The following is a 52,570-nucleotide window of genomic DNA, read 5'->3' as shown; positions in this document are numbered from 1 at the left end:
AGTAGCGCCAGTAGCGCCAGTAGCGCCAGTAGCGCCAGTAGCGCCAGTAGCGCCAGTAGCGCCAGTAGCGCCAGTAGAGCCAGTAGCGCCAGTAGCGCCAGTAGAGCCAGTAGAGCCAGTAGAGCCAGTAGAGCCAGTAGAGCCAGTAGCGCCAGTAGCGCCAGTAACACCAGTAACACCAGTAACCCCAGTAACACCAGTAACACCAGTAACACCAGTAGCGCCAGTAGCGCCAGTAACACCAGTAACACCAGTAACACCAGTAGCGCCAGTAGCGCCAGTAGCGCCAGTAACACCAGTAGCGCCAGTAACACCAGTAGCGCCAGTAGCGCCAGTAGCGCCAGTAGCGCCAGTAACACCAGTAGCGCCAGTAGCGCCAGTAGCGCCAGTAGTTCCAGTAGCGCCAGTAGTTCCAGTAGCTCCCGTAGGACCAGTTACTCCACGTTTAATAGGAATAACAGGACAGCTTGGAGCACAAGGATTACAACAACACGGGAATGTATTACATTTGCTACAAATTCTATTTTTAAATTGTCCAAAATGCATTGTTTCACCTCCTCTCTCAAATATCGTATTCATAGAGAGAGAAGGTGAAATAGACAGTTAACTACTTGGTTATTCTAAAATATCAATAGCGATAAAAGTATTTTTCTTCAATGAATAGTTAAAATCTATTACTAGAAATTGAAAATTACTCCAATGCCCCAAAGTACTTACTAATCCTTTAATATAGAAGGAAATTAAGATTTTTCATTGTCCTTATTTAAAATACGATCAAAATATGTTTTATTGTGCAGGATTTTTTCATCATTTGGTAAATAGGATCTTGCTAATTCATTATGTGCGTTAGCTAGTTCATATTGTTGTAATCGATCAAAGAGGACGCAAAGTTGTAAGTGGGGTAACCAGGTCGTAAAGGTTTTATTTTGAAAAGGAGTGTTAGGTTTTTGCTGGATGACAAGCGCTTGTTCATACCAAAATATTGCTTCATAATTTTTGGCTTGTTCCATAAAATGAAAGCCAAGTCTACAACACGCTTCCGGGCGTGGAATGTCATATTCAAAGCTTCTTAAAATGGAACTCAAATTATTTTCTTTATCATTTAAATGAGAGTAACAGTCTGCTAATTTAAAACAGGCTCGGATATTATCTTCTACCCAGCCCAATTTAGAAGCTAAAAACGTTTCATAGTAAAATAGTGCATCCTCAAATTGTTCATGATCTAGTAATTCATTTGCATAATAAAATGTATCTCGTGGAGAGAGAGGTTCTCCTGATTCAACTAATTGCTTATAGATGTTAATATTCCGATTATGATCATGACTAAGTGGTAAATGGCTGACAGCGATATCACTATCCAAAAGCTTCCCGCCGACTTCTAAATATTCATGGACAGCACCTATCCATTGAAATTTTTTATCTCTTCTTACTAAACGATATCTTCTTAATAGAGAACTTACATTTCCCTCAAGATCAAAGCTTAAATTATAATTCATCGAAACGGCATCTATATCAGTACTCAAAGATTCTTTTAGTGCTTTAAATTTTTCTTGATCCTCCTCTAATAATACGTCGTCTGCATCAAGCCAAAAAATGTACTCCTTTGTTGCTTGCTGAAATGAAAAATTTCTTGCAGCTGCAAAATGCTGAATCCATTCGAAATCATAAATACGATCTGTGAATTGTTTAACGATTTGCTTTGTATTGTCGGTAGAGCCTGTATCAATGATATTAATCTCGTCGACTAACCCTTTTACAGATGCTAGACATCTACCGATGACATCTTCTTCATTTTTCACTATCATACATAAGCTAATGGACACCATAAAGTGGATTCCTCCTTACCGTAATCTATGTAGTATATGAGCTACTATATTTTTGGTTTAGATAAATGCTCGTAGATGTAGTATTAATTGTGAAATTTGCCTGTTTTCTTTGTCATAAATTTACCATTCAAGTTTCACGCGAATTTCACAATTGTGAAGTATAGTTAAGAAACAGAGGTGATGATGTTGAAAAAATGGGTATTCTTCATTTTTTCTTTAGCACAGCTAATATGGCTAGCAGGGTGTACGGAGAAATCGTTTGAACCTATAGAACGCGACCAGGATTTTATTGCATCCTTAAATATACAGGAGCCTTCGCTAGATTTTATAGATGGGCAAGGGAATGTGATGGCAACGTGGTTATTTGACAAAGCTTACTCGGGGGCAATACTGCTTGAAAATGATTGTGTGTTATTGTACGGTCATCAATTAAATGAAATAGACGTCTATACATTATCAACCGGAAAGAAGCTCTATTCCAAAAAAGTAAAGCTTGGTACAACCAATGTGTATTATGCCGAAAATAAAAAACAGTTTTTTATTGCGAATAGCAAAACAAATACAGTGACAAGCTTTGATGAGAAGGGCAACGAACTGGCAACACAGAAGCTAGGTAACTATCCTATGTCAATGGCAGCCTATAAAGATAAGCTATATGTGATTAATTATAAAGATACGAAATTATCGGTGGTAAATATAGAAAATCTAAAGGTTGAGCAAGAGTGGCCGATTCAAAAATCATCACATGGAATAGCTATTCTCGAAGAGACAAATGAACTATGGATGGGTGGGCATGGCGAAGGAAGCAAACCGAATAGTTCTGTTAAAAAATATGATCTTACGACAGGAGTCAAAAAAGGGGAGATAAAAATGCCTTTAATGCCTGTTGGATTAACCAAAACAAAGGATGCTATCCTCGTTGTTAGTCATGGTCATAATGAATTATATGTTGCTGACTTTGATGGAAATGTGAAATGGGAGCAAGTGGTAGGCGCTAATCCATTTGCCGTAAATCAGTTTAAAGATAATATTGTTGTCGCTGGCTATGATGACCATACTTTATATTTCATAAGAGAAGGTCAGGTGGAAAAAACAGTTGATGTGGGGAAAGGTGCATTTCAACTGTTAGTGAGGGAGGAAAAAATGTGACAACTGTATTAATTGTTGATGATGAGAAAGATATGCGTAATTTAATAGAAATGATGCTCAATAATTCTAAAATTGAGACTTTAACAGCAGCAAGTGGTACAGAAGCCTATGATATTATTGTGCGCGAAAAAATTGATTTAGTTCTACTAGATGTGATGATGCCGCATGAAGACGGCTTTGCGGTTTGCCAAAGTATACGTGCGATGTCGAATATACCAATTATTTTCCTGACAGCACGCGATGCAAACGAGGATAAAGTTAAAGGCCTAACAATTGGCGGAGATGATTATATTGTAAAACCGTTTACAAATGATGAGCTAGTTGCACGAATTCATGCTGTGTTAAGAAGAAGTGGTGCTAATATTGAAGAATTACAGCAAAAATATGTGATACTTGGACCTATTAAAATAGATGAGACTGCACGCAAAGTATCTGTGGATGGAAAGAGTGTTCCGCTTACTTTAAAGGAGTTTGAACTATTACATTTATTTATGAATAACCCTGGGAATGCTTATACAAGGGAGCAATTACTAGAACGCATTTGGGATATTGATTATGTAGGGGGTACAAGAACTGTTGACACGCATATAAAAACCTTACGTATAAAGCTTGGAAAGGAAGCAGCGGGGCATATTCAGACCGTTTGGGGAGTGGGCTACCGCTTTGATCCTGGCGAATGAAAAAGATTTCAACACGTATTTGGCTATTAATCTTTGCATTTTTAATTATTACCGTTGTCTTCATGTATGTCCTGACTGATTATTTATATGAACGGCTTTATGTAGAAGACACGGAAGAGATGATGGTAGAGGTAGGGTCAAAGCTACAAACGATGTATACCGGTAGTAAAGTAACGGATCAATTTATTGCAGATATTGAACAGTATACTAATTATTCTAATTTGAATATTTTTGCAGTAAGAAATCCGCGTGAACTAAGTGCTTGTGTGCCATTTGATATTGATTTCGAAACATTGATTGGTCCAGAAGAGCGACAGCAATTACTGGCAGGTGAATATGTACAGAAAATTGGTTATGAGCCTCGGTTTGATAGACAGTTAATTTCTGTAGTACTTCCGCTAGTAGACCAAAATAGGCTTGAAGGAATAATATATATTTATTTCCCTTTAGCAAAAATTAGTGAGTTAGCGAATAAAGAAGTCATTTCCTTATTTGTCAGTGCCTTTATATTTTTAATTGTCATCAGCTATTTAATTTATAAAGGAATTCGTCATATTATGCGACCTCTAAGTAATTTGCAAAGAGCTGTTGAGCAAATGTCAGACGGAAACTATGGAACACGTGTGACAGTTCAATCCAAAGATGAAATAGGAAGATTATCTAGCACCTTTAATAAAATGGCAGAGTCGATTCAACAAGAGGATAAAGCTCAAAAAACATTTTTAGCTACAGTTTCACATGAGCTAAGGACACCTATTAGCTATGTAAAAGGATACAGTGAAGCGATGCAAAAGGGCATTATTCCAGAAAGTCAAAAAGAGGAAACGATCCAGCTAATTGTACGTGAGGCAAATCGGATGGAACGTTTAACGAATGAATTACTTCTACTTGCTCGTATGGAAAATGAACAGGCGGAAATTACTTTATATCCAATTCCGCTTGCTGAAACATTACGCGAGGTTCAAAAAATATTAACTCATCAAGCAGAGAAGAAGGCCATTGCAATCCATTTGGATGCTGATGATGCATTGATTATCAAAGCTGATGAAGTAAAGCTGAAACAAGTTTTTATTAATATAATTGAAAATGCTATTAATTACTCGTATGAGCAGTCAAAGGTTGAAATTACTGCTTTTGAGGATAATGGAAGTGCACAAATTACGATAAAGGATTATGGGATTGGTATTCCAAAAGAGGATTTATCACATGTAACTGAGCGCTTTTATCGTGTTAACAAAGCACGGAGTCGAGCAGATGGTGGCAGTGGACTCGGCTTGTCGATTGTTGAACAATTGCTGAAGCAGTTACAGGGCAAGATAGAGATTGAAAGTGAAGTTGAAAAAGGCACAATTGTAAAAATTACATTGCCGTTAATGGAGGAATAAAACATGAAAAAATGGTTATTGGCATTAGTTGCAGTACCTGCATTATTAGTAGGCTGCGGAGAAAAGAAAGAATCAACAGCTTTACCTGAACCACAAGAGCCACAAATGTTGGAGGTTCAAATTTTAACACCTAAAGAAGTAGCAATAAATGAAACAGTTGAGCTTGCTGCGCAAGTTGAACAAGGTGGCAAAAATATTGATGATGCAGATGTGAAATTTGAAGTGTGGGAATCTGGTAAACGAGATGAAGGGCAAACAATTGAGGGTAAATTAGAGAAAGACGGCGTTTATAAAGCAGAGACTAAGTTTGACCACGATGGAGTATATTATATGTATGCTCATACGACAGCTAATGGTGTTCATAATATGCCGAAGCAACAAATTACTGCTGGTAGCCCCGATATGACGAAAGTTTTACCAGAAGATGAAAAAGCAAATAATAACAGCATGGATCATAACATGATGGATCACGGTAATGATAAATCAGAGGGTGCTGAGCATAGTGATCACGAAAAAAGTGAAAAAAATCACAATTAAATGCTTGCATTATTTTTAAAATAGGAATATGATAATGACCAGATGACCGAAATGGTTTTCTGGTCATTAACATTTTCGTGTACAAAGGCATGTACATAATAGAACAAGAAAGGATGTTACTAATGGATCGTAGGCAGGAAATTCTTGAAGCAGCTACAAAATCCTTTACATTGTTTGGATACAAGGCGACAACAATGGAGCAAGTAGCTAAAATTGCGAATGTCGGTAAAGGGACGATTTACACATTCTTTGCAAATAAAGAAATTTTATTTCAAGAGATAGCTATGTCACTTGTACGAGAGATGCAAGCAGAAGCGGATGCAGTGTTGGATGCATCAGCTAGCTTTATGGACAATGCGCACAATGCTTTAATGAAAATGCTACAGTTCCGTGAAAAACATCTTTTATTTGTAAAGCTATTAGAGGAGGAAAAGGAACTACGAACGCCAGCAGTTAAACAAGCTCTAGTTCGCATTGAGAATGAAATTTTATCCTACGTTACTGAATTAATTCAAAGACGTATCGTAAAAGGAGAAATTAGAGACTGTGATGCAGAATTAGTAAGCTTTCTGTTGCTAAAGGCGTATCTAGCATTTGTTGTTGATTGGCATGAGCTACATGGTGAAATTATTCCAGAAGAAAAGATACTAAATCTTTTCAAGGAAACAATCTTCCGCGGACTAATTTTAACTTGATTTGGCCGAGCTAAAAAGTGAATCAAGGACAATCTAGAAGTTTTACCCACCTGAAATTTTGTTTTTTTTTGAATAAAAATGACCGACTGACGTTTTCGGTCAATACTATAGGAGTGAAGAAAACGTATGATTAAAGCTGAGTGGCTGAAAATCTTAAAAACAAGAAAAATGCTTGTTTCAATAATCGCTGTATTATTTATTCCAGTGATGTACGCAGGTATGTTTTTATGGGCATTCTGGGATCCATATAAAGGCCTTCCGAATTTGCCAGTAGCTGTTGTCAATGAAGATAAGGGCGCTGAAATGGAAGGAGTTAAATTAGATTTAGGGAACGATTTAGTCGATAAGCTTGTCGAGAGTAACGAGTTTAAGTTTATTGACGTTTCCAAAGAAGAAGCTGAAAAAGGCTTACATGGCCGCGATTACTATATGATTCTAGAAATTCCAACAAATTTCTCTGAGCACGCAACTACTTTATTAGATGACAAACCTTCTAAACTAGTTATGAATTATATTCCGAATGAAGGATTGAACTTCCTTGGTGCACAAATTGGTGAAACAGCAATGGACCGTGTACGTGCGGAAGTAAATTCACAAGTCTCAGCAACTTATGCTGAAAAATTATTTGATTCTATTACAACTCTTGGAGATGGATTTACAGAGGCTGCTGATGGCTCGAATAAGCTAGGTGAGGGTGCAAAAACTTTAGCGAATGGTACAAAAGATTTAAAAGGTTATATAGAGAAAATAGCATCAAGTTCGGTTGAATTGTCGAATGGTGCAGATAAAATTGCTAAAGGTATTGGAGATGCTTCAAAAGGTGCAAATGAACTAAATACTGCTATAGGAAGCATACAAAACGCTACTGGACAGTTATACCCAGGTGCACAGAAAATAGAAACTGGGGCAACAAAGCTTTCGGGCGGTATATCACAATATACACAGGGTGTAGCTCAACTTCAAGCAGGTGTAGCTAAGATTAGCAATAATCAACCAAAAATCACTGCAGGCGCAGCAGAACTTGCTAATGGTGCAGGTCAATTAAATGGTGCAGCAGGTCAATTAACAGATGGTTCTGCTCAAGTAGCAGCAGGCATCAATGAGTTATCTAAACAATTAGAAGGCATGATGGGTTCATTGCCTGAAGAGCAAGCAGCAGTATTAAAACAAACATTAACTAAGCTACAAGCAGGAAGTGCAAGCGTGCATGAAGGCTTAGGTGCTTTATCTGCTGGTACAAAACGATTACAAGTTGGTGCTAACGAATTAAATACTGGTGCATCGCAAATTGCAGCAGGTCAATCACAAGTGTTAGCAGGTGCAAATGCATTAACATCAAAAAGTGGTGAATTAATCCAAGGGGCACAAACTCTTCAAGCTGGTAGTGCAACACTTGCTCAAAAATTAGGTGAATTAAATGCAGGTGCTCAGAAAGTTGGAGCAGGTTCTAAAGCATTGGCTTCAGGTTTGGATGAGCTAGTAAGTGGTTCAAATAAACTTGCAAATGGTCAATCAACACTTGCATCTAAATCAGGTGAAGTAGCAGAGGGTTCTACAAAGATTGTTGATGGTTCAACTGAACTTGCAGATGGTACATCAACTTTATCTGGCAAACTAGGTGAAGCAAGTGAAAAAGCAAAAGAAGTTCATGCAAGCAAAGACACATATGATATGGTAGGTAGCCCAGTTGAGGTTGATAAAGAATCTGTTAACCATGTACCTAACTATGGAACAGGTTTCTCACCATACTTTATTTCTCTTGGTTTATTCGTTGGTGCGTTATTAATCTCTATCGTGTTCCCACTTGTGGAACCAGCGATTCGTCCAAAAAATGGAGCAACTTGGTTTACAAGTAAAGTCTCAGTTTTAGCAATCGTCGGCTTAATTCAAACTATATTGACAGTGGTTATTGTAAAATGGGGCTTAGGCCTTGAAGTATATAGTTTTGGACACTTCTGCTTAACAGCTTTATTAACAAGCTATGTTTTCTTAGCCTTAATTCAAATGTTAGTGTCTATTTTCGGTGATCCAGGACGCTTCATGGCGATTGTTGTATTAATTTTACAACTTACAACAAGTGCAGGTACATTCCCACTTGAGTTAATCCCATCACCATTACAAATATTTAATAAACTATTACCAATGACATATACTGTTTCGGCATTTAAATCAAGTATCTCAACTGGTGATACATCATTCTTAATGCAAAACTACGGAATTCTAGCAGGCTTCCTAGTAGCATTCTTAGCTATTACTTTCGGTTATTTCATGTTACTACACACAAAACGTTACTCAAAAGTAGCCGAAGAAAACTAAAAAGGAATTTTTTACACCCACCTATATCGGTGGGTGTTTTTTGCGGTTGGATGATTGTCTGGCAATGGAAGAGTTACTCAGTAGCGGGGAGAACTAATCAGGTACGGGGTAGAACTGTTCAGCTTCAGCAGAAAACAGCTCATATGCAAAAAGTCATACAAAAAACAGCAGCTGATATGAGCGTATCGGCTGCTGTTTTTAAGTGTAAGAGATTTAATTAAGGGTTCATCAATTAATATGATGAGAGGTGTCATTTTTAGTACGTGTGGGGTACGTATATGACTATTACAGAATAGGCAAATGCTTATAGGTGGTTACATTTTTCACAAGTGTTGCTGTAGCATTCACTTTGTTCTTCAATCTTTTCACCGCATTCTGTACATTGCTTTGCAGGTAGGTTCTTGAAAAATTCAACTACATTTTCTAACATTGTGGACTCCTCCTTTAAGTTCATCTGTACTATTACTGTTTTGATATTTTCTAGTGTATTATAACAGAAGCTTTTCGTCAACACAAAATGCCTAATTTACGTTAAAATAAATATGGATATATTGTGAAGGAGGAAACGTAAATTATGATATTCGTTGATAATAAAGGGATTCATGATCCACGCATTAACCTTGCCATTGAAGAGTATTTATTGAAAACGATGGATGTTGAAAAGGAGCCAGTGCTACTTTTTTACATAAATCAGCCTTCAATCATCATCGGTAAAAATCAAAATACTATCGAAGAGATTAATACAGATTACGTAGAGGATAATGGCATAATCGTTGTTCGACGCCTTTCTGGTGGCGGCGCGGTGTATCATGATTTAGGGAACCTCAACTATAGTTTTATTACTAAAGACGATGGCGATAGCTTTATGAATTATAAAAAATTCACGCAGCCTGTTGTAGATGCACTTGCAAAAATGGGCGTTCATGCAGAGCTTTCAGGACGCAACGACATTTTAGCAGAAGGACGTAAAGTTTCCGGGAACGCGCAGTTTTCTACAAAGGGCCGTATGTTTAGCCACGGCACATTACTGTTTGATACAGAAATTGACGCTGTAGTATCTGCATTAAAGGTGAAGAAAGATAAAATTGAATCAAAGGGTATTAAATCGATTCGTTCAAGAGTAGCAAATATTTCTGAGTTCTTAAAAGATAAGATGACAGTCGAAGAATTCCGTCTAGAAATTTTAAAATCCATTTTCGGTGGGGAAGAAAATATTCGCTATTATGAGCTAACAGAGGAAGACTGGGCAAATATCCATAAGCTATCTGAAGAGCGTTATCAAACATGGGAATGGAACTATGGGAAATCGCCTCGCTTTAATATTCAAAAAACACATCGCTTCCCAACAGGAGGCATTGATATTCGCTTAGAGGTGAATAAAGGAATTATTGAAGAAGCACATATTTTTGGTGATTTCTTCGGTGTAGGCGACATGACAGATGTTGAACAACGATTAGCTGGGACAAACTATGATCGAACTGAAATTGCTAATGCGTTAGCGGTTATTGATATTCCAACATACTTTGGTGGAATTACGACAGAAGAGTTTTTACAATTAATTTATTAAGAAAAGCTTGTGTAGAAATTGGCAAATGTTCTTATTGAGACATAAGTGGACACACTTTTTCTTAATAAATCCAGGGTGTTAAAAAATGGAACATCTCCATAACGTGAGGTTGATTTCCGTTCCGACTGGGCGCTTTGTTGTTGCTGTCGCTACGCTTTCGCACAGATAAAACATTTGCTGCCGCTACGTTAGCACTACGCTTTCGCACAGAGCAAAGCTTCCTGGGGGCGTCCGATGAGCCGCTTCGCTTCGCTGCAGGGTCTCGGGCCAACAGATGTTTTTTGCGCGAAAGCGAAGCGGCAGCAGCACCGATGTTGGTCACGATCACGAAGGCGTTATCACAGGATGTGATGCTTTTAGCCTTCGTTCCTCTATCGCTGATCCCCAAGGAGTCGCCCAGTCTCCACTCCAATCAACTTATCTTCATCTTTTGGTGATGAGACCCAAATATCTCTAGCTAACGATTCGTGTTAACTTTTCTACAAAAGGTTCGCTGACAGTTATGTCAGTGGGCCTTTTTTTGATACAATATAGGATAGAAAGGAGTGTTGGTATGGAGAAGCATCGAATATTTATTGTCGAAGATGATGTAAAGATTGCATCATTGCTCGCAGAAACGCTTAGAAAATATCAATACGAAGTTGAAACAATCAAAGAATTTGATCATCTCGTTGAAGAATTCACAGCATTTAACCCACACATGGTGTTGCTTGATATAAATTTACCTTCGTACGATGGCTACTATTGGTGTCGCCAACTACGTCAACATACAACTTGTCCAATTATTTTTATTTCCGCTCGTTCTGGGGAAATGGATCAAATTTTTGCGCTAGAAAATGGGGGCGACGATTTCATTACGAAGCCATTTAATTATGAGATTGTGCTAGCTAAAATCCGTAGTCACTTGCGTCGTACATATGGCGAATATGCAACAAGACAAGAAGAACGGACAATTAAACAAGGACAGCTCGTTCTTCATTTAGAAAGAATGGAGCTTCATAAAAATGATTTAGAGATCCCACTTCAGAAAAAAGAATGTATCATTTTAGAACTGTTGATGGGAAATGCTCCAAAAGTAGTGGCGCGTGAGCAACTGTTAGAAGAGCTTTGGGACGATCAGGCATTTGTCGATGAAAATACATTGAACGTCAATATGACACGAGTGCGTAAAAAGCTAGCTGATTATCAAATAATGTCTTCTATAGAAACGGTGCGCGGAGCAGGTTATCGCTTTATTTTAAGTGCAGGTGAGCTATAGTGGGCTGGAAATTATTTTTGCGTGATTACGCATCGTTCATTGTATTCCAGTTCTTACTAGTCGGTTTTATTATGGTCTTATATTGGTTGGACGGCTTTCGAAATGTTGATACTGCTATATATTCCTTCTGTATTAGTTTAGTGTTACTAGCCTCGTTTTTAATTATCCGTTATTTAATGCGTCAACGTTATTTGATCAAAATATCGCAGCTACCTAAAACGATGGAGGATGTATTGCAAAAAAATGCTAAAACACCTGAGGCGATACAAGCTGAAAAATATATGCATGAACTATATCGACTATATAAGCATGAGCTTCAATCGTTATATGCTGGTCAAAAACGACATGATCAGTTTATGAATCAATGGGTGCATCAGATGAAAACACCAATTTCTGTTATTGAGCTCTTATTACAGGATGAGCGTCCTCTTGATAAAAAGAATGTACAGGAGGAAATTGACCGCCTGCGTAGAGGCTTGGATATGGTGTTAGTGAACGCTCGATTAGAAAATTTTGAAGAAGATATGCAAGTAGAACAGATTGCTTTAAAAATGATTGTTACGGCAACTGTAAATGAAAATAAACGTTTATTTATTACGAAGCGTGTCTTCCCAGAAATTCATATTGAGGACGATATTATCGTAGCAAGTGATTCAAAATGGCTTCGCTTTATTATCGGGCAATTCGTCACAAATGCGGTTAAATATACGTTTGAGGCAAATAAAAAAATAGTGATTTCTGCCGTTAAAAAGGATGACCATGTACAATTAGCCATTTGTGATGAAGGTATTGGTATTCCTGCTTCCGATCTTTCACGTGTCACTAAAGCTTTCTTTACTGGTGAGAATGGGCGTAAAACTGGGGAATCCACAGGGATGGGCTTATATTTAGCGAAAGAGATCTGTGAAAAACTCGGTCACGAATTAAACATTACATCAGAGGTAGAAAAAGGAACAGTTGTTACAGTGACATTTACGAATTAGGGGGATCGGAAATGACAGAGGTATGTTTGGCTGAATGGGTTTTACATGTAGAGACAGAGAAAACAGAAGCATTATACGAATCACTTAACGAAGTTTGTGAGTGTATATCCTGCAAAAATTTCCGTAAGGCTAGTCTTTTGCTTAATGAAGAAGTCATGCATTTTTCGAATAAGCTTGGGCTAGACTTATATAAACCAACTTTACTTAACGCTTTTCCTATAGAAGGTGAACAAGTGATGTACAGTGGACATTATACGATTTGTGGAGAAGTAATTGAAGGTGAAATAGATGCATGGGATATAATTGTTGGTTCTCATTGCTTTAGTCTAGTGGAGGAGGAAGGTAATACGCCAGCTGAAGGTTTAACGGAGCCACATTTTCAAATTGGCTTTGAAGTAGTATTGCAGTGGCTTTTACCAGAATCTATGGAATTAATGAAGAAATAAGGTGAATAAGATATGCCTATTTTACAAATAAAAGACGTGACGAAGGTGTATGAAGGTAAAGTAACCCATCGTGCTCTAAATCAACTAAGCTTTGATGTGGAGGAAGGCGAGTTTTTAGCAGTCATGGGTCCATCAGGAAGTGGAAAAACAACATTATTAAATCTCATTTCTACGATTGATGAACCAACGAGCGGAGAAATCATTTTAGATGGCATGAATCCTCATATGCTTAAAGCAACTGAGCTAGCTTACTTTAGAAGAAGGCAGCTTGGTTTTGTTTTTCAGGATTTTAATCTTTTGCATATGCTCACAGTGGAAGAGAATATTGTGCTGCCACTGACTTTAGACCAACAACCATTAGAAGTAATGGAGGAGCGTCTTGCAAGTATTGTGGAAAAGCTCGATTTAACTTCATTCTTGCATAAACGCCCAAATGAAATATCAGGTGGACAAGCGCAAAGAACAGCTATTGGTCGGGCACTTATTCATAACCCAAGTCTCATTTTAGCAGATGAGCCGACCGGGAATTTGGATTCGAATTCTTCGCGTGATGTACTTGAGCTTTTAACAAAAATCAATCAGGAAAGACGAACAACGATTGTTATGGTAACACATGATCCAATTGCAGCTAGCTACTGTGATCGCGTGTTATTTATTAAAGATGGGGAATTCTTTAATGAAATTTACAAAGATGATCGTCGACAAATGTTTTTCCAGCGAATATTAAATGTGTTGAGCTTACTAGGAGGAGGACAAGTAGGTGACCTTTCGACAATTCGCTTACCGTAATGTCGTACGGAACAGCCGTATATACGGCGCCTTTTTCATGGCAAGCTTTTTTTCTGTGGCTGTGTTTTTTATCTATTCAATGCTCATGTTTCATCCGGATATTGAAAGTGGGATTTTAGGAGAGGCATCGTTAATTGGGATGGTTGGTGCGGAAGTCGTACTCGTTCTTTTTACATTATTCTTTTTATATTATTCGATGAGTGCTTTTTTAGAGGCAAGATCACATGAGTTTGCAATTTTACTACATTTAGGAATGGAAAAACGCCAGATGAATAAGCTTGTCTTTTTGGAGACAATGATTATTGGATCGGGTTCTATTTTTGTTGGGATTGTATTCGGTTTCTCGTTTTCGAAATTCTTTTTCATGATTGTGCGGGAAATTTTACATTTAGATAGTTTACCCTTATATGTTTCATGGGAGCCTTTTTTACTAACAATTGGTGTTTTCACAAGTGCTTTTGTAGTCATTTCTTTAATTAGTGTATATTTCACACGTGAAAGAAAATTGCGCGATCTCCTTAAGGGAAATGACTATTTAAATAGTGTTTCAACTTATTCAAAAATTCGTGCTGTATTTGGTATTACCCTTATTTTATCATCATACGTATTATCAATTATCGTAGGTAACACATCTTTAATTGGTTTAACATTAGTAATCCCGTTTTTAGCAACCTTTGGAACATACTATTTTTTCAGAGATTCTTTACCTTGCTTTTTAGATAAAGCACGAGGGAAACGGAAATTTCATTGGCAACGCTACCGTCTTCTTTCGTTAGCTGAGCAAACACATATTATGATGGACAATGTGAAAATGTTTTTTGTAGTAACGATGGTGTCAACAATGGCCTTTTTATCGGTCGGTGTTTTAGCAACGATGTCATCATATACTATACAATATGATCGTTTAAATCCACTAGGGCTTGTCTATAAGGGAGATGTCGACAATCCATATGAGCGAAATCATATCGCCTCTTTACGTATGGAATTAGAGGAAAAGGGCTTGTCCTATCATTTATCTCGCTTTGTTGTTATCAAGCAAACCTCTTCCTATACTCAAAATGAGGTTGAGGTGTTTAGGGAATCAGATATGAATGTATTGCTTTCTTCCTATAGTTATCCATTACTTGATATGGCTAAAGGAGAGGCAGTGTTTATTCCATATTCGGAAGAGTCTCTTAACAAACTAAAAAATAAAGTTGTGCATACAGTTTTAGAGGAAAATTCTATCCCGATCACCATTGATAGTGTATATCCTAAAATAGTATTCCCAGGGTCTATTGTTAGTGTTAATTCTATCGTGATCAGCGATGAGGATTTTGTAAAGCTCATAAAGCCGATTGCCGATAAAAACGTTGCGCAGCCAACCTATCATTTATTTACCTTCTATATTCCTCAGTGGATGGAAACAAAAAATATTGGCAAGGACATAAATGAGTTACAAGCGTCCCTATATTTTTATAAGAAAAATAAATTTAGCCCATTTTACTTTGAAAATGCAGGATTAAATTATTCTTATATATTAGCTACTTATTCTTTATTCACATTAGTAGGGGTTTTAGTAGCAACGGTATTTTTATTAGCAGCAGGTAGCTTCGTTTACTTTAAACTGCATACTTCTCTTGAAAGAGAAAAGCGTAAATTCGATGTATTAAAGCGAATGGGCTTAACGGATACGGAGCTCAAAAAGCTTGTGAATCGTCATTTGTTCCCGCAATTTTTCTTACCATGGGGTGTTGCAATGATGCACAGCCTCTTTGCTTTTCTTATGGTTCAAGGTGTTTTAAAGGATATTGCTAATATCTCCATTGTAAAAGAAGTTGTCTTATCTTTTAGTTTTTTTGTTTTAATTCAAGTAGTCTATTTTTACTTGATTCGTTGGCGATACATCTCGCATATACGTTCGTAGAAAATACGTACAAAAGAGAAAAAAATGAGTTATTTGACGTAAATTATGACATGAAATAAAAAGTTTCGTTGTTTTATATATATATTTCTTATATAATGTTACTGAATGATGATTCATTTTGTCTTTATTTAGTAGATTTAGGTGATGAGATGGATGGGGTGTGATTCCTTTACAAAGGAAGTCCAAACATTTACTGAATGAAGATAAGCCTCCGGCGGATGTCACGGATTGTTTATCTGCGCGAAAGCGAAGGGTCAGTGTCAATGCGCCAAGGCGAAATTGATACGATAAGGGGATGGTGTAATTGAATTTAGTTTCAAGTGTTCGTCAGCAAGCATTAGAGCAACCGGATAAAATTGCATATCATTTTATGGGAAAAGATACGACGTACGGTGAGTTTGAACACACAGTTGGTCGTTTTGCAAAAGGGTTACAACAATTAGGGGTAGAAAAAGGGGACCATGTGGCTTTTTTACTCGGCAATACACCACATTATTTAATTTCGTTATATGCAACAATGAGTATTGGGGCAACAGCAATTCCAATTAATCCAATCTATACACCGGATGAAATTTCGTATATTTTGCATAATGGGGATGTAAAAGCTGTTATTGCACTTGATGCACTTCTTCCATTAGTAGAAATGGGTGTACATGCTTTTCCAAAGGTAAAAACATTTGTTGTTTGTGAGACAACAGAAGATGTTGCTGAAAAAGTAACTACTTTATCCGATGAGGCAAAAGCAAAAATTCATTTATTTTCACAAGTGATTGCTAGTGTATCAGAATCTTGCCAACCAGTAGAAGTAGCTGACGAAGATAATGCAATTATTTTATATACTTCAGGAACGACAGGTACTCCAAAGGGTGCAATGCTGACGCATGGCAATATCTATTCAAATGCACGAGATGTTGCGCATTATTTAGGCTATAGAGCAGATGATCGTATTATTGCAACTTTACCAGTTTTCCATGTATTTGCGTTAACGGTCGTCGTCAATGCACCTTTATTGAGTGGAGCAACAGTTTTACTTGTACCACGTTTCAGTCCAACAGAAATCTTTAAAATTACGAAGGAACAAAAAGCAACAGTCTTCGCTGGTGTGCCAACTATGTATAATTTCTTGTATCAATTACCTGAAGGCAATCCTGAAGATTTCTCAACAGTTCGCTTAGCAATTTCAGGAGGTTCATCTTTACCTGTAGCACTCTTACATAATTTCGAGAAGAAATTTAATGTGCGTGTTTCAGAAGGGTATGGCTTATCAGAAGCTTCACCGGTAACGTGCTTCAACCCATTGAATCGTGAACGTAAGGCAGGTTCTATTGGGGCATCCATTTCCAATGTTGAAAATAAAGTGGTCGATGTAAATGGACAAGAAGTGCCCGTTGGCGAAGTAGGGGAGCTAATTGTACGAGGGCCTAACGTTATGAAGGGCTATTATAAATTACCTGAAGAAACGACTATGGCTATACGTGATGGCTGGTTATACACAGGGGATTTAGCTAAAGTTGACGAAGAAGGGTACTTCTACATTGTTGACCGTAAAAAAGATATGATTATTGTAGGCGGATTTAACGTATATCCAAGAGAGGTTGAAGAAGTACTCTTTGCACATAATAATATCGTTGAAGCGGCAGTTGTAGGTTTCCCAGATCCTAACTTAGGTGAGGCAGTTCATGCATATGTTGTCTTAAAAGATGAAGATGCAACTTCAACAGAAGATCTTCTCGCATACTGTGCAAAACATATGGTGAAATACAAGGTTCCTAAAGTAATTGAGATTATAGATGAATTACCGAAAAATACGACAGGCAAAATTTTACGCCGTTCATTAAAAGAAAAAGTGTAAGAAACTGTAGCTACTATTGAAAAATAGTAGCTTTTTTTATCCCGCATAAATGAACAGTTAGATTCACATTTCAAGATTTAAGAGAAGGTGGGAGATCAACTGCCCGTAAAAGTTCAATTGATTAGGGGCAATAAATGTTTTCTGTGAGAAAGCGAAGTGCAAACGTAGTAGCAGGGTGTTAGTCACACAAACGTTTTCATAGAATGGGATTTTAGCTGGTGTTCCTCTAGTGAGGGACGAGGAACACCCACTGATTGAAGATTCACTTTAGGCTAATATTACAGCAATGTAAAAAAGCATGGCCACTTATTTAAATAAGTTGAGTGTGTATGTCTGTAAGTGATAAAATCAAACTTGTGAAATCTACATACTTTTTAACTTCCCTCCGAAAGAAGTCTCCCACATCTAAACGTGAAGGTGAGACAGCACCAGTGAAAGTGGAAGACTTCTTTTGTTTAGGTGTAGCCTAAAGATGTCTCTTTTTTTGCCATGATATAATCAGATTTAGATTGATGAAAGACTGTTATATCAATAAAATTGGACAATAATAATCATTCAGTGTTCTTGTTCTAGTCGTAAAATACCGTAGAAAAGTGATAGATGATGTCATTTTGACTATGCGAAAGCAATGGTTGGTCAGCACATCCAATAACGAAATATTAAAATTCATTAATGCGTACTATAGAAAATAAGATATGAAGTGAGGTGATTTGATATGGTAAACAAAGCCTATATGTTTCGTCTGTATCCAACGCAAGAACAAGAGAAACTTCTTGCGAAAACTTTCGGTTGTGTTCGTTTTGTCTATAACAAAATGCTTTCGGAGCGAAAAGAAATGTATGAGCAGTTCAAGGATGACAAGGAAGCGTTAAAAAGGAAAAAATTCCTAACTCCTGCCAAGTATAAAGTAGCATTTGCATGGCTTAAAGAAGTGGACAGCCTTGCATTGGCAAACGCTCAACTTAATTTGCAGCAAGCATGCAACAATTTCTTTTCTGGTCGTGCCCAATTTCCGAAGTTCAGAAACCGTAAGGCAAAACAATCCTACACAACCAATGTGGTGAACGGAAACATTATGCTTTTGGATGGCTCTATCAAATTACCGAAACTAAAACTTGTAAAAATGAAGCAACATCGAGAAATTCCGTCCCATCATAGGATCAAGTCTTGTACGGTTTCACGAACAAAAACAGGAAAATACTATGTTTCTATTCTCACCGAATACGAACATCAACCTATACAAAAAGAAATTCAAGCTGTTGTAGGTTTAGATTTTTCCATGAATGGCTTATTTGTCGATAGCGAAGAAGGTAAGACAGCCAATTACCCACGTTTCTATCGTCAAGCCTTGGAAAAATTAGCGAAGGAACAACGTATTCTATCACGCAAAAAGAAAGATTCTAATCGTTGGTACAAACAGCGTCTTAAAGTAGCGAAGTTGCATGAAAAAATCGCCAATCAACGGAAAGACTTTCTGCATAAAGAATCGTATCAAGTAGCAAAAAGCTATGATTGCGTGGTAATCGAAGATCTCAACATGAAGGGAATGTCACAAGCCCTCCGTTTTGGTAAAAGTGTTGCAGATAATGCATGGGGCATGTTTACAACATTTCTTAGGTACAAGTTAGAGGAGCAAGGGAAAAAATTGATCAAAATAGACAAGTGGTTTCCATCTTCCAAAACTTGTTCCTGTTGTGGTCAAGTAAAGGAGTCCCTATCTCTTTCTGAGCGTACGTTCCACTGTGATTGTGGGTTTGTGGCAGACAGGGACTGGAATGCCGCTATCAACATCAAACATGAAGGAGTGCGCTTATTATCCTTAGCGTAGCAAAAAGAACTCTTGGAACAAGAGGGATAGCTCGGTCAGTTTTCGTTGGCTACTAAAAGCAACGATAAGTCGAGAAGCCCCCACTTCGGTAGGTTTTAAGTGGTGGGTAGTTCACAGGCTTGTCATATAGTGATGGAGTAGTAACACCACAGATAGTAAACAGAATGGAACCCTTTGGTGTCTAGCTACGTCAAAGCTTTTAGAAAATTAAATTGAAAGAGAGCATATGGAAAAATGATAGAACTCATCAAAGAGTTAATTAGTTTTATTATGCATATTGATGTGCATTTAGAAGAGATCATTCGTGAGTTTGGTAATTTGAGTTATTTCGTTTTATTTGCAATTGTTTTTGTTGAAACTGGTGTCGTAATTTTCCCATTCCTGCCAGGTGATTCATTGCTTTTTGCTAGTGGTACATTGGCAGCAGCAATGGGCGCGTTTAACATGTGGATATTAATCCCTGTGTTTTTAGCAGCTGCAATTTTAGGGGATACGATGAATTATCATATTGGTCATAAAGTAGGGACATCCATTCCGCCAAAGAGCTTCCTTGGTAGAGTCGTTAAGAAAGAACGTATGGAGGCAGCAGAAAAGTTCTTTAATAAGCATGGTGGAAAAACGATTGTCATCGCACGTTTTATGCCTTTCATCCGTACATTCATACCCTTTGTTGCAGGGGCTAGTAAAATGAAGTATGGTTACTTCATTTTGTATAATGTTGTAGGTGCAGTGTTATGGGTATTCAGCTGTACATTACTAGGTTATTACTTTGGTAATATACCTATTATTAAAGACAACTTCTCAACGGTTTTAATATTAATTATCTTAATTTCAGTAATACCAGCCGTAGTTGGTGTTATTAAATCAAAAGTAAGTGGAAAATAAAAGGACAGTCCAAAAGTGAAAGAAGATCACTTAGGACTGTCCTTTTTTTACTCATCACACTATAATGAAAGTTCTTTTCTGTACGAAAGCTAGTGATAACATAGCGGCAGATGTTATCACAGGACTTGATACTCTAGCCTTCTTGCCCTATTCGTTTGCGTTTTAGGATATCGTCTGGAACGTTGATGCTCAAGCAAGTCGCATCATATATAGTTTATGCTTTAACGCTAATTATTGGGGATGATCTATTTTTTACTATTCTAAATAATAGATAAGACCTTGAGAATCTTCTATTTCTGTATCGCGTGGTATGTCGATAACTAAAATATTTGAATAGGAATTATCCATTTCGTATCGTTCTGCCCCTCGATTAAAATCTAAGAAACCTATTGTTGCTTTTAAACGATAATAATTTACTAGCTGTTTAGAAAGAGATTCAATAAATAACTGGTTTTGTGCCACATATACATCAGGTAGTGGTACTTCGTCAGAAAGATCGACACCATTTATTATGAAAGGAAATTGATAATAGGTAATTAGAGCTTTCCCCGATTCAATATTGTCATTATAACGTTGTCGAATATTCAAGCTTAAATAATTGTCATCACTATTTATTACAACAGGTAATGTATCTCCATCAAAGTCAATTTCCCATGTTTTCTTTTTGTAGTCTGAAGTTAAATACGAAGAATTGAATTCTTGATCATACTTTTGGATTTGATCAAATTTTTTCTCAACTTGTTTAATATCGGAAGGAGAAAGTACTGGTATTTTTGAATCTGAAAAAAAGCTAATATAAATGGAAGCAGTGAGTCCTAGAATGATATAACTAGTAATGCCAATCATAATACGCTTAGGTGTCCAAATTCTTTTAGTTTTATTACCTAATTTACTTAGTATTTGAAAAATAGCAATTACGAGTAGTATTGAAGTAAAAAAGTATATTGTAGTTACTATCATTTACGAGACACCTCCGATTTATTAGCAATCCAAATAGTGAGGCTAAAGAATAGTGTAGCCACAAGCAAACAAAGAACACTAATCACAAGATTTGGTAGCATCATTAGAGGAATAATGTTTGGTGCCATAAAAATGTAAATAAAGCTAAACACCATAAAAGTAGATAGAAATATTTTTATCACTAAGGGCCCTTTGAAGCTGGTGCCAAACAGTAAGCCGATTGCACCAAATAAACAAATGCTACTGAAGCATAATATGAATGTTGATGGTGAAATAAATAGACCTTCTTTTACAAAAGATTCCTTTTCCACTAATAAAATCCCTAATACTTGTAAATAGTAAGTCGAAATAATAATAATGACTGCAATAAAACTGTACATGATCATGACAAATATATTTGCGATGGCGCTTGATGTCCGACTAGAAATAACGGATAAATCATCAACTCGATACGCTTTTGTTGTAAAAAGAAGTGCTACGATAAATGCCCAAATGGCTGAAACAATAAGAAATGTATCGAGTGAATAAATTGAAAATCGAACATCTAAATTTCCATGTCCATAACCAGAAGAGGCACTTCCAGAGCTAGATTTTAAAACGCCAAAAATGATTTGTACAATAACTAAGGAGCTAAGGGCAGAAATATTTAATTTTGCTTTCCATTTCACTTGTTTTTTTACAATTGCTTTAAGTGAAATATTAGTCAAAGATTGCATCAATATCACGTCCTTTTTTAGTTGTTAAATACATGCAAACTTCACTTGCAGTAAGTGCTGATACTTGGATGCCTTTTGTTCGAAGCATTTCTTCTGAGACGAATAGTTTACTAGCATCTACTACAGCTGAGGTCATCCCTGCCACAATCTTTTGAGCGTAAACTTCCGTCTCAGAGAGCAGATCCGCAAGTTCATCACTTGGTCCGTGAAGTGATATGAGCTGTTCCTTAAATTCATCCAATGGCGCGTGGGCAATGACGGAGCCTTCATCTATTAATAAAATTTCTTCTAAGATAGATTCCATCTCTTGTAAATGGTGACTAGTAATTAAAAATGTCCGTGGAAATGCTAGGTATTCCTTTAAAATTGCTCTGTAAAAATCAGTACGAATCGCTTCGTCCATACCATTCATCGGCTCATCTAAAATGGTTAGTGCACAGCGACTTACTAATCCATAAACAAGATTAAAGGTTGCCAATTGACCTTTAGATAGTTGTTGGTGCTTTGCTGTAAGGTCGATACTCGCATAATCGAGCATGCGATGAGCTAATTCATTTTGCCAATTAGGATAAAAATCAGCTCCCATCTTAAGAATATCTTCGAGCGACAAGTAATCTGAGAAGCTTAATTGATCATCGATAAAAATCATATTGGCAGCTGTTTGAATATTATTAAAGGGATTTTCATTAAATACTTTACATGAACCAGTCGTAGGTTTTAGATAGCCTGCAAAAATATTCAGCAATGTCGACTTACCTGCACCGTTGCGACCAATAATGCCGATAATTTTTTCTGCATCAATAGTGCAGGTTACACGTTGCAGTGCTTGACGACGTCCAAAGCTTTTAGATAACTCCTTACATTGAATAATATTCATTCCAACCCCTCCTGTGTTTTTCGAATAAGCACTAGCAATTCTTCATCAGATACAAGTAAACGTTTTGCCTCTAAGACGATCTCTTGTGCCATTTTGGTCAATATTTCGTTTCGACGTTTCAATAAAATTCGTTCCTTAGCATCTATAGTGACAAACATTCCTAACCCCCGTTTTTTATATAAAAGTTGCTCTTCCAGTAAAATTGTCAATCCCTTACCAGCTGTGGCGGGATTTATATTGAATAACTCAGCTAGTTGGTATTGTGAATAGACTTTCTGGTCTGCTTGTAATCGATCGGCAATGATTTCGTGCTGCAGCCATTCAGCAATTTGTATATAAATCGGTGTTGTACCATCTAGATGAACGTGCATCGAAAAACCCCCTTTCGTTGCTACAAAATATAGTGCATTAGTGTTGTGATGTACTATACATCGAAATTTGGTAAATGTCCATATGAAAAGATAATATTTTACAAATCCATATAAGGAAGGTTTGAGTGAATTTAATAAAGGTAGATCGGCAAAAGGAATAATATTTTATTATGAGTAAATTGGAGTTTTGGGTAACGATTTTTTTGAAACTCATCAACGAGTGTTGAGGATGATACATACTGAGGATTAGGGACTAGAAGACCCCTTAGGGATAGGATCATAGTGGCTCATCGTACGCTACCAATTGGTACGAAAATCACTATGCTATATGGGTAATTTATTTTATTGTATATAATGTTAATTATTGTTAGTCGATTTTTAGACAGTTACTTGAATGAGAAGCAGATAGTGCTGAAAAATGCTATAATAATGTTACTAATAACTAGAGAAATGGGGGGCGACGAAATGGAAGTATTTATCGGCAGACAGCCAATTTTTAACCTTCAGGAACAAATCGTTGCATATGAATTATTATATCGCAGCAAAAACGTGAATGCTTTTCCAATGGTCGATTCAGATGCTGCCACAATTGATGTATTAGTAAACTCATTTCTTTTAATTGGCATTGAAGAGGTAACAAAAGGAAAACCTAGTTTTGTTAATTTTACAGAAAACTTGCTTATGAGTCCTTTAAATGAATACATAAATCCATCGCAAGTTGTTATTGAGATTTTAGAGGATGTCCCTATTACAGCTCAGTTAGTCGAGAGAGTTATTGAGCTCAAATCATATGGGTTTAAAATAGCATTAGATGATTTTATTTTAGATGATCAAGTACAAGTTTATGATGAGTTATTCACTTATATCGATTATATAAAAGTTGACTTTTTATCGTCACCACTACTAGAGCGAATGGAAATTGAAAATATAGTGAAAGAAAATTTCCCTCACATAAAATTGCTCGCTGAGAAAGTAGAGACACGTAAGCAATTTGAAGTGGCGAAGCATACTGGCTATGAATTGTTTCAAGGCTATTTTTTTGAACAACCTCAAATAATTACAGCAACCGATATACCTGCGAATACAATTCAATATTTATATATTATTACGCTATTAAAAGAAGAGGAACCTAATATACAGTTATTGGCGGAAAGTATTGAGCGTGACATTTCATTAACATATAAATTATTGCATATGGTTAATAATTCAGAGTTGCGTTCTAAATCCAAGGTTCGTTCGATTAAACAAGCGATTATATTACTCGGGGTTCCAAATTTACGAAAGTGGATTTATTTATTGGCGATGCGAGAAATTGACAGAAATACTGATAATGATCTGTTTAAAGAAGTCATGCGTACATCTTTATTTAGAGCAAAGGTATGTGAGAAATTAGCCAAGCTTTCCTATAAGAAAAATTTCTCTGAATATTTTTTAGTTGGGATGTTTTCATTAATAGACACGATGTTGCAAAGACCGCTGAATGTTATTTTACAGCAGCTACCTTTTTCAGAAGACGTTACAGCAACGCTTTTAGGTAATCAAACTGAAATGACACCTTATTTGGAATTCAGTACTGCGTTAGGCAAGTTAGATTGGTCTAAATTAGAAAGATTAGCTCCTCAGTTTACTATTGATTTTTCAACTATTGATCTTTTATACAATGAAGCCATGGAGTGGGCAGAAAAGTCTTTATAAAAATAAGGACCAATCTTCGTTTGTTTAGTGGAAAAAGCCGTTAAGTATATATTTTAGTGAAAAGTCAAAAATAAGTTATCTTTAAATTTTTTTAAGGTAGCTTATTTTTATGTTTTTAATAAGCCAGCTTGCCATTAGTTGATCTTCGTTACGACTGGGCGACTCCTTGTGGATTAGCAATAGAGGAACGAAGGCTAAAAGCATCACATCCTGTGATAACGCCTTCGTGACCAACATTGGTGCCGCTGCCGCTTCGTTAGCACTACGCTTTCGCGCAAAAAACATCTGTTGGCCTGAGACCCTGCAGCTAGCAAGTAGGGGAACGAAGGCTAAGAGCATCACGTCCTATGATAACGCCTTCCCCCGACGCCCCCAGGAAGCTTTGCTCTGTGCGAAAGCGTAGCGTCAGCAGCAACAAAGCGCCCAGTCGGAACGGAAATCAACCACACGTTATGATGATGAATCTAATTGTCATAGATGTAATACATAATGCAAACTATAAAAATACATGTTCCTTCATCAAGACGAAGTTCTCAATGCGAAAACTATTTGCTATAATCATCTCGTCTTTAAAAAATTCTGAAAGTTGAAGTGGGCGTGGGTGAAATGAATCAAATTCATGATGTAAGGGAAAGCATTGTGGAGTATGTATACGTCATAGTAGGAGCTGCAATTATTGCCATCGGCTTTAATGTATTTTTACTGCCAAATCAAGTAGCTTCTGGTGGAGTAAGCGGGATTAGTACAATTTTAAACGGTTTATTTGGTTGGAATCCTGGCTTAGTACAATATGCATTTAATATTCCATTATTTATAGCAGGTATATTATTACTTGGAAAGAAGTTTGGGATAAAATCGTTTATTGGAACAGTGACATTACCGTTCATTGTATTACTAACGAACAGTTGGAGTCCTTGGACAGATAATCCTTTACTCGGTGCACTATTTGGGGGGATTGTAGTCGGTATAGGAATAGGACTTGTTTTTAAGGGGAATGCTTCTACTGGTGGCACTGATTTACTAGCGCAAATTATTACAAAGTATACTGGAATAACACTTGGTACAAGTGTACTTTTAATTGATGGGATTATCGCAATTAGTGCGGCAATTGTTTTTGACTTAGAGAAAGGTTTGTATGCCCTGATTGGACTTTATGTCACGACAAAAACGATTGATATTATTCAGCTTGGCTTTAGTCAATCTAAAATGATTTACGTTATTACGATGAAACAAGATGAGGTACGTGATGCCATATATGCCGAGATCAATCGAGGAGTGACAAAGTTGCCTGCAATAGGTGGCTATACAGGGGAAGCGCGACCAGTTTTGATGGTTGTGGTTTACCAAACAGAATTCACAAAGCTGAAACAACTCATTAAAAACGTTGACCCATCAGCGTTTGTGATCGTTTCTAATGCTTATGAGGTGTTGGGAGAAGGTTTCAAACGTGCATAACTTTGGTATAATGTCGGGGAAAGATACTTATTTACTTTGAGGAGGGTCCCTAATGAAAAAAGCAATGTTAACATTAGCGATTGGTTCAGCAATCTTCTTAGCTGCTTGTGGTGGAGGTAAAACGGCAAATGAAGGTTCAAAAACTACTGCACCAGATGGCGAAACAATTGCAATGAAATCTTGTATTACTTGCCATGGTGGTGAACTACAAGGCCAAGGAAATGCGCCGAAAATTAGTGATGCTGGTTCTCGTTTTTCGGAAGCTGAACTTTTAGATATTATAGAAAATGGTAAAGGTTCAATGCCTCCTGGTATTGTTAAAGGCGAAGATGCAAAAGCAGTTGCTAAATGGTTGGCATCTCAAAAATAAAATGATCATCAAACTAGCGGGGCTGGAGAACCGCTAGTTTTTTTATGTGTAGAAGTTTTTAGTCATGAAGACAGAGTGTAAATATAGTTCTTTTAAACTTAGACATGCTAAAATAAAGTGAAACTGCCATCAGTAAGCTGATTGCTAGTTGAACCAATCGGGTGTATACAGCTAGTTAATTGCCACGGATAGTGGGAATTTTACTGACTGTTAACACAGACAAAACATATTCAATTCCTTTGAATGGAGGCTACAAAACATTGGTCGTAGTATTAACAAGAGACGTTATGGAAAAATTTAAGTTAGAATTGTTAGCTGGTGAGGAAGGAATAGGAAGAACGATTGTTACGAGTGATATTTCAAGACCGGGGCTTGAAATGGCGGGATATTTTACGCATTATCCTGCAAATCGAGTCCAATTGCTTGGAAAAACAGAACTTTCATTTTTTGAAATGTTACCTGCAAATGTGAAACTGGAACGCATGCGTCTACTATGTTCGCAGGATACGCCAGCTATTATTATTTCTCGGGATTTAGAGGTACCGAAGGAACTTATACAGGCGTCCAATGAAAAACATGTACCTGTATTTAAAACACATATGACAACAACGAAATTTTCGAGTAGACTAACAAACTATTTAGAAGGTCGCTTAGCACCAATGACTGCTGCTCATGGAGTTTTAGTTGATATATACGGTATCGGTGTACTCATTATCGGAAAAAGTGGTGTAGGGAAAAGTGAAACAGCACTTGAGCTTGTCAAGAAGGGGCACCGTTTAGTGGCTGATGATTGTGTAGAGATCCGTCAGGAGTCAGAGAACTTTTTAATTGGTAGTCCACCACCTCTTTTAGAACATTTACTCGAAATTCGAGGCATCGGTATTATCGATATTATGACCCTTTTTGGAGCAAGTGCGGTACGTCCGTACAAGCGTATTACATTAGTGATCGAATTAGAAATATGGGATCCAGAAAAAGTATATGATCGTCTAGGTTTAGAGGAAGAGAAAATGAAAATCATTGATACGGAATTAACGAAGTTAACGATTCCTGTAAGACCTGGACGAAATGTGTCTGTTATTATTGAAGTAGCAGCAATGAATTATCGTTTGAAAAAAATGGGTGTTAATGCAGCTGAAGAGTTTTCTAGAAGATTAGATGAGGTGATTTCATCAGCGGATGAATTAGATGATTAATTGTTCGTTAATAGGATACAATAGCCTATATGATAGATGAGAGGAGTTTAAGATGGATTTATTATTATTAGATATTAATCCGATTGCTTTCCATTTAGGACCTATTTCCGTTCGTTGGTATGGGTTACTAATTGTATCGGGTATAATTTTAGCTTATATTGTTGGACAAAGAGAGGCTGTTAAGAGGGGCCTACCGGAGGATTTTCTTGCTGATTTATTACTATGGGCTGTTCCTATATCCATAATATGCGCACGTATTTATTATGTAACGATGCGTTGGGATTATTATAGTGAAAACCCGGGGAAGATTATTGAAATTTGGAATGGTGGTATCGCTATTCACGGTGCACTTATTGGGGCATTTTTGACAGGTTACATATTCACTCGTAGAAGAAATATAAGTTTTTTACGAGTAGCAGATATTGCGGCACCGAGTATTTTAATTGGACAGATAATTGGGCGCTGGGGAAATTTTATGAACCAGGAAGCTTATGGCGGTCCAGTATCACGTGAATTTTTAGAACAATTAATGTTGCCGGATTGGATTATTAATCAAATGTATATTGAAGAATTAGGAACTTACGTACATCCTACTTTTTTATATGAATCCATTTGGAACTTCATTGGGCTAATTATTTTACTAGTATTACGCAAAGTAAATTTAAATCGTGGGGAAATATTCTTCAGCTATTTAATTTGGTATTCAATCGGTCGATTCTTTATAGAAGGTATGCGTACAGATAGCCTGTATTTGGTAGGGGATTTACGTTCAGCTCAGGTTGTTTCGATAATAGGCATTGTAGTGGGACTTGGTGCGATTATTTACCGTCGTATAAAAGTAAAACCCGCAGTGAAATATTTAGATAATAAATAGGGGGTTCGAAAAGTGACTGTAAAAGCATTACTATTTGATTTTGATGGTACATTACTCAATACTAATGATTTAATCATTCAAACATTTATGCATGTTTTAAACGAGCGATTTCCCGGGCAATATTCGCCAAAAGATTGCCTGAAATTCCTTGGTCCGTCCCTAAAACAGACATTTAGTGACATTGCTCCTGGTGAAGAGGAAGCAATGATTACAAAATATCGTGAATATAATGAAGCGCATCACGATGAGCTTGTCACTCAATATCCTGATGTGGTCCCAACTTTAGAGCAATTAAAGGATATGGGCATCAAATTAGCGATTGTGTCTACAAAGCGTAATGGGATGATTGATCGTGGATTATCTGTGCTAGGAGCAAGTCATTTATTTGATGTCCGTATTGGTACGGATGATGTGAAAAATGTAAAGCCTAATCCAGAGCCTGTTTTACTGGCGCTTGAACGCCTTGGAGTAAACAAGGAAGAGGCCATTATGATTGGTGACAATTCCCACGATATTGAGGCAGGACATAACGCTGGAGTTAGAGCAGCTGGTGTCGCATGGGCATTTAAAGGTGAGGAATACTTACAGCAATTCAAACCGGAATATATGTTGCATCATATGACGGATTTATTTGAAATTGTGAAAGCGGGGTAAGTAAATGGCACGTAAAACAGAACGCTATCGTGTCGAAGGAGCAAACTCGCTTTGGAATATTTATGACACGGTGTCCTTTTGGAAGGTGATGAAGTGTTTCATTGTCATTCAAATTGGACGCTTCACACCATTTTTACGTGTGAAAAACTGGTTGTATAGAACTTTTTTAAAAATGGACATTGGTGAACAAACTTCCATAGCTTTAATGGTTATGCCAGATACAATGTTTCCGGAACGTATTCACATAGGTGACAATACCGTTATAGGCTTCAATACGACTATTTTGGCGCATGAATATTTAATAGAGGAATATCGTCTAGGGGATGTTCATATTGGCAATGAAGTAATGGTTGGTGCGAATTCAACGATACTACCAGGTGTAACGATAGGTGACGGTGCAATCGTGTCAGCTGCAACCCTTGTACATAAGGATGTGCCAGCAGGTTGTCTAGCAGGCGGCAATCCTATGCAAATTATTTATTCAGCTGAACAAATGGCGGAACGCAAACGCAATGAAGTAGTAGAATGGTCCACGCAAAAAAAATAATAACATCGAAACTGTGCAAGCTTTGCTGTGCACAGTTTTTTTCTTTTGAAAAGCTGTTGTGAAGTTAAGGGGTCATCTTAAATTCGGCAAAACGAGGGGATGATTTCCGTTCCTCTAACGCTGATCCCCAAGGAATCGCTCAGTCTCCACTCCATCAACCACTTCACATAGCATGTATCTTCTGGCATGACATTCTAATTACTAGTAATAAAACGAAACTACAGCAGCTTTGTGTGAAAGCGTAGCGACAGCAACAACAATTCGGAGGAAGCTCTCGATGCTCGCCCGCTGGAAAGCGAGTAGCCTAGACCGGAAATCACTCGCCATAAATTTCCTTGATGATTTTATTTTTCAACACCTTAAACTGTGCAGCCTTACTACGCACAGTTTTTTTGTCTAAAGATTTACTTGTTTAAGGAGAAAAAAAGCTTACTCTGTTGATTAAAGTTTAAAATTTTTTATTTTTAAGTATAATTAACAGAATAATCAGTATTGAAATTATTCGATAATTTCACGAAGTTACATTGACGGAAAAGAAGAAATAAGTTAGAATTCTTTCATAATCTAATTCTCTAACACTCTAGTGAGTTAAAGTGAATCGTAAGGAAGTGTCAAAATGTCGTCGATTAAAATGTTTGAAAAACCACTTGGAATGCGCGATACATTTCCACAAATATTCGAAAAGGTAGAGACTGTTAGAAATACTGGACGAGACTTTTTATGCCGAAGAGGCTTTGAATTTATTAAAACACCTGCAGTAGAGTATTTCGATACAGTCGGTAAAGCATCTGCAATAGCCGATGCGCATTTATTTAAATTAGTAGATAGCCAAGGCAACACGTTAGTATTACGACCGGATATGACAACACCGATTGCACGCGTGGCAACGTCAAAACTATTAAAAGAGATGATCCCAGTACGTCTCGCTTATTTTGCTAGTGTATTTCGCGCACAGGAAGCGGAAGGTGGGCGTCCGGCAGAATTTGATCAAATGGGGATCGAGCTAATTGGGGACAATTCTGTATTTGCTGATGCTGAGGTTATTGTGACAGCTATGGAGTTATTAAAGCATTTTGGATTAGTGAATTTTAAAATGACGATCGGTCATGCAGGTATATTAAATTGTATTTTACAAGATTATACAGAAAGCGTTGAACAACAAAATATATTACGAGCACTCCTTGTGCAACGTAATTATGTAGGATTTGAAGAAGCAGTGGAATCATTTGATTTACCTAAAGCAAAATCCGATGCATTACTGCAATTTATTGAAGAAGCTATGAATGTAAAAGAAATTCAAGATATTGAAAAATACGTGCGGAAAAATGACGCATTAGAATATATGCAGCAGCTCGCTAAACTACTTGAAATTGCAGACTTAGCGGATTATGTAGCCTTTGATTTTACACTTTCTAGTCATATGAGCTATTACACAGGCATGTTATTCGAAGTGTTTGCTACCGGCAGTGGCTTTCTATTAGGCAATGGGGGACGCTATGACGGATTGCTGGAGGTATTTGGCTCAAAAGTAGGCGCTACAGGATTTAGTATTCGCGTTGATCGCTTATTAGAAACATTGGATGGGCAGGCTGTTGAACGACAAGAAACTACAGTCGTGTTATTTGAGGAAGAACAATTTGAAGAGGCGATTGCAAAGGTAAAAACGCTACGGGCAACTGGTAAACAGGCAACTTTGCAGTTAAGGAGTAGCCTTGTTGAAGAAGAAGCATTTTTAGCACACTTCACAGAAGTAGTGATTGTGGGACAGGAGGACGTTGACGGTGAATGAACTAACGATTGCTATGCCGAAGGGACGCATTTTTGACGAGGCATACGAGATGCTTTTAGAAGCCGGCTTTAATTTACCAGAAGAAGTCGAAATGTCCCGTAAATTAATGCTTGAAATTCCAGAAGAGAAAATTCGTTTCATATTAGCAAAGCCAATGGATGTGCCTGTGTATGTTGAACATGGCGTAGCGGATATTGGTATTGCTGGGAAGGATGTTTTGTTAGAACAGCAACGCGAAGTGCATGAGTTACTGGATTTGAAAATAAGTACTTGTTATATCGCTTCAGCAGGCTTACCTAATACGACAATGAATGAGATTGCACCAAGAATAGCGACAAAATATCCTAATATTGCAATGAAATATTATAAGGGTATTGGCGAGCAGGTTGAAATTATTGAGTTAAATGGTTCGATTGAATTGGCACCCATGATTAACTTAGCAGATCGAATTGTCGATATTGTTTCAACCGGTCGTACGCTGAAAGAAAATGGCTTAGTGGAATATGAATTTATTACAGACGTATCATCACGATTAATTGCTAACCCTGTAAGCTATCGCATGAAGAGTGACCGTATTATTGATCTCGTGAAACGTTTAAAGAAATGTGTTAAATAAATCGTGCTCACTTAGACCCTCTAGATATACACATAAAACAATATAAACAAAAAGAATTAGCTGGTATTGGTAGCGGGTTGATTATAACAGGAAACAGTGGAACAAACTGATTGAAGATTGTAAAGATGGCAATGTTTCAACTGTTATCATTACACACAAAGACAGATTCATATGCTTTGGTTATGATTGGCTTGAAAGATTTCTTAGTATGTGTGGAATTGTTGTTGTGAATGAGAGACTATCTCCTCAAGAAGAGCTGGTTCAAGACTTGATATCCATCATTCATGTATTTAGTCGTAGAATTTACGGGTTAAGGAAGTACAAAAGGAAATGTCGGAGGATGAAGATTTATGAAAAGAGCCTATTTAATAGAAATCAAACCGACAACTGAACAAATTAGTAAAATCCGTCAAACCATAGGCGTATGTCGGTATGTATATAATCTGTACATCTCTAAAAATAAAGAAATATATGAATCCGAGGGAAAATTTCTAAGTGGATACGATTTCTCTAAATGGTTGAATAACGTACACACAAAAGAAAATGACCAATGGATAAAAGAAGTACCAAGCAAAGCGGTGAAGCAAGCAATAATGAATGGAGATAAGGCTTTTAAAAGATTTTTTAGAGGATTATCTAAATTTCCACGCTACAAGAAAAAGAAAAATCAAGATGTGAAGTGCTATTTTCCTAAAAATAACAAAACAGACTGGAAACTAGAACGGCATAGGGTGAAAATTCCTATACTTGGTTGGATGAGACTAAAGGAATATGGATACATCCCGAAAGATACAATTGTAAAAAGTGGTACAGTATTTCAAAGAGCAGGAAAATATTTCGTGTCTGTGCTTTGCGAAATAGAAGAAGCAAGAACAGAAATATTACTTAATGAAACAGGTCTAGGGATTGATTTAGGGATTAAAGATTTTGCTATTCGTAGTGATGGGAAAATCCATAAAAATATCAATAAAACAGTGAAAGTAAGAAAGTTAGAAAAGAAGTTAAAACGTGAGCAACGCTCTTTATCACGAAAGTATGAAAATATAAAAAAGAGAGGTGAAAAGTCTGTTACTAATAAAAGAGCGAATATAAGCAAAAATGTTCTTAGAGTGCAAAAGCTACATACTCGACTGGTGAATATTAGATTAGAGTATGTAAAATCTATTGTAACGGATATGGCAAAAACCAAACCACAATTTATTACAGTGGAAGATTTAAATGTAAAAGGCATGATGAAGAATAAACATCTTTCCAAAGCTGTAGCACAGCAATGTTTTTATACTTTTAAAACACGGTTATTGACCAAATGTAAGAAATATGGAATCGAATTACGTCAAGTGGATAGGTTCTATCCATCATCAAAGTTGTGTTCATGTTGTGGTCAGAAGAACATAGGTTTAAAACTATCTAACCGAATATACACATGTAATTGTGGAAATGTAATGGATAGAGATTTAAATGCATCTATTAACCTTTTACAATCAAGAGAATATACGGTGCTAACTTAAATAGTCAGTATATATGTACGGTGGACTACATCGGAATTTACGCCTGTGGAGTGTTATATCAAACTGTAGTAGCGAGTTATCGGCGAGACAGGGCACGTAGAAACAGGAACACTCTAAGAGTATACATTTGTCTATATTTTTAGTAGCAGATTAATCTTATGAAAATTTTAAAGCTAGAAAAAGGTATTTCCTTAAAACGACCACTGGAAGGTGGAAATGAAGAACAGTTAAAGGTTGTACGCCAAGTATTGAAAGATGTTCGTGTACAAGGTGACGCAGCCATACGTTCTTATACAGAAAAATGGGATGGCTTTGCCCCTGACTTTTTACGCGTAACGAAAGAAGAGTTAGAAGAGGGCGCTAATTCAATTGATCAACAGCTTTATGCTGATTTAACAGAAGCTGCTCAAAATATTCGCCTTTATCACGAGCAGCAAAAGCGTTCAGGTTATCGCATGGAGCTTGCAGATGGTTCATGGCTTGGACAACGAATTACTGCTCTCGATGCAGTAGGTCTTTATGTTCCTGGTGGTACAGCAGCATATCCGTCTTCGGTCTTGATGAACGTGATTCCTGCACAAGTTGCTGGTGTCAAGCGCATTGTTATGACATCTCCCGCAGGTCGCGATGGAAAATTACCTCCAGGTGTACTTGCGGCAGCGCATATTTTAGGGGTAGAAGAAATATACAAAATCGGTGGAGCTCAGGCGATTGCGGCTCTTGCATATGGTACAGAGACAATTTCTCCCGTTGATAAAATTACAGGCCCGGGAAATATTTTTGTAGCATTAGCAAAACGTGAAGTATTTGGTGAGGTAGCAATTGATATGATTGCTGGCCCAAGTGAAATTGCGGTGATAGCAGATGACACAGCATTTGCTGATGAAATCGCAGCCGATCTTTTATCACAGGCGGAGCATGATAAATTGGCTTGTGCCATTTTAGTAACGACTTCTGAGCAATTGGCTAAAAAAGTAGCTGATGAGGTGGAGAAGCAATTAACGACTTTACCGCGTGAAGAGGTAGCGCGAGCATCGATAGAAAACTTTGGTGCCATTTATGTGGCTGAAACGATGGCAGATGCCATAGATGCGATTAATTCGCTAGCACCTGAGCATTTAGAAATTGTCACAAAAAATGCTGAGGCTGTAGCTGAACAAGTACGACATGCAGGTGGTATTTTCATCGGTCGTTATAGCTCAGAACCAGTGGGTGATTACTTTGCGGGGACTAATCATGTTCTACCGACGAATAGCACGGCACGCTTTGCAAGTGGTTTAAACGTTGATGATTTTGTGAAAAAATCGAGCATCGTCTTTTATAGTGAAAAAACTTGGGCAGAAAATGCACCGAAAATTGCACGTCTGGCACGAATGGAAGGCTTAGAAGGTCATGCGCGTGCAGTCGAATCGCGAGGATGGGAAAAGGAGTAGTACTATGACTGAAAAGAAACGATATGCAAAAGTTGAACGTACAACCAATGAAACACAAATTTCGGTAGCCATCGATTTAGATGGTGAAGGAAAGGCGGATATTAAAACGGGTGTTGGCTTTATGGATCACATGCTTGATCTATTTATCAAACATGGGCTTTTTGATGGGACGATACAAGCGAACGGTGATACCTATATAGACGATCACCATACAACAGAAGACCTCGGAATTGTTTTAGGCCAAGCTATCCGTGAAGCGCTCGGTGATAAAAAAGGAATAAAGCGTTACGGGACAGCATTTGTGCCCATGGATGATGCGCTTGCACAGGTCGTTGTAGATTGCTCGAATCGTCCGCACTTAGAATATCGTGTGCCACCTTTGAAGGAAAAGGTCGGTAGTTTTGATACTGAATTAGTGCATGAATTTTTGTGGAAGTTTGCACTTGAGGCACGGATGAATGTTCATGTCATCGTACCTTATGGACAAAATACACATCATATTATCGAGGCAATTTTTAAAGCGTTAGCACGTGCCATTGACGCAGCGGTGGAAATTGACCCACGTGTGAAAGGTGTACCATCGACTAAGGGGCTGTTAACGTGAAAATAGGTGTTATTGATTATGGAATGGGGAATTTATTTAGTGTTGAACAAGCCTTAAAACGACTTGGCTGTGAGGTTATTGTCACATCTGACGAGACTGAACTAGATGCAACAGATGCGCTGTTGCTTCCTGGTGTTGGGGCATTTCCAGATGCCATCAAACGTTTAGCTGAAATGAATTTAGATCGATATTTACAGAAGGTAAAAGCTGAAAATCGACCACTTCTCGGGATTTGCTTAGGCATGCAATTATTATTTGAGCAAAGTGAAGAAGTGAACACTACGCAGGGTTTGGGCTTTTTTAAAGGAAGCATTAAACGATTTAGTGGTGACAACGCAGGGCAGATGTACCGAGTACCGCATATGGGATGGAATGAGCTCATAGTAACAAAGCGTCCTTCATGGTTAAAGGGAGAAGGGACGGCAAGGCATGTTTATTTTGTGCACTCGTTTTATGCGACCGATATTGATGAAACAGAGCTTGTCGCTTATGCGGATTACCATGGTATTAAGGTTCCTGGCATTGTTGCAAATGACTCTATTACGGGCATGCAGTTCCATCCCGAAAAGTCAGGTGAACTAGGTGTGTATTTATTAAAGCAGTGGTTGGAGGGGGTGGCCTCATGTTAACAAAGCGCATTATTCCATGTCTTGATGTGAAAGAGGGACGTGTTGTAAAAGGTGTACAGTTTGTGTCATTACGTGATGCGGGTGACCCAGTAGAGCTTGCGAAGTTTTATGATGAGCAAGGGGCAGATGAGCTTGTGTTTCTAGATATCTCGGCATCACATGAAGGCCGTGAAACGATGGTTGATGTCGTCCGACAAACTGCAGCTACATTAGCCATTCCATTCACAGTAGGTGGTGGAATCCGTACATTAGATGATATGAAACGCATTTTACGTGCAGGTGCTGATAAAGTATCCGTGAATACTTCTGCTCTAGAGCGACCGAAGCTGATTAAAGAAGGTTCTGATTTTTTTGGCGCACAATGTATTGTTGTCGCTATTGATGCTCGCTTTAGTGAGGAAGATGCTACATGGATGGTTTATACGCATGGAGGACGAAATAAAACAACATGGCAGGCAACTGAGTGGGCGAAGGAAGCGGTTCGCTTAGGTGCTGGTGAAATTTTATTAACGAGTATGAACAAGGACGGCGAGAAATCAGGTTTTGATTTAGCCTTAACAAAAGCTGTGAGAGAAGCTGTGACAGTTCCTGTTATTGCAAGTGGCGGTGCAGGGAATGCCGACCATTTTTACGAAGTGTTAGCTGAAGATGTCGATGCAGATGCAGCACTTGCCGCATCCATCTTCCATTACAAAGAAACGAGCGTAGCACAAGTAAAAGAGTACTTACGTGAAAAAGGAGTGGCAGTAAGATGATGGACAGCATTAAATTTGATGAAAAAGGTCTTGTCACTGCAGTTGTACAAGATGCGAATACAAAAGAAGTACTAACTGTAGCGTATATGAATAAAGAGTCGCTTGAAAAAACACTTGAATCGGGAGAAACATGGTTTTACTCACGTTCACGTCAAGAGCTCTGGCACAAAGGAGCAACTAGTGGCCATACACAAAAAGTTGTGTCAATTAAAGCGGACTGTGACGGTGATGCATTAGTCGTGGAAGTAATTCCTTCTGGCCCAGCTTGTCATAATGGAACAACTTCTTGCTTTACAGAAAATATTCAGCAAAATGCCAAGGTCGGATCTGTTGAGATTATTTCTAAACTTGCCAATGTTATTGCGAAACGTGAGCAAGAAATGCCAGAAGGGGCGTATACTACATATTTATTCGATAAAGGAATCGATAAAATCTGTAAAAAAGTTGGAGAAGAAGCAACTGAGGTTGTTATAGGTGCTAAAAATCGCGATACAGAAGAAGTAAAATGGGAGGCTGCCGATTTAATTTATCATCTACTCGTGTTACTACAAGAGCAAAAAGTAAGTGTTTATGACGTGTTACATGTGTTAGAAAAACGTCATGAGGAGAAATAACGGCATATTGCTTATTGTATGTTATAATAGAAGTTACTGTGTAAAGGAACGTATGATACGTTCCTTATTTCTTGTTTCGGAGGAAATGTATTGGAAAAGAAACGTCAAAAAGAGAATCAAACGAATATAGTGTCGTTCATTCCAACAGGCGACTATTATTATAAAAAATCAATTCAAGCAATGAATAGCGGACAAATGAATAAAGCCTATAAATATTTACAGCGAGCAGTTGATTTAAGTCCTGATGATCCAATGATTTTATTGCAGTTAGCGATAGTAGAGTTAGAGGGTCAACGTTTCGAGGAAGCGTATGATCTTCTTCGCCGTGCCTATCAGATAGATAAAGAAAATCCAGAAATTATTTTTTACATGGCAGAGGTTTCAGGATGTATCGGTATTATACATGATGCTAAACGCTTTGCAGAGCAATATTTAGAAATAGATCCAGAGGGTGCTTATGCTGATGAAGCTGCTGAAATATTAGACTTTGTTGATTTTGAGCAGGATGACTTTGAAGAGCTTGAAGGTTCTGCTGAAGATTTATATCGGCAGGAGCAAGCAAGACGTTGTATGGAAAAGGGAGATTTCCCTGAAGCTATTAATATGCTAGAAGAGTTAATTGAAGATAGACCGGATTTTTGGTCAGCTTATAACAACCTAGCCCTTGCCTATTTTTATGTTGGTGAAGCAGAACAGGCGAAGGCGCTTCTAAATACGGTATTACGTGAAAATAAAGGGAATTTACATGCGCTATGTAATTTAACGGTTATCGCGTACTATGAAAAAAATGAAGAAGATTTAAAAGATCTTTTAGAAGTACTTGTGAAAATTCAGCCATACTTATGGGAACATCGCTATAAGTTGGGTGCAACATTAGCGCTCGTTGGACAATATGAATTAGCATTTAAATGGTTGCGTAGCATGCAAAAAAGAGGCTATGTAGGCGATGCTGGCTTTTACTTTTGGTTATCTCATGCAGCTTATTTCTCAGGACATGAAGAAATATCAAAGAGTGCATGGGAGCAACTACTTGAGCTAGATCCTGAAAAAGAAGGCTTTGAACCTTGGCGTCAAGAGGAAAACACGTATTCTCTGGATGCATTAGAACACGACCGTGATTATATTGTGGAGAAGCTGGAGAGCGATTATACAAGTGAACGCATATTTGGTTTATTTTTACTAAGTTGTACAGCGCATAAACAGGAAATTATCGCACATCCCAAATGGATAGATGTTGACGAATGTAATGCGTATGAAAAGCTGTTCCTAGCTTATGCACTAGGACATCAATTTGATATGAAAAACAAAGTAGAGGCTAGCTTTATACGAGCAGTAAGTGTATCCGAAATTTTACTTGAACAGTATGGTAAGTTGACGACATTAATTGCACCGATGTTCCAAATGTGGTTTGTACTTTGTGAGCAAGCATTGATAAACAATTATCGTTTCACAAATCCAGCGGCTATTGCAGGAGCAAATGATTATTTATTCCGCTCTTCTCGTAATCTCAAGGTGACAAAAAAAGAGATAGCTCAGCAATACGGAGTATCCGTGTCAACTTTATCGAAGTACATTGATGAAATTTTAATGTTTTTACCAAGTACGAATAATTAGACTGTGAGCAACATAGTTGAATAACTTTTTACTTTCACATACGATGAACATACTGAAGTTATTATCAATTGAGTCTTGGCTGCGTCCGAGGCATTACCTTCATTCAGTAGGTGTTTGCGCACCTACTGAATGAAGGTAAAAAAGTATTTGTTTAGGGGGAAGTATTATGTCAGAAGAAAAAATTTATGATGTTGTAATAATTGGTGCAGGTCCGGCTGGTATGACTGCGGCTGTTTATACATCACGTGCCAACCTTTCAACTTTAATGATTGAACGTGGGATCCCTGGCGGACAAATGGCGAATACAGAAGAAGTAGAAAACTATCCTGGATTTGATACAATTTTAGGGCCTGAGCTATCAACAAAAATGTTCGACCATGCTAAGAAATTTGGTGCAGAATATGCATATGGCGATGTAACTGAAATTATTGATGGTGAGGAATATAAAACAATAAAATCAGGTGCTAAAGAATATAAAACTCGAGCAATTATTATTTCTACAGGTGCGGAATATAAAAAAATGGGCGTGCCTGGCGAAAAAGAACTTGGAGGCCGTGGTGTCAGCTATTGTGCAGTATGTGATGGTGCATTCTTCAAGCAGAAAAATCTTGTTGTCGTAGGTGGCGGAGATTCTGCTGTTGAAGAAGGCGTTTATTTAACTCGCTTTGCTGATAAAGTAACAATTGTGCACCGTCGTGATAAATTACGCGCACAAAAAATTCTCCAAGATCGTGCCTTTGCTAACGAAAAAATTGATTTCATTTGGAATGCAACAGTTAAAGAAATCAATGAAGCTGATGGTAAAGTTGGAAGTGTAACATTACAATCAACTGTAGATGGTGCAGAATCTGATTTTGTTACTGATGGCGTATTCGTATACATTGGTATGCTTCCATTAACAAAACCATTCGAGTCTCTTGGAATTTTAAATGATGCTGGTTATATTTTGACAAATGAAAATATGGAAACAACAGTACCAGGTATCTTTGCAGCTGGTGATGTACGCGAAAAATCACTTCGTCAAATCGTTACAGCAACAGGTGACGGAAGTATTGCAGCACAAGCGGTACAGCATTATGTGGAAGAATTATTAGAAAAAATTAATGCTTAAAATTGAACACTCCTAAAATCTGTTTTTGAATGGATCATCACCCCATGTTATGGATATGATCCTCTTGATTAGTTTTTAAGGAAAAAAATACAATTTTAATACGGTCTTAATATAGTTGTAACTTGAATGACATATAAAAGGTGTAAGATTAAAAGTGTAATTAGCAATCCCCCTTTTATTTTGTTGAGTAGGTTGTTTCCGCCAAATAAGGTGGAGCAACCTATTTTTGTTGTAATCGGAAATTTTGAATTTTTTTGTGGCGGAGTTTCATATGCTTGAACAAAGGTTGAAAAATAGGTTTCTATACATGTATCGGTGAAGTTAAAATTGCAATGCGCCTAAAGTTTAGAATTGAGGACAAACCTTGTTTAGTCTTGCTATAATAAAAGGAAGAACGTAAAAGTGATTAGAGGTGTGCCTATGCAAAGAATTGCAAATTTAATAGCCATAAAAGACGATCAAATATTATTACTTCAGAAGCCAAGACGTGGCTGGTACGTAGCTCCTGGCGGTAAAATGGAGAGCGGTGAGTCGATTTATGAGGCTGCTGTACGTGAATTTAAAGAGGAAACAAATGTCACACCTATAAATGCTCATTTAAAGGGTGTTTATACAATGATTATTAAAGAAAACAACGAAGTAGTGGACGAATGGATGCTTTATACGTTTGTTGCAAAGGATATAGAAGGCATACCGTTTAAAGAAACTAGAGAAGGCAAACTCGCATGGCACCCAGCAGAGGACTTGAAACATTTGCCAATGGCTGAAGGTGATCGAACAAATTTACAATTTGCTATTTCACAATCAGGCATTCAGTACGGTACATTTGAATATACGACTGATTTTGAATTACTTCATGAGAGAATACAAATATCAATAGAACAATAAAGGAGCTGCATGACAGTGGTGGTTGAAGACCTAAAAGGTAAACATGAATTAGTTATTATTACAGGAATGTCTGGAGCTGGGAAAACAGTAGCTATTCAAAGCTTTGAAGATTTAGGGTATTACTGTATTGATAATTTACCACCAGCGTTACTCACAACATTTTTAACCCTACTAAGGGATTCGGGTAAAAATATTACACGTATAGCAGCTGTCATGGATATGCGTGGCGGCGACTTTTTTGATTCTCTTATTGGCGCCCTCGACCATATGCTTAAAGAAGGCGATATAGTTGCAAGAATTTTATTTTTAGATGCAGATGATGCAACGTTAGTTAGACGTTATAAGGAAACAAGACGTGCACATCCTTTGGCTGCAAATGGATTGCTATTAAATGGCATTAAACGAGAACGTAATCTTTTATCGGAAGTAAAGGGGCGCGCTAAATTTGTTTATAATACATCCAATATGAAGCCAAAAGAGCTACGTGAAAAAATCGCAAAAGAATTTGCAAATGATGCCAATAATATATTCTCAGTAAATATTATGTCTTTTGGATTTAAACATGGTATGCCGATCGATGCCGACTTAGTGTTTGATGTCCGTTTTTTAAAAAATCCATATTATGTAGAGGAGTTACGTCATAAAACAGGATTACAAACTGAGGTATCTTCTTATGTGCTGGCACTTGAGGATACGCAAACACTCATTCAAAAACTTACGGATTTGTTTGAATTTATGATTCCACTTTATAGACAAGAGGGCAAATCACAACTTGTTATTGCTTTTGGATGTACTGGAGGACAGCATCGCTCAGTAACATTAGCGGAATATTTCGGAGCATATTTAGCTGGGAAGGAAAAAACTGTTATTGCGCATCGTGACATCAATCGTAGAAAGGATTGAGTAAATGGGAAAGAAGCGAACAAAGCTTGTTGTAATAGGTGGTGGCACAGGGCTTTCTACCCTGCTACGAGGCCTCAAGCACCACCCATTTGATATTACTGCAATTGTTACAGTAGCAGATGATGGTGGTTCTTCAGGACGCTTACGAGATGACTATGATATTCCACCACCCGGTGATGTCCGTAATGTTATCGCAGCGTTATCGGATGTTGAGCCGCTTGTAGAGCAAATGTTTCAATATCGATTTTTAGCATCGGAAGATTTACGTGGTCATTCATTAGGTAATTTAATGCTAACGGCTTTAACAGATATTACTGGTGACTTTAACCATGCTATTAGTGAAATGGGAAAAGTTTTAAAGGTGCATGGCCGCGTCATACCAGCAGCTAATAAAAAGATAAATTTACATGCCGAACTTGAGGACGGTTCTATCATTGAAGGTGAATCTAAAATTCCTTTGGCTAAAAAACGAATTAATCGAGTTTTTTTAGTGCCTGAAAACGTGCAACCGCTACCAGAGGCTATTCGAGCAATCAATCGTGCAGACTATATTTTAATTGGTCCGGGAAGTTTATATACGAGTATAATTCCAAACCTTCTTGTAAAAGAAATTGGAGAAGCTGTTGTAAAGGCAAAAGGAAGAAAAATTTACGTTTGTAATTTAATGACTCAAAAAGGTGAAACCATTTCCTATACAGCAGGTGATCATGTGAAAGCTATATATGACCATGTTGGAGACGCCTTCATTGATTCTATTTTAGTAAATGATGTAAAGCTTCCTCATCCTGTAAAAGAGCTTTATAAGGAAGAGTGTGCTGAGCCGGTAACGTTCGACGTTGCCAAGCTCGAAAGTATGCGATTAGAGGTTATTCAACGAGATATTGCCACGATTCGTCCTGATGGAACGGTTCGTCATAATGCGGCAAATGTTGCGGAATGGCTTGTAGATTATGCAAAAATCTATGAGGCAAAAAGTTAGTGAATTATAAAGCGCTTATTGTATATGATAAGATGGCATATACATAGAACAAAAGGTTGAAAGGAGGGCGTGATATGTCTTTTGCTTCTGAAACGAAAAAGGAATTAACTCAAATAGAAGCGGACAATCATTGTATGAAAGCAGAAGTATCTGCCCTAATTCGTATGAATGGTTCATTATCTTTCGCTAATAAGCAGTTAAGCTTAGACGTACAAACCGAAAACGCTGCAATCGCAAGAAGACTTTATACGATTATGAAAAAGCTATATCCATATAATGTAGAGTTGCTTGTTAGAAAAAAAATGCGTTTGAAAAAAAATAACGTATACATTTGCCGTGTTAGAGAAGGTGCGCGTGAGCTACTAATTGATTTAGAAATCATCTCAGACGACTTTCAATTTAATCATACTATTTCTCGGGAGCTCATTAAAAAGGGTGGCCAAAAAAGAGCATATTTACGAGGAGCATTTTTAGCTGGAGGTTCGGTCAACAATCCAGAAACATCAGCCTACCATTTAGAAATTTATTCATTATATAAAGAACATGGCGAGGCTTTAATGGATTTGATGAATGAATTTGAGCTAAATGCAAAAACAATTGAACGAAAAAAAGGCTTTGTAACTTATTTAAAAGAAGCTGAAAAAATTTCCGATTTCCTTAATATTGTTGGAGCTCATCAAGCAATGATGAAGTTCGAAGACGTCCGCATATTACGAGATATGAGAAATAGTGTTAATCGCATTGTTAACTGTGAAACAGCGAACTTAAATAAAACAATAGGTGCCGCATTACGTCAAGTAGAGAACATACGATTTATTGAAAATTCAATAGGTCTCGATCAATTACCAGAAAAACTTCGTGAAATAGCGCGATTACGAGTAGAATATCAAGATGTAACACTGAAAGAACTTGGTGAAATGGTATCAAGTGGAACGGTTAGTAAATCAGGTGTCAATCATCGATTACGTAAAATTGATGAGATTGCCGATGCATTAAGAAGTGGCGAAAAAATTGGTGGCTAAATTTTCATACTTTTCAGGTACGTGTTGTTCTTTTGCTAGTAAGTAAGGTAAGATAAAAATAATAAGATGAACGGTAGTAAAGGGGAGTTTTAAGAATGACCGAGAGAAGAGTCCATGTAAAATTAAAATTAGGACTACAAGCTAGACAAGCAGCGCTATTTGTACAAGAAGCAAATCGCTTTAGCGCAGATATCTTTCTTGAGAAAGACGAGAAAAAAGTAAATGCTAAATCCATTATGGGTGTTATGAGCTTAGCCATTGCAAAAGGAACAGAAGTTGTCCTTAGCGGTGATGGTAACGATGCTGAGCAAGCGGTTACAGCATTAGCAGCTCTAATTGAAAAAGAAGATTAATAAAACGCATAATGTATAATGCAGAAACTGTCCGAGAGGTAAAACTTACATATTGGGCAGTTTTTTTGCGCTTTCATATTGAAAAAGCAAGTCCCATTTTTGTTGGATATTTGTACAACTTAAAATGAAGGCCAATGTTATCCTGTATCGATCGTCGACGGGAGAGATAGGAAGATTGAAGTGATAGGGAGTAGAGTCGAAGTCGAAGCGATGGGAGAAAGGGTGAAGTGGCGGAAAGAAAAGTTAAGGCGACGGAAAGAAGAGGCTGACGGATGGAAAGTGCGGGGTGACGGAAAGAAGGGCAGCGACGGATGGAAAAGCTGAAGTGACGGAAAGAAAGGGTAAAGCGACGGAAAGCAATACCGAAGCGACGGATAGAAGTACTGAAGTCGTGGATAGAAACGACAAAATCGTGGATAGAAAGGTCAAAGCGACGGAAAGAAGAGCCGAATCAGGGTAGACCCATCAAAGCAAACAAAAAAGACATCTCAGGAATAAACCTTAGATGCCTTTCGTCTTTTTTATTTACGGTCGTTGCGATCCATAATTTGGTCGATTAAGCCGTACTCTTTTGCGCGCTCAGCAGTCATGAAGTTATCGCGGTCTGTATCTCTTGCAATGACTTCAAGTGGTTGACCTGTACGTTCTGATAAAATACCGTTTAATTTTTCACGTAAGAATAAAATACGTTTTGCAGCGATTTCGATTTCAGTTGCCTGACCTTGTGCACCGCCTAGTGGTTGGTGAATCATTACTTCAGCATTCGGTAATGCGAAACGTTTACCTGGTTCACCAGCTGCAAGTAGGAAAGCACCCATAGATGCAGCCATACCGATACAAATTGTTTGTACTTGTGGCTTGATAATTTGCATTGTGTCATAAATTGCCATGCCGGCAGTAATTGATCCACCTGGTGAGTTAATATAAAGAAAGATATCTTTATCTGGATCTTCTGCTTGTAGGAATAGGAGTTGAGCAACAATTGAGTTAGCAACGTTGTCGTCAATTGCACTTCCTAATAGGATAATACGGTCTTTTAGTAGTCGTGAATAGATGTCGTACGCACGTTCACCACGACTTGTTTGTTCAATAACTGTAGGAATTAAATTCATGTTAAATCCTCCTTAGAAAACTAAATTCGAATACTTTTGCTGAAAACTTCCATCGTATTCAGCTGTATCCTTATCATACACATTATAGTCAGGGAAGGTCAAATATTAACCCTGTTAAAGTGAAATAAATTAAAATAATTTTACCTTTACGTAGATAAATGATGCGCCTGAAGCCCGTACATTAAATTCCTTTCTAATGCGTGACGTACATTGGTGGCTACATTTTATTTACTAGGTATTTTGACACTTACTGTATGAAGATAAAAAAAGTTTAAATGTTTTACATTCTATAGTTGAATTATGAGCAATACGTTTGTATAATGAATAAGGTCATAAGTTAAAGTACAGTACACTATTTTGTCAGGTATGCTTCAAATGAGGATTATCTACATCATGCTTTTTGTTAAGCCTAGTGGGTACTTTTTTTTTGTGCTCAATTGCCCTCGTGGTGTAATGGATAACACGTAAGATTCCGGTTCTTGCACTGGGGGTTCGATTCCCTCCGAGGGCGCCATTTTACTGATTATTTAATATATTTTTATAACTCGAATTCTCCTAATAAGTAGTTTAGCAGCCTGCTTAGAGGAGAAAGAGAGGGAAATTAATGGGGATATTACCTAGTAGGCATTATTCCCGTATCTGTTCCTTTCAAACCTTCAAAAAAGCAACAACTCCAAATTATTTTTTAGTGAACATACTGTACGTGAAGACTAGTTATACTAGTCGAAAAAAAGAATCCTATCTGAGGGGATTCTTTTTTTTGCAAAAAAGTAACATGTGCAATGGGTTTTGACCGTGGAGTTAGAGATTGTGTTGGCTAGTGGTTGAAGAGAAAAGCTTTTTGTAATCCGCAAAACGAGCGAGGAAAATTTATAGTTCATTAAATAAGAGCAGCCCCTTGTGATGATACATCACATATGGGACTGCTCTTGTTTTTTTATTATTAATGTAGGGGATTTGTTGTTGTGTCGAACGAATTAAGCATCGTGTGCATATCTTGTTGAGAATATTGTGGTACTTGATAGTAGCCATGCATATTTTGGTAAATAGATAATTCGTATGCCATTTCAATGCAGTTGGGAATACTATCAGCGACAACTCGTCGAACTACAGGGTTTGTAGTTTCAGTTGCGGCAGCAGTCATACATTTTGCTGCCCCTTTTTGAGCACCTAATAGGAAGCCAGAAATTGCTTCGTCGTTGAGCTCGCTTGCATTTTGCATAGGCTTTTTAGGTTGGCCAGGATTTAATCCATATTTAAAATCATTTCCTGTCTCCATTTGATAGCGTCCTGTAGGTACAGTAGGATCATGCCCTGTTTTAAATGATTCCACAATTGTGTTATACATACCTAATGTGAAATTATATTGGCGATCCAAAATGCTAAGTAACTCCGGATCCTTAACATGTTGACGTAAAAAGATGGATTGATTCATTCCAGCAATGATTTCGCCAATTGTTTCATGCATGTCCATTACCTCATGTCCACCATGATTTAGGCTTTGTTGCTGGTTGAATGATGTTTGGTTTGATGATTCATTTTGAAACGATTGTGTCAAAAAAAGCGCCTCCTATATATCATAGTTTTGTTACATATTAAGTATGGCACGTTAGACAAATTTCATACGGTATTGATGCGTTTGCATATATGTAGAATAGAGATGTTTTTTTTGTTGCACATTAGTGGTAATGAAAAGAATGGCTCATCATCAAAATAAATAGTATTTCTGATTTTGAATGATAGCTAAAAGAAAGCGAAGGTGGTTTTAAAGTTGAAAAAAATATTTGGACCTATCGGAATTATCGTTATTATTTTAGTTGTAATGTCCTTACTATTTATACCAAAATACAATAGCCTTGTAACGGCCGAGGAAGGCGTTGATTCGAAATGGGCTCAGGTTGAAAATCAGTTACAACGTCGCTTCGATTTGATTCCGAACTTAGTAGAATCTGTAAAAGGATATGCCAACCATGAAAAAGAGGTTATCGCTAGCATTACAGACGCACGTGCACAAATGGGAAATGCTCAAAGTCCAAAGGAGCAAGCGGTTGCCAATGATGCATTGAATGGAGCACTTAGTCGATTGCTAGTAGTTGTAGAAAATTATCCGAATTTAAAGGCAGATGCAAACTTCCGTCAATTAATGGATGAATTAGCGGGGACTGAAAACCGTTTAGCTGTTGCCCGAGAAGATTATAACAATGAAGTGCAGGCTTTTAATAAAACAGTCAAACGTTTCCCAGGCAATTTAATTGCTGGGATGTTTGGTTTTGAACAGAAGGAATACTTTAAAGCTGCTGCCGGTGCTGAAAAGGCACCATCTATAGATTTTAGCGGTTCAGGTAAACAATAATGAAACGGTTGATGGCCCAACTTGCTATTGTTGGCTTCATATTTAGTTTATCTATTAGAACATCAGATGCCGCAATGCCAACGCCGATGGCAAATACGTATATTCATGATTTTGCAAATGTTTTATCTGCCTCTCTGGAGGAAGAACTCAATCGTTACTCAGAGCAGCTAGATAAAGGTACAGGTGCTGAAATTATGGTCGTAACAGTAGATAATATTAATGGCCAAGAACCAAAAATGTATGCTACAAAAATGATTCGCTCTTGGGGTATTGGTGATGCCCAAAAAAATAATGGTGTGTTAATTTTAGCAACGTTTGGGCAGGGGAAAGGCAATAATGATGTTGTGATCGCGGTAGGCCAAGGCCTTGAAGGGGCATTACCAGATGGCAAACTGGGGCGCATTTTAGATGATGCGTTTTATCCAAATGCAGGTGCTGAAAATATGGATAAGGCATTTAAAACAACGTACGCGGAAGTATTTCAAAATGTCGCGCAAGAGTACGATTGGGATGGAGAGGTGCCTGAAAATACAGCTGACAGTGAAGGAATGCCAACATGGATGATTATTTTAATCATTATCATAGTACTTGTTGTATCAAATGGTAGAGGGGGAGGACCCCGTTCAGGTCGACGTGGTGGTTATCCAGGTGGTTTTGGTGGCGGCTTTGGCAGTGGTCGCTCTGGAGGCAGTGGCTTTGGCGGATTCGGAGGAGGCTCATCAGCTGGTGGTGGAGCAAGTCGGAAATTTTAACTTTTTTCCGAACCTAGACGAATAATGCTGAGGCGATTGAATATATTCAAAAAGTGGACTCATTTGTAGTTCACTTTTTTACTGGTTTAAAAGTGCTAACAATATAACTGTCTTAAACACTAAGATAGGGAGTATGTGGACCATTGTCTGCTCAACACAATCAAGAGGATATAATAACTGTTTTACAAAAAGTAAAGGGAAATTCGTTCGGTATCAATTTTTTGCACCTATGATAATGAATACATACAAATCGTTGAACCAGAAAATTGACAAACATACAAATGTTGGTATAATTTTATTGTATTGGCAAAAAATGTATAACGCGAACTGATAATTGGAGGGAATCATTTTGAAAAAAAGATTTTTATCAGCATCATTAGCGGTTATTTTAACGACATCTGCTGTCATTCCTGTATCTATGCAGGAAGTGCGCGCGTCCAATGAAACTAGCAGTCAAGTAGAAGTAAGAGAGGAACGTCTATCTGCTAAGGAGTTTTTAGATTTAACGGTAACAGCCCTTACGTTCCAGCATGGATCTGAGACAATGCGTCAGGAAATCATTGATACTTGGGTAAAAGGCGCAGAATTAAAAGATTTAAGTGGCAATATTAAACGTGATGAAGCGGCACGTATTTTAGTAAGAGCTTTAAATAAAGAAGAAAAAGAAGCAACACTTGCTGAGTATCAAGAAAAAGCAAATAAGCTTGGTTTATTTAACGGTCTTTCGAATAGTGAAACGATTACTAAACAAGATGCGGTCAAAATTTTAAACAACGCTAAAAATGTGAAAAACGCTGTCAGTAATAAAGGCGTGAAAGAAATTTCTGTAGAAGATTTCATGAAAAACCCTGGAAGTGTCGGCTATCAACTTTCACCAGACGGAAATTATATTACTTATAACTCTGCGTGGAAAAATCGTTCAAATGTGTACGTAAAGAAAATGAATGATGATAGTGAGCCAGTACGTGTATCTAGCTCAAAGGACCGTGATATTGCGGGGGCATTCTGGAAAGATAATAATTTACTATATTTAAAGGATAAAGGTGGCGATGAAAACTTCCACATTTATTCAACAAAATTTAATGGTAATAAGGAAAAGGATTTAACTCCTTACCCAAATGTAACAGTTAGGTTCTTAAGTGATTTACAGGGCGTTAAAGACGAAATCCTTATTACGATGAATAAAGAAGATGCAAAGGTCTTTGATGTATACAAGCTTAATGTGAAGACTGGAAAAACTACACAAGTTGCTAAAAACCCAGGTAATATTTCGAGTTGGTTAGCAGATCATGATGGAAAAGTGCGTATGGCAGTTACCTCAGATGGTGTAGAAGGAACTATTCTTTACCGTGACTCAGAGAAAGACAAATTCAAGCCATTTATTGAAATGAAAGCTGGAGATGAAGTAATGCCACTTGCTTTCTCTAAAGACAATAAACATATTTTCGCAACTTCTAATAAAGGAAGAGATAAAGTAGAAGTGGTTAAATATGATTTAAAAGGTAATGAAGAAGTAATTATGTCCAACTCAGAAGTGGATGTAATAGGTGTATTATATAATCCAGAGAAAGATAAATTATTATATGGTGGTTATATGACAGATAAAGTCCACTATCAATTCTTTGATAAGGACTTTGAAAAACTATTCCGTAAAATTCAAAACAAATTAGGAGTTCATGAAAGTGAATTAAGCATTAATGATTACAATAAAGAAATGACGAAATTTATTATTAGTGTTTCTAGTGACACTGTTTACGGAAAATATTATTATTACGATTCAACAACAGATGAAATGACAGAAATGGCAACATTAAGCCCTTGGTTAAAACCAGAAGAGCTTGCAGAAATGCATCCAATTTCATATAAAAGTCGAGACGGTCTAACAATTAACGGTTATTTAACTTTACCAAAAAACAAAGAGGCTAAAAATCTGCCACTTATCGTCAATCCTCATGGTGGACCATGGGGACGTGATATGTGGGGCTTTAACCCAGATGTGCAACTACTAGCAAACCGCGGTTATGCAGTACTACAAATGAATTTCCGATCTTCGGCTGGATACGGTAAAAAGTTTCTTGAGGCAGGTAATAAGCAGTGGGGTCTCAAAATTCAAGATGATATTACAGATGGTGTACAGTGGGCAATCGACCAAGGTATTGCAAATCCAAAACGGATCGGAATTTACGGTGCATCCTTTGGAGGTTATGCAACTTTAGCAGGCATCACTTTCACACCTGATCTATATGCTGCAGCAGTTGATTATGTGGGTGTATCGAATATCTTTACGCTATTAAATACAATTCCTCCATATTGGGAAACAATGCGTGAAATGTTATATGAGCGTGTAGGGCATCCAGAGAAGGATAAGGAGCTATTAACAGCAGCTTCACCTGTCTTCCACGTGGATAAAATTAAAACACCGCTATTTGTAGCTCAAGGTGCAAATGATCCACGTGTAAACAAAGCTGAATCTGATCAAATCGTTGAAGCATTACGTGCAAGAGGCGTCAATGTAGAATACATGGTGAAGGATAATGAGGGCCATGGTTTCCTTAATGAAGAAAACAAAATTGAATTCTACAATGCAATGCTGAAATTCTTAGATAGCCATCTGAAAAAATAATATGAAAGAAGACTGTGCAGGAAGTATGACCTTGCACAGTCTTTTATAGTTAGAACCCTAGTGGAATAATCTAATATAACGATTATTTAGCAGTATTAGGGATAAGAAAAGTCAGAACCATTTTAATAATTGGCGCTATTTCTCGATAAATTGTTTATAGATAGCTGTTTCGTTTTATAATAGCTCATAAGGGAGGTGCTGTAATTGAACGTAAAATTTTTTAGTCGAGCTAATTGTGGGCTATGTGTAGAGGGACTGCATACATTAAAGCTTGTACAGGAAGATATAGATTTTGATATAGAAATTATTGATATTGAAGAAGATGAGAGCATACATGAAAAGTATATGCTCATGATTCCAGTAGTAGAAAAGGATGGGCAAGTAATACAATACGGCAATTTGGATTATGCAACACTTATGGAGCATTTATGTAGCGAATAACAAAGGGGGATTCGCTAATGTACATATTAAAATGAAGGATAAAAACTTCTCCTAAAAAGTTCGCATTTCCCCTGCTATGTTTGTAGCAGAATCCAAACGAGTAACCTTGTATAAATCAACATACAAAGAGAGTTGAAAAGAATATGTTTAAAAAATTCGTGTCCGTCTAAGAGGTTAATTATTTATTTAGACCTAATGATAGTAACCTTATGAGTGTTCCTTTAATTGAAAGGATTGATTCTATTTAATAGTATGATTTAGCTGTCGTTAATTTTAATGTATTGAAAAATTGTTTAAACGTGTTGACAAATGAAAAGTAATCATGATATATTGTTATTCCTGTCACTTCGACAGTAAAAAACATTTCAAAATAAGTTTGACAAACATATTGATATTTTGATAGAATGAAGTCCTGTCACATCGACAGTGAAAAAACATTTCAAAAAAGTTGTTGACAAACATATTAATATTTTGATATAATAAAATCCTGTCGCTGGTCGACAGTGAAAAAATGAACCTTGAAAACTGAACAAGCAAAACGTAATCAATAAAGTTTTTAGTAGCTAACCTTGAGTTAGTGAACGAAACAAAATTTTGGACATCAAACATGATGCCAGCAAAACAATTTGAGCTAATCAAATTTCTTTTATGGAG

General features: G+C 37.3%; 50 protein-coding genes, 1 tRNA gene and 2 pseudogenes. 44 read left to right on the top strand and 9 right to left on the bottom strand.

The window, feature by feature from the left end:
* Positions 1–546 (bottom strand): annotated as a pseudogene (locus ABNX05_RS23385) (collagen-like protein); the annotation flags it as partial.
* Positions 547–740: 194 nt separating this feature from the next.
* Positions 741–1,826, bottom strand: a complete 1,086-nt coding sequence (locus ABNX05_RS23380; RefSeq protein ID WP_349661883.1) for a glycosyltransferase — start codon at positions 1,824–1,826, stop codon at positions 741–743.
* Positions 1,827–2,006: 180 nt separating this feature from the next.
* On the opposite strand from ABNX05_RS23380, the gene ABNX05_RS23375 reads away from it, so the two are divergent.
* From ABNX05_RS23375 to ABNX05_RS23350, 6 genes are all read left to right on the top strand, one after another.
* Complete coding sequence (locus tag ABNX05_RS23375; RefSeq protein WP_349661882.1) at positions 2,007–2,975, top strand: YncE family protein; 969 nt, start codon at positions 2,007–2,009, stop codon at positions 2,973–2,975.
* Positions 2,972–3,655, top strand: a complete 684-nt coding sequence (locus ABNX05_RS23370; RefSeq protein WP_197144247.1) for a response regulator — start codon at positions 2,972–2,974, stop codon at positions 3,653–3,655. Before ABNX05_RS23375 ends, ABNX05_RS23370 begins: the two co-directional genes overlap by 4 nt.
* Positions 3,652–5,040 carry a sensor histidine kinase gene (locus ABNX05_RS23365; RefSeq protein WP_349661881.1) on the top strand — a complete coding sequence of 463 codons (1,389 nt, stop codon included), beginning with the start codon at positions 3,652–3,654 and terminating at the stop codon, positions 5,038–5,040. The genes ABNX05_RS23370 and ABNX05_RS23365 overlap by 4 nt, the downstream gene beginning before the upstream one ends.
* A gap of 3 nt (positions 5,041–5,043) precedes the next feature.
* Entirely contained in the window at positions 5,044–5,577 is a 534-nt protein-coding gene (locus tag ABNX05_RS23360; protein WP_349661880.1) for a FixH family protein, read from the top strand.
* Positions 5,578–5,699: 122 nt separating this feature from the next.
* Positions 5,700–6,272, top strand: coding sequence for a TetR/AcrR family transcriptional regulator (locus tag ABNX05_RS23355; protein WP_349661879.1), 573 nt, complete (start codon positions 5,700–5,702; stop codon positions 6,270–6,272).
* A gap of 126 nt (positions 6,273–6,398) precedes the next feature.
* Positions 6,399–8,588 (top strand): YhgE/Pip family protein, encoded by a 2,190-nt coding sequence (locus ABNX05_RS23350; RefSeq protein WP_349661878.1) that lies wholly within the window; start codon positions 6,399–6,401, stop codon positions 8,586–8,588.
* A 304-nt stretch (positions 8,589–8,892) separates the two neighbouring features.
* Here ABNX05_RS23350 and yhfH read toward each other — a convergent pair whose 3' ends face one another.
* Positions 8,893–9,018, bottom strand: coding sequence for a protein YhfH (gene yhfH, locus ABNX05_RS23345; RefSeq protein WP_012292204.1), 126 nt, complete (start codon positions 9,016–9,018; stop codon positions 8,893–8,895).
* A gap of 144 nt (positions 9,019–9,162) precedes the next feature.
* Here yhfH and lplA point away from each other — a divergent pair, with 144 nt between their 5' ends.
* The 9 genes from lplA to ABNX05_RS23300 all read left to right on the top strand — a co-directional run bounded on the left by lplA (position 9,163) and on the right by ABNX05_RS23300 (position 20,102).
* Entirely contained in the window at positions 9,163–10,155 is a 993-nt protein-coding gene (gene lplA, locus ABNX05_RS23340) for a lipoate--protein ligase (RefSeq protein WP_349661877.1), read from the top strand.
* Positions 10,156–10,708: 553 nt separating this feature from the next.
* Positions 10,709–11,413 carry a response regulator transcription factor gene (locus ABNX05_RS23335; protein ID WP_197144240.1) on the top strand — a complete coding sequence of 235 codons (705 nt, stop codon included), beginning with the start codon at positions 10,709–10,711 and terminating at the stop codon, positions 11,411–11,413.
* Complete coding sequence (locus ABNX05_RS23330) at positions 11,413–12,396, top strand: sensor histidine kinase (protein ID WP_349661876.1); 984 nt, start codon at positions 11,413–11,415, stop codon at positions 12,394–12,396. Before ABNX05_RS23335 ends, ABNX05_RS23330 begins: the two co-directional genes overlap by 1 nt.
* Before the next feature lie 11 nt (positions 12,397–12,407).
* Positions 12,408–12,842 (top strand): hypothetical protein, encoded by a 435-nt coding sequence (locus ABNX05_RS23325; RefSeq protein WP_349661875.1) that lies wholly within the window; start codon positions 12,408–12,410, stop codon positions 12,840–12,842.
* A 12-nt stretch (positions 12,843–12,854) separates the two neighbouring features.
* Positions 12,855–13,631 carry an ABC transporter ATP-binding protein gene (locus ABNX05_RS23320; protein ID WP_349661874.1) on the top strand — a complete coding sequence of 259 codons (777 nt, stop codon included), beginning with the start codon at positions 12,855–12,857 and terminating at the stop codon, positions 13,629–13,631.
* Positions 13,603–15,537, top strand: a complete 1,935-nt coding sequence (locus ABNX05_RS23315; RefSeq protein ID WP_349661873.1) for an FtsX-like permease family protein — start codon at positions 13,603–13,605, stop codon at positions 15,535–15,537. The genes ABNX05_RS23320 and ABNX05_RS23315 overlap by 29 nt, the downstream gene beginning before the upstream one ends.
* Positions 15,538–15,841: 304 nt before the next feature.
* Complete coding sequence (locus tag ABNX05_RS23310; RefSeq protein WP_349661872.1) at positions 15,842–17,389, top strand: fatty acid--CoA ligase family protein; 1,548 nt, start codon at positions 15,842–15,844, stop codon at positions 17,387–17,389.
* 715 nt (positions 17,390–18,104) lie between these two features.
* Positions 18,105–19,217, top strand: coding sequence for an RNA-guided endonuclease TnpB family protein (locus ABNX05_RS23305; RefSeq protein WP_349661871.1), 1,113 nt, complete (start codon positions 18,105–18,107; stop codon positions 19,215–19,217).
* Between the two features lie 237 nt (positions 19,218–19,454).
* Positions 19,455–20,102, top strand: coding sequence for a VTT domain-containing protein (locus ABNX05_RS23300; RefSeq protein ID WP_349661885.1), 648 nt, complete (start codon positions 19,455–19,457; stop codon positions 20,100–20,102).
* Positions 20,103–20,357: 255 nt separating this feature from the next.
* Here ABNX05_RS23300 and ABNX05_RS23295 read toward each other — a convergent pair whose 3' ends face one another.
* The 4 genes from ABNX05_RS23295 to ABNX05_RS23280 are packed head-to-tail and all read right to left on the bottom strand — an operon-like array spanning position 20,358 to position 23,026.
* Positions 20,358–21,062: a hypothetical protein gene (locus tag ABNX05_RS23295; RefSeq protein WP_349661870.1), complete on the bottom strand. Its 705-nt coding sequence runs from the start codon at positions 21,060–21,062 to the stop codon at positions 20,358–20,360.
* A complete protein-coding gene (locus ABNX05_RS23290; RefSeq protein ID WP_349661869.1) occupies positions 21,059–21,778 on the bottom strand; it encodes a hypothetical protein in 720 nt (239 codons plus the stop codon). Before ABNX05_RS23290 ends, ABNX05_RS23295 begins: the two co-directional genes overlap by 4 nt.
* A complete protein-coding gene (locus ABNX05_RS23285; RefSeq protein ID WP_349661868.1) occupies positions 21,762–22,655 on the bottom strand; it encodes an ATP-binding cassette domain-containing protein in 894 nt (297 codons plus the stop codon). The genes ABNX05_RS23290 and ABNX05_RS23285 overlap by 17 nt, the downstream gene beginning before the upstream one ends.
* Complete coding sequence (locus ABNX05_RS23280) at positions 22,652–23,026, bottom strand: GntR family transcriptional regulator (RefSeq protein WP_349661867.1); 375 nt, start codon at positions 23,024–23,026, stop codon at positions 22,652–22,654. Before ABNX05_RS23280 ends, ABNX05_RS23285 begins: the two co-directional genes overlap by 4 nt.
* A gap of 465 nt (positions 23,027–23,491) precedes the next feature.
* Between ABNX05_RS23280 and ABNX05_RS23275 the strand changes: the two genes are divergently transcribed.
* The 24 genes and pseudogenes from ABNX05_RS23275 (at position 23,492) to ABNX05_RS23160 (ending at position 45,095) form a co-directional block, all read left to right on the top strand.
* Positions 23,492–24,721 carry an EAL and HDOD domain-containing protein gene (locus ABNX05_RS23275; RefSeq protein WP_349661866.1) on the top strand — a complete coding sequence of 410 codons (1,230 nt, stop codon included), beginning with the start codon at positions 23,492–23,494 and terminating at the stop codon, positions 24,719–24,721.
* A gap of 606 nt (positions 24,722–25,327) precedes the next feature.
* Positions 25,328–26,176 carry a YitT family protein gene (locus tag ABNX05_RS23270; protein WP_349661865.1) on the top strand — a complete coding sequence of 283 codons (849 nt, stop codon included), beginning with the start codon at positions 25,328–25,330 and terminating at the stop codon, positions 26,174–26,176.
* A 52-nt stretch (positions 26,177–26,228) separates the two neighbouring features.
* A complete protein-coding gene (cccB, locus tag ABNX05_RS23265) occupies positions 26,229–26,546 on the top strand; it encodes a cytochrome c551 (protein WP_349661864.1) in 318 nt (105 codons plus the stop codon).
* Between the two features lie 260 nt (positions 26,547–26,806).
* Positions 26,807–27,742, top strand: coding sequence for an HPr(Ser) kinase/phosphatase (gene hprK / locus ABNX05_RS23260; protein ID WP_349661884.1), 936 nt, complete (start codon positions 26,807–26,809; stop codon positions 27,740–27,742).
* A 52-nt stretch (positions 27,743–27,794) separates the two neighbouring features.
* A complete protein-coding gene (lgt, locus tag ABNX05_RS23255; RefSeq protein ID WP_349661863.1) occupies positions 27,795–28,616 on the top strand; it encodes a prolipoprotein diacylglyceryl transferase in 822 nt (273 codons plus the stop codon).
* Positions 28,617–28,628: 12 nt separating this feature from the next.
* Complete coding sequence (gene ppaX / locus ABNX05_RS23250) at positions 28,629–29,270, top strand: pyrophosphatase PpaX (protein WP_349661862.1); 642 nt, start codon at positions 28,629–28,631, stop codon at positions 29,268–29,270.
* Positions 29,271–29,274: 4 nt separating this feature from the next.
* Positions 29,275–29,817 carry an acyltransferase gene (locus tag ABNX05_RS23245; RefSeq protein ID WP_349661861.1) on the top strand — a complete coding sequence of 181 codons (543 nt, stop codon included), beginning with the start codon at positions 29,275–29,277 and terminating at the stop codon, positions 29,815–29,817.
* Positions 29,818–30,433: 616 nt separating this feature from the next.
* Positions 30,434–31,606 carry an ATP phosphoribosyltransferase regulatory subunit gene (locus tag ABNX05_RS23240; RefSeq protein WP_349661860.1) on the top strand — a complete coding sequence of 391 codons (1,173 nt, stop codon included), beginning with the start codon at positions 30,434–30,436 and terminating at the stop codon, positions 31,604–31,606.
* Entirely contained in the window at positions 31,599–32,222 is a 624-nt protein-coding gene (gene hisG, locus ABNX05_RS23235) for an ATP phosphoribosyltransferase (RefSeq protein WP_349661859.1), read from the top strand. Before ABNX05_RS23240 ends, hisG begins: the two co-directional genes overlap by 8 nt.
* Before the next feature lie 76 nt (positions 32,223–32,298).
* A pseudogene (locus tag ABNX05_RS23230) lies at positions 32,299–32,613 on the top strand (IS607 family transposase); the annotation flags it as partial.
* The gene (locus ABNX05_RS23225; protein WP_349661858.1) at positions 32,573–33,730 is read left to right on the top strand and encodes an RNA-guided endonuclease InsQ/TnpB family protein; all 1,158 of its coding nucleotides are present in this window, start codon (positions 32,573–32,575) and stop codon (positions 33,728–33,730) included. The pseudogene ABNX05_RS23230 and the gene ABNX05_RS23225, both read left to right, overlap by 41 nt.
* Positions 33,731–33,888: 158 nt before the next feature.
* Positions 33,889–35,163, top strand: a complete 1,275-nt coding sequence (gene hisD, locus ABNX05_RS23220; protein ID WP_349661857.1) for a histidinol dehydrogenase — start codon at positions 33,889–33,891, stop codon at positions 35,161–35,163.
* Positions 35,164–35,167: 4 nt separating this feature from the next.
* A complete protein-coding gene (hisB, locus tag ABNX05_RS23215) occupies positions 35,168–35,767 on the top strand; it encodes an imidazoleglycerol-phosphate dehydratase HisB (RefSeq protein WP_349661856.1) in 600 nt (199 codons plus the stop codon).
* Positions 35,764–36,396, top strand: a complete 633-nt coding sequence (gene hisH, locus ABNX05_RS23210) for an imidazole glycerol phosphate synthase subunit HisH (protein WP_349661855.1) — start codon at positions 35,764–35,766, stop codon at positions 36,394–36,396. The genes hisB and hisH overlap by 4 nt, the downstream gene beginning before the upstream one ends.
* Complete coding sequence (gene hisF / locus ABNX05_RS23205) at positions 36,390–37,151, top strand: imidazole glycerol phosphate synthase subunit HisF (protein WP_349661854.1); 762 nt, start codon at positions 36,390–36,392, stop codon at positions 37,149–37,151. The genes hisH and hisF overlap by 7 nt, the downstream gene beginning before the upstream one ends.
* Complete coding sequence (hisIE, locus tag ABNX05_RS23200; RefSeq protein ID WP_349661853.1) at positions 37,148–37,765, top strand: bifunctional phosphoribosyl-AMP cyclohydrolase/phosphoribosyl-ATP diphosphatase HisIE; 618 nt, start codon at positions 37,148–37,150, stop codon at positions 37,763–37,765. Before hisF ends, hisIE begins: the two co-directional genes overlap by 4 nt.
* Before the next feature lie 90 nt (positions 37,766–37,855).
* A complete protein-coding gene (locus tag ABNX05_RS23195; RefSeq protein WP_349661852.1) occupies positions 37,856–39,379 on the top strand; it encodes a tetratricopeptide repeat protein in 1,524 nt (507 codons plus the stop codon).
* 166 nt (positions 39,380–39,545) lie between these two features.
* Positions 39,546–40,490 (top strand): thioredoxin-disulfide reductase, encoded by a 945-nt coding sequence (gene trxB / locus ABNX05_RS23190; protein ID WP_349661851.1) that lies wholly within the window; start codon positions 39,546–39,548, stop codon positions 40,488–40,490.
* 420 nt (positions 40,491–40,910) lie between these two features.
* The gene (locus ABNX05_RS23185; protein WP_349661850.1) at positions 40,911–41,378 is read left to right on the top strand and encodes an 8-oxo-dGTP diphosphatase; all 468 of its coding nucleotides are present in this window, start codon (positions 40,911–40,913) and stop codon (positions 41,376–41,378) included.
* 9 nt (positions 41,379–41,387) lie between these two features.
* The gene (rapZ, locus tag ABNX05_RS23180) at positions 41,388–42,281 is read left to right on the top strand and encodes an RNase adapter RapZ (RefSeq protein ID WP_349661849.1); all 894 of its coding nucleotides are present in this window, start codon (positions 41,388–41,390) and stop codon (positions 42,279–42,281) included.
* A 4-nt stretch (positions 42,282–42,285) separates the two neighbouring features.
* Positions 42,286–43,260, top strand: a complete 975-nt coding sequence (locus ABNX05_RS23175; protein WP_349661848.1) for a gluconeogenesis factor YvcK family protein — start codon at positions 42,286–42,288, stop codon at positions 43,258–43,260.
* A gap of 74 nt (positions 43,261–43,334) precedes the next feature.
* Entirely contained in the window at positions 43,335–44,282 is a 948-nt protein-coding gene (gene whiA / locus ABNX05_RS23170; protein ID WP_079563766.1) for a DNA-binding protein WhiA, read from the top strand.
* Positions 44,283–44,377: 95 nt separating this feature from the next.
* Positions 44,378–44,635 carry an HPr family phosphocarrier protein gene (locus tag ABNX05_RS23165; RefSeq protein ID WP_053485816.1) on the top strand — a complete coding sequence of 86 codons (258 nt, stop codon included), beginning with the start codon at positions 44,378–44,380 and terminating at the stop codon, positions 44,633–44,635.
* Positions 44,636–44,921: 286 nt separating this feature from the next.
* The gene (locus ABNX05_RS23160) at positions 44,922–45,095 is read left to right on the top strand and encodes a hypothetical protein (protein ID WP_349661847.1); all 174 of its coding nucleotides are present in this window, start codon (positions 44,922–44,924) and stop codon (positions 45,093–45,095) included.
* Positions 45,096–45,156: 61 nt separating this feature from the next.
* Here ABNX05_RS23160 and clpP read toward each other — a convergent pair whose 3' ends face one another.
* A complete protein-coding gene (gene clpP / locus ABNX05_RS23155; protein ID WP_079563765.1) occupies positions 45,157–45,747 on the bottom strand; it encodes an ATP-dependent Clp endopeptidase proteolytic subunit ClpP in 591 nt (196 codons plus the stop codon).
* Between the two features lie 439 nt (positions 45,748–46,186).
* Here clpP and ABNX05_RS23150 point away from each other — a divergent pair.
* Positions 46,187–46,261 (top strand) — tRNA-Arg (locus tag ABNX05_RS23150).
* Between the two features lie 429 nt (positions 46,262–46,690).
* Here the strand turns inward: ABNX05_RS23150 and ABNX05_RS23145 are convergent.
* On the bottom strand, positions 46,691–47,305 hold the full coding sequence (locus ABNX05_RS23145) for a spore coat protein (RefSeq protein ID WP_349661846.1): 615 nt from the start codon (positions 47,303–47,305) through the stop codon (positions 46,691–46,693).
* Between the two features lie 213 nt (positions 47,306–47,518).
* On the opposite strand from ABNX05_RS23145, the gene ABNX05_RS23140 reads away from it, so the two are divergent.
* The 4 genes from ABNX05_RS23140 to ABNX05_RS23125 all read left to right on the top strand — a co-directional run bounded on the left by ABNX05_RS23140 (position 47,519) and on the right by ABNX05_RS23125 (position 51,916).
* Entirely contained in the window at positions 47,519–48,100 is a 582-nt protein-coding gene (locus ABNX05_RS23140; protein ID WP_349661845.1) for a LemA family protein, read from the top strand.
* A complete protein-coding gene (locus tag ABNX05_RS23135; RefSeq protein ID WP_349661844.1) occupies positions 48,100–48,852 on the top strand; it encodes a TPM domain-containing protein in 753 nt (250 codons plus the stop codon). The genes ABNX05_RS23140 and ABNX05_RS23135 overlap by 1 nt, the downstream gene beginning before the upstream one ends.
* 349 nt (positions 48,853–49,201) lie before the next feature.
* Positions 49,202–51,475, top strand: a complete 2,274-nt coding sequence (locus tag ABNX05_RS23130; RefSeq protein ID WP_349661843.1) for a S9 family peptidase — start codon at positions 49,202–49,204, stop codon at positions 51,473–51,475.
* 204 nt (positions 51,476–51,679) lie between these two features.
* Positions 51,680–51,916: a glutaredoxin family protein gene (locus ABNX05_RS23125; protein WP_349661842.1), complete on the top strand. Its 237-nt coding sequence runs from the start codon at positions 51,680–51,682 to the stop codon at positions 51,914–51,916.
* Positions 51,917–52,570 lie beyond the last annotated feature (654 nt).

Origin of the sequence: Lysinibacillus zambalensis (genome assembly GCF_040183165.1) — a bacterium.
GTDB lineage: Bacteria > Bacillota > Bacilli > Bacillales_A > Planococcaceae > Lysinibacillus > Lysinibacillus zambalensis.
Note: the sequence above shows the minus strand (reverse complement) of the source record. Positions and strands in the feature narration are given on the sequence as shown.

Coding starts and splice junctions, on each gene's coding strand:
- lgt (WP_349661863.1), top strand. CDS start 27,795: ATGGATTTATTATTATTAGATATTAATCCGATTGCTTTCCATTTAGGA.
- hisIE (WP_349661853.1), top strand. CDS start 37,148: ATGATGGACAGCATTAAATTTGATGAAAAAGGTCTTGTCACTGCAGTT.
- ABNX05_RS23280 (WP_349661867.1), bottom strand. CDS start 23,026: ATGCACGTTCATCTAGATGGTACAACACCGATTTATATACAAATTGCT.
- trxB (WP_349661851.1), top strand. CDS start 39,546: ATGTCAGAAGAAAAAATTTATGATGTTGTAATAATTGGTGCAGGTCCG.
- ABNX05_RS23360 (WP_349661880.1), top strand. CDS start 5,044: ATGAAAAAATGGTTATTGGCATTAGTTGCAGTACCTGCATTATTAGTA.
- ABNX05_RS23175 (WP_349661848.1), top strand. CDS start 42,286: ATGGGAAAGAAGCGAACAAAGCTTGTTGTAATAGGTGGTGGCACAGGG.
- rapZ (WP_349661849.1), top strand. CDS start 41,388: ATGACAGTGGTGGTTGAAGACCTAAAAGGTAAACATGAATTAGTTATT.
- ABNX05_RS23285 (WP_349661868.1), bottom strand. CDS start 22,655: ATGAATATTATTCAATGTAAGGAGTTATCTAAAAGCTTTGGACGTCGT.
- hisB (WP_349661856.1), top strand. CDS start 35,168: ATGACTGAAAAGAAACGATATGCAAAAGTTGAACGTACAACCAATGAA.
- ABNX05_RS23365 (WP_349661881.1), top strand. CDS start 3,652: ATGAAAAAGATTTCAACACGTATTTGGCTATTAATCTTTGCATTTTTA.
- yhfH (WP_012292204.1), bottom strand. CDS start 9,018: ATGTTAGAAAATGTAGTTGAATTTTTCAAGAACCTACCTGCAAAGCAA.
- hisD (WP_349661857.1), top strand. CDS start 33,889: ATGAAAATTTTAAAGCTAGAAAAAGGTATTTCCTTAAAACGACCACTG.
- clpP (WP_079563765.1), bottom strand. CDS start 45,747: ATGAATTTAATTCCTACAGTTATTGAACAAACAAGTCGTGGTGAACGT.
- lplA (WP_349661877.1), top strand. CDS start 9,163: ATGATATTCGTTGATAATAAAGGGATTCATGATCCACGCATTAACCTT.
- ABNX05_RS23135 (WP_349661844.1), top strand. CDS start 48,100: ATGAAACGGTTGATGGCCCAACTTGCTATTGTTGGCTTCATATTTAGT.
- ABNX05_RS23355 (WP_349661879.1), top strand. CDS start 5,700: ATGGATCGTAGGCAGGAAATTCTTGAAGCAGCTACAAAATCCTTTACA.
- ABNX05_RS23165 (WP_053485816.1), top strand. CDS start 44,378: ATGACCGAGAGAAGAGTCCATGTAAAATTAAAATTAGGACTACAAGCT.
- ABNX05_RS23240 (WP_349661860.1), top strand. CDS start 30,434: ATGTCGTCGATTAAAATGTTTGAAAAACCACTTGGAATGCGCGATACA.
- hisF (WP_349661854.1), top strand. CDS start 36,390: ATGTTAACAAAGCGCATTATTCCATGTCTTGATGTGAAAGAGGGACGT.
- ABNX05_RS23325 (WP_349661875.1), top strand. CDS start 12,408: ATGACAGAGGTATGTTTGGCTGAATGGGTTTTACATGTAGAGACAGAG.
- ABNX05_RS23290 (WP_349661869.1), bottom strand. CDS start 21,778: ATGCAATCTTTGACTAATATTTCACTTAAAGCAATTGTAAAAAAACAA.
- ABNX05_RS23375 (WP_349661882.1), top strand. CDS start 2,007: ATGATGTTGAAAAAATGGGTATTCTTCATTTTTTCTTTAGCACAGCTA.
- ABNX05_RS23320 (WP_349661874.1), top strand. CDS start 12,855: ATGCCTATTTTACAAATAAAAGACGTGACGAAGGTGTATGAAGGTAAA.
- ABNX05_RS23275 (WP_349661866.1), top strand. CDS start 23,492: ATGGAAGTATTTATCGGCAGACAGCCAATTTTTAACCTTCAGGAACAA.
- ABNX05_RS23270 (WP_349661865.1), top strand. CDS start 25,328: ATGAATCAAATTCATGATGTAAGGGAAAGCATTGTGGAGTATGTATAC.
- cccB (WP_349661864.1), top strand. CDS start 26,229: ATGAAAAAAGCAATGTTAACATTAGCGATTGGTTCAGCAATCTTCTTA.
- ABNX05_RS23335 (WP_197144240.1), top strand. CDS start 10,709: ATGGAGAAGCATCGAATATTTATTGTCGAAGATGATGTAAAGATTGCA.
- ABNX05_RS23305 (WP_349661871.1), top strand. CDS start 18,105: ATGGTAAACAAAGCCTATATGTTTCGTCTGTATCCAACGCAAGAACAA.
- ABNX05_RS23185 (WP_349661850.1), top strand. CDS start 40,911: ATGCAAAGAATTGCAAATTTAATAGCCATAAAAGACGATCAAATATTA.
- ABNX05_RS23245 (WP_349661861.1), top strand. CDS start 29,275: ATGGCACGTAAAACAGAACGCTATCGTGTCGAAGGAGCAAACTCGCTT.
- ABNX05_RS23295 (WP_349661870.1), bottom strand. CDS start 21,062: ATGATAGTAACTACAATATACTTTTTTACTTCAATACTACTCGTAATT.
- ABNX05_RS23380 (WP_349661883.1), bottom strand. CDS start 1,826: ATGGTGTCCATTAGCTTATGTATGATAGTGAAAAATGAAGAAGATGTC.
- whiA (WP_079563766.1), top strand. CDS start 43,335: ATGTCTTTTGCTTCTGAAACGAAAAAGGAATTAACTCAAATAGAAGCG.
- ABNX05_RS23350 (WP_349661878.1), top strand. CDS start 6,399: ATGATTAAAGCTGAGTGGCTGAAAATCTTAAAAACAAGAAAAATGCTT.
- ABNX05_RS23225 (WP_349661858.1), top strand. CDS start 32,573: ATGAAAAGAGCCTATTTAATAGAAATCAAACCGACAACTGAACAAATT.